General features: G+C 69.9%; 42 protein-coding genes (2 of these 42 only partly in view). 21 read left to right on the forward strand and 21 right to left on the reverse strand.

The annotated features are described in order from the left end of the window. The 3 genes from OG413_RS36075 to OG413_RS36085 all read left to right on the forward strand — a co-directional run. Nucleotides 1-957, forward strand: partial view of an MFS transporter gene (locus OG413_RS36075; RefSeq protein WP_266812868.1) — the 3' portion only. 321 nt of this gene lie to the left of the window's left edge; 957 of the gene's 1,278 nt are visible here — the last part of the coding sequence; the start codon falls outside the window, past its left edge; the stop codon is at nt 955-957. After that, the gene (locus OG413_RS36080; RefSeq protein WP_266812870.1) at nt 954-1,976 is read left to right on the forward strand and encodes a TauD/TfdA family dioxygenase; all 1,023 of its coding nucleotides are present in this window, start codon (nt 954-956) and stop codon (nt 1,974-1,976) included. The genes OG413_RS36075 and OG413_RS36080 overlap by 4 nt, the downstream gene beginning before the upstream one ends. A 137-nt stretch (nt 1,977-2,113) precedes the next feature. Then, complete coding sequence (locus tag OG413_RS36085) at nt 2,114-3,367, forward strand: ATP-grasp domain-containing protein (RefSeq protein WP_266812872.1); 1,254 nt, start codon at nt 2,114-2,116, stop codon at nt 3,365-3,367. Between the two features lie 62 nt (nt 3,368-3,429). Here the strand turns inward: OG413_RS36085 and OG413_RS36090 are convergent, their stop codons facing one another. After that, nucleotides 3,430-5,304, reverse strand: coding sequence for a hypothetical protein (locus tag OG413_RS36090; protein ID WP_266812874.1), 1,875 nt, complete (start codon nt 5,302-5,304; stop codon nt 3,430-3,432). Nucleotides 5,305-5,344: 40 nt separating this feature from the next. Beyond that, nucleotides 5,345-9,214 carry an amino acid adenylation domain-containing protein gene (locus OG413_RS36095; protein ID WP_266812876.1) on the reverse strand — a complete coding sequence of 1,290 codons (3,870 nt, stop codon included), beginning with the start codon at nt 9,212-9,214 and terminating at the stop codon, nt 5,345-5,347. A gap of 207 nt (nt 9,215-9,421) precedes the next feature. Here OG413_RS36095 and OG413_RS36100 point away from each other — a divergent pair, with 207 nt between their 5' ends. Beyond that, on the forward strand, nt 9,422-11,041 hold the full coding sequence (locus OG413_RS36100; protein WP_266812878.1) for an ATP-binding cassette domain-containing protein: 1,620 nt from the start codon (nt 9,422-9,424) through the stop codon (nt 11,039-11,041). A 295-nt stretch (nt 11,042-11,336) separates the two neighbouring features. Here the strand turns inward: OG413_RS36100 and OG413_RS36105 are convergent, their stop codons facing one another. Both OG413_RS36105 and OG413_RS36110 read right to left on the reverse strand, forming a co-directional pair. Beyond that, on the reverse strand, nt 11,337-11,531 hold the full coding sequence (locus OG413_RS36105; RefSeq protein ID WP_266812880.1) for a hypothetical protein: 195 nt from the start codon (nt 11,529-11,531) through the stop codon (nt 11,337-11,339). 12 nt (nt 11,532-11,543) lie between these two features. Further along, nucleotides 11,544-12,095, reverse strand: a complete 552-nt coding sequence (locus OG413_RS36110; RefSeq protein WP_266812882.1) for a class I SAM-dependent methyltransferase — start codon at nt 12,093-12,095, stop codon at nt 11,544-11,546. A 1,472-nt stretch (nt 12,096-13,567) separates the two neighbouring features. On the opposite strand from OG413_RS36110, the gene OG413_RS36115 reads away from it, so the two are divergent. Then, complete coding sequence (locus OG413_RS36115) at nt 13,568-13,975, forward strand: molybdopterin-binding protein (RefSeq protein ID WP_266812883.1); 408 nt, start codon at nt 13,568-13,570, stop codon at nt 13,973-13,975. A gap of 16 nt (nt 13,976-13,991) precedes the next feature. Here the strand turns inward: OG413_RS36115 and OG413_RS36120 are convergent, their stop codons facing one another. Then, the gene (locus tag OG413_RS36120) at nt 13,992-15,509 is read right to left on the reverse strand and encodes a PucR family transcriptional regulator (protein ID WP_266812884.1); all 1,518 of its coding nucleotides are present in this window, start codon (nt 15,507-15,509) and stop codon (nt 13,992-13,994) included. Nucleotides 15,510-15,749: 240 nt separating this feature from the next. Here OG413_RS36120 and OG413_RS36125 point away from each other — a divergent pair, with 240 nt between their 5' ends. The 7 genes from OG413_RS36125 to OG413_RS36155 all read left to right on the forward strand — a co-directional run bounded on the left by OG413_RS36125 (nt 15,750) and on the right by OG413_RS36155 (nt 24,510). Next, nucleotides 15,750-16,574: a xanthine dehydrogenase family protein subunit M gene (locus OG413_RS36125; RefSeq protein ID WP_266812886.1), complete on the forward strand. Its 825-nt coding sequence runs from the start codon at nt 15,750-15,752 to the stop codon at nt 16,572-16,574. Next, on the forward strand, nt 16,571-19,312 hold the full coding sequence (locus tag OG413_RS36130; RefSeq protein WP_266812888.1) for a molybdopterin-dependent oxidoreductase: 2,742 nt from the start codon (nt 16,571-16,573) through the stop codon (nt 19,310-19,312). Before OG413_RS36125 ends, OG413_RS36130 begins: the two co-directional genes overlap by 4 nt. A 193-nt stretch (nt 19,313-19,505) precedes the next feature. After that, complete coding sequence (locus OG413_RS36135) at nt 19,506-20,006, forward strand: molybdopterin-dependent oxidoreductase (protein WP_266812890.1); 501 nt, start codon at nt 19,506-19,508, stop codon at nt 20,004-20,006. 206 nt (nt 20,007-20,212) lie between these two features. Then, nucleotides 20,213-20,608, forward strand: a complete 396-nt coding sequence (locus tag OG413_RS36140) for a molybdopterin-binding protein (protein ID WP_266812891.1) — start codon at nt 20,213-20,215, stop codon at nt 20,606-20,608. 100 nt (nt 20,609-20,708) lie between these two features. Then, complete coding sequence (gene modA / locus OG413_RS36145; RefSeq protein ID WP_266812893.1) at nt 20,709-21,515, forward strand: molybdate ABC transporter substrate-binding protein; 807 nt, start codon at nt 20,709-20,711, stop codon at nt 21,513-21,515. A 78-nt stretch (nt 21,516-21,593) separates the two neighbouring features. Further along, on the forward strand, nt 21,594-23,540 hold the full coding sequence (locus tag OG413_RS36150) for an ABC transporter permease (RefSeq protein WP_266812895.1): 1,947 nt from the start codon (nt 21,594-21,596) through the stop codon (nt 23,538-23,540). A 172-nt stretch (nt 23,541-23,712) separates the two neighbouring features. Next, the gene (locus OG413_RS36155) at nt 23,713-24,510 is read left to right on the forward strand and encodes a class I SAM-dependent methyltransferase (RefSeq protein WP_266812897.1); all 798 of its coding nucleotides are present in this window, start codon (nt 23,713-23,715) and stop codon (nt 24,508-24,510) included. A gap of 100 nt (nt 24,511-24,610) precedes the next feature. On the opposite strand, the gene OG413_RS36160 is transcribed toward OG413_RS36155, so the two are convergent. From OG413_RS36160 to OG413_RS36185, 5 genes are all read right to left on the reverse strand, one after another. Continuing rightward, complete coding sequence (locus tag OG413_RS36160; RefSeq protein WP_266812899.1) at nt 24,611-26,014, reverse strand: CARDB domain-containing protein; 1,404 nt, start codon at nt 26,012-26,014, stop codon at nt 24,611-24,613. A 386-nt stretch (nt 26,015-26,400) separates the two neighbouring features. Next, nucleotides 26,401-26,772, reverse strand: a complete 372-nt coding sequence (locus tag OG413_RS36165; protein ID WP_266812900.1) for a nuclear transport factor 2 family protein — start codon at nt 26,770-26,772, stop codon at nt 26,401-26,403. Between the two features lie 58 nt (nt 26,773-26,830). Further along, complete coding sequence (gene car, locus OG413_RS47000) at nt 26,831-30,232, reverse strand: carboxylic acid reductase (RefSeq protein ID WP_323137972.1); 3,402 nt, start codon at nt 30,230-30,232, stop codon at nt 26,831-26,833. A 176-nt stretch (nt 30,233-30,408) separates the two neighbouring features. Then, entirely contained in the window at nt 30,409-31,605 is a 1,197-nt protein-coding gene (locus OG413_RS36180; protein ID WP_266812902.1) for a cytochrome P450, read from the reverse strand. Nucleotides 31,606-31,724: 119 nt separating this feature from the next. Further along, entirely contained in the window at nt 31,725-32,516 is a 792-nt protein-coding gene (locus tag OG413_RS36185) for an SDR family oxidoreductase (protein WP_266812904.1), read from the reverse strand. Between the two features lie 388 nt (nt 32,517-32,904). Between OG413_RS36185 and OG413_RS36190 the strand changes: the two genes are divergently transcribed. Beyond that, nucleotides 32,905-33,993 (forward strand): NADH:flavin oxidoreductase, encoded by a 1,089-nt coding sequence (locus OG413_RS36190; protein WP_266812906.1) that lies wholly within the window; start codon nt 32,905-32,907, stop codon nt 33,991-33,993. Between the two features lie 143 nt (nt 33,994-34,136). Here the strand turns inward: OG413_RS36190 and OG413_RS36195 are convergent, their stop codons facing one another. From OG413_RS36195 to OG413_RS36225, 7 genes are all read right to left on the reverse strand, one after another. Then, the gene (locus tag OG413_RS36195) at nt 34,137-36,035 is read right to left on the reverse strand and encodes a condensation domain-containing protein (protein WP_266812908.1); all 1,899 of its coding nucleotides are present in this window, start codon (nt 36,033-36,035) and stop codon (nt 34,137-34,139) included. Between the two features lie 62 nt (nt 36,036-36,097). After that, nucleotides 36,098-37,027, reverse strand: a complete 930-nt coding sequence (locus OG413_RS36200) for a LysR family transcriptional regulator (protein ID WP_266812910.1) — start codon at nt 37,025-37,027, stop codon at nt 36,098-36,100. A gap of 712 nt (nt 37,028-37,739) precedes the next feature. Beyond that, nucleotides 37,740-40,550: a DUF5682 family protein gene (locus OG413_RS36205; RefSeq protein WP_266812912.1), complete on the reverse strand. Its 2,811-nt coding sequence runs from the start codon at nt 40,548-40,550 to the stop codon at nt 37,740-37,742. 41 nt (nt 40,551-40,591) lie between these two features. Further along, nucleotides 40,592-41,704: an AAA family ATPase gene (locus OG413_RS36210; RefSeq protein ID WP_266812914.1), complete on the reverse strand. Its 1,113-nt coding sequence runs from the start codon at nt 41,702-41,704 to the stop codon at nt 40,592-40,594. 125 nt (nt 41,705-41,829) lie between these two features. After that, complete coding sequence (locus OG413_RS36215; RefSeq protein WP_266812916.1) at nt 41,830-43,320, reverse strand: VWA domain-containing protein; 1,491 nt, start codon at nt 43,318-43,320, stop codon at nt 41,830-41,832. Continuing rightward, nucleotides 43,317-44,738, reverse strand: coding sequence for a hypothetical protein (locus OG413_RS36220; protein ID WP_266812918.1), 1,422 nt, complete (start codon nt 44,736-44,738; stop codon nt 43,317-43,319). The genes OG413_RS36215 and OG413_RS36220 overlap by 4 nt, the downstream gene beginning before the upstream one ends. Then, nucleotides 44,708-45,211, reverse strand: a complete 504-nt coding sequence (locus OG413_RS36225; protein ID WP_266812920.1) for a hypothetical protein — start codon at nt 45,209-45,211, stop codon at nt 44,708-44,710. The genes OG413_RS36220 and OG413_RS36225 overlap by 31 nt, the downstream gene beginning before the upstream one ends. 287 nt (nt 45,212-45,498) lie before the next feature. Between OG413_RS36225 and OG413_RS36230 the strand changes: the two genes are divergently transcribed. Then, entirely contained in the window at nt 45,499-45,834 is a 336-nt protein-coding gene (locus OG413_RS36230) for an NIPSNAP family protein (protein ID WP_266812922.1), read from the forward strand. A 21-nt stretch (nt 45,835-45,855) separates the two neighbouring features. Here the strand turns inward: OG413_RS36230 and OG413_RS36235 are convergent, their stop codons facing one another. Next, nucleotides 45,856-46,224: a VOC family protein gene (locus tag OG413_RS36235; RefSeq protein WP_266812924.1), complete on the reverse strand. Its 369-nt coding sequence runs from the start codon at nt 46,222-46,224 to the stop codon at nt 45,856-45,858. A 392-nt stretch (nt 46,225-46,616) separates the two neighbouring features. On the opposite strand from OG413_RS36235, the gene OG413_RS36240 reads away from it, so the two are divergent. Beyond that, nucleotides 46,617-48,155, forward strand: a complete 1,539-nt coding sequence (locus OG413_RS36240; protein WP_266812926.1) for a sugar transferase — start codon at nt 46,617-46,619, stop codon at nt 48,153-48,155. 46 nt (nt 48,156-48,201) lie between these two features. Here the strand turns inward: OG413_RS36240 and OG413_RS36245 are convergent, their stop codons facing one another. Continuing rightward, on the reverse strand, nt 48,202-49,185 hold the full coding sequence (locus OG413_RS36245; protein ID WP_266812928.1) for a GDP-L-fucose synthase: 984 nt from the start codon (nt 49,183-49,185) through the stop codon (nt 48,202-48,204). A 114-nt stretch (nt 49,186-49,299) separates the two neighbouring features. Between OG413_RS36245 and gmd the strand changes: the two genes are divergently transcribed. Genes gmd through OG413_RS36270 form a run of 5 tightly spaced genes read left to right on the forward strand, consistent with a single transcriptional unit; the run spans nt 49,300 to nt 54,431 of the window. Next, on the forward strand, nt 49,300-50,313 hold the full coding sequence (gmd, locus tag OG413_RS36250; RefSeq protein ID WP_266812930.1) for a GDP-mannose 4,6-dehydratase: 1,014 nt from the start codon (nt 49,300-49,302) through the stop codon (nt 50,311-50,313). Next, nucleotides 50,310-50,630, forward strand: coding sequence for a hypothetical protein (locus OG413_RS36255; protein ID WP_266812931.1), 321 nt, complete (start codon nt 50,310-50,312; stop codon nt 50,628-50,630). The genes gmd and OG413_RS36255 overlap by 4 nt, the downstream gene beginning before the upstream one ends. Next, nucleotides 50,627-52,879 carry a LamG domain-containing protein gene (locus OG413_RS36260; protein WP_266812933.1) on the forward strand — a complete coding sequence of 751 codons (2,253 nt, stop codon included), beginning with the start codon at nt 50,627-50,629 and terminating at the stop codon, nt 52,877-52,879. The genes OG413_RS36255 and OG413_RS36260 overlap by 4 nt, the downstream gene beginning before the upstream one ends. Continuing rightward, complete coding sequence (locus OG413_RS36265) at nt 52,879-53,607, forward strand: hypothetical protein (protein WP_266812935.1); 729 nt, start codon at nt 52,879-52,881, stop codon at nt 53,605-53,607. The genes OG413_RS36260 and OG413_RS36265 overlap by 1 nt, the downstream gene beginning before the upstream one ends. Continuing rightward, nucleotides 53,604-54,431, forward strand: a complete 828-nt coding sequence (locus OG413_RS36270; protein WP_266812937.1) for a glycosyltransferase family 2 protein — start codon at nt 53,604-53,606, stop codon at nt 54,429-54,431. The genes OG413_RS36265 and OG413_RS36270 overlap by 4 nt, the downstream gene beginning before the upstream one ends. A gap of 25 nt (nt 54,432-54,456) precedes the next feature. Here the strand turns inward: OG413_RS36270 and OG413_RS36275 are convergent, their stop codons facing one another. Then, nucleotides 54,457-55,620: a glycosyltransferase gene (locus OG413_RS36275; RefSeq protein WP_266812939.1), complete on the reverse strand. Its 1,164-nt coding sequence runs from the start codon at nt 55,618-55,620 to the stop codon at nt 54,457-54,459. 186 nt (nt 55,621-55,806) lie between these two features. Here OG413_RS36275 and OG413_RS36280 point away from each other — a divergent pair, with 186 nt between their 5' ends. Next, nucleotides 55,807-57,240 carry a hypothetical protein gene (locus OG413_RS36280; protein WP_266813306.1) on the forward strand — a complete coding sequence of 478 codons (1,434 nt, stop codon included), beginning with the start codon at nt 55,807-55,809 and terminating at the stop codon, nt 57,238-57,240. On the opposite strand, the gene OG413_RS36285 is transcribed toward OG413_RS36280, so the two are convergent. After that, nucleotides 57,209-57,671, reverse strand: partial view of a hypothetical protein gene (locus OG413_RS36285; RefSeq protein ID WP_266812941.1) — the final stretch only. Its footprint extends 782 nt past the window's final position; 463 of the gene's 1,245 nt are visible here — the last part of the coding sequence; its start codon lies beyond the right edge, outside the window; it ends in the stop codon at nt 57,209-57,211. The two genes, OG413_RS36280 and OG413_RS36285, sit on opposite strands and share 32 nt — an antisense overlap.

The following is a 57,671-nucleotide window of genomic DNA, read 5'->3' on the forward strand; positions in this document are numbered from 1 at the left end:
CAGTATGTGCTGCTTTTCGTGGCCGGCGGCGCCACTCCGCCGGTCAGCCAATCCATCCGGGCGATGTGGAGCACATTGCCGATGCGGGAGGCCGAACGCACCACGGCCTACTCGGTGGAGGCGGTGCTCGGCGAGGTCTTCGTCATCGGCGGACCGCTGGTCGTCAGCGCGGTCCTCCTGGTGGGCTCCCCGGCGGCGGCCCTGATCGTCGGCGGCGTCATGGCCGGAGTCGGGGCGGCGGGGCTGGCCACGACCAATCTGCTCCGCAAAACCGGTGAGCAGCACGGCTCGGAGGGCGAGAAACCCGGCAGGCGCGGGCTCGGTGAGCCGCTGCGCTCGCCGAACCTGCTGGCACTGCTCGCCGTCCTCGGGCTGGGCGCCACCAGCCTGGGCGTCTACAACATCGCTCTGCCGGCGTTCGCGGTACGCGAGGGGTCGGCGGAGAGCGCGGGTGTGCTCTTCGCCGTCTGGGGCGTCGGCGGGATGCTCGGCGGCCTTTGGTACGGCAGCAGGTCCTTCGAGCGGCCCCAGCAGAGACTGCTGGCGCTGTGCATGGCGGCCCTGGCGATCACCACCGTCCTCCCCGTCCTGGCCTGGGGCGACTGGTCGATGGGGGTGGCGCTGGTCGTCGTCGGCTTCGTCATTGCGCCACTGAGTGCCATCGAGTACGAGCTGATCGGGCGGGTGGCACCGCCCGGGACCACGGTGGAGACCTTTACCTGGGTGATGACCGCGAACATCGGCGGCAGCGCCATCGGCGGCCAGCTCGCCGGGGTGCTGGTCAACTCGCACAGCCCTCGCGCCGCCCTGGCCGCGGCCACCGTGCTCGCGGGCGCCGGGGCCGCGGTGGCCTTCCTGGTCCGCCACCGGATCGGCGCCCAGCTCATTCGTACCGACCAACGGGAAGCCGAGTCGGCCCCGGCAGGCTCGGACATCGACACGGGAGGAGAAGCATGACCACCACCACGACGCCAAGGCTCACCGCCGACCGGGACCGCGAGGACCGGCCGAGCCCCGATGTCCTCCACCTCCACGAGCTGTCGCCCGGCGACGCCCGGACGGCCGAGGCCCTGGCCGCGGCCCTGTTACGGCGCCACGGCACCCCCGACTCCCCCGGGCTGCTCGCCGAGGCCCCCGTCGCGGCGGCGCGGCTGCCCGATGCGCTGCTGAGGGCGTCGGTTCGGGCCCGTGGCGACGACACCAAGCACGCCTTCATCATCCGCGGTAATCGTGGGGCCGAGTCGCTCGGCCCCACCCCCAGGCATTGGGATCGGGCCGACACCGAGGAGAGCCGGATATCCGCGTGCCTGCTCGTGCTCTATTCCGCTCTGCTGGGCGACCTGATCGGCTGGTCGAGCCAGCAGGACGGCCGCCTGGTCACCGACGTGCTGCCCGTCCCCGGCATGGAGAAGTCCCTGGTCAGCGGGTGTAGCGAACGCGAATTGGGCTGGCATACCGAGGACGCCTTCTCCCCGCACAGGGCCGACCACGTGGGCCTTATGGCGCTCCGCAACCCGGACTCGACGCCCACGACCGTGTCCTACGTCGACGTGCCCCGTCTCGCACCCGCCGCCGCCCGCGTACTGGCCCAGCCGCGTTTCGTGATCCGCCCCGACGATTCACACACGGACCCCGGGCAGGGCGCGGGACCACAACCGGTGCCGGTGCTCAGCGGCCATCCGGACAGTCCGGTGCTGCGTATAGACCGCGACTTCACCACCGCCCTCGACGGGGACGCCGAAGCCGAGAGCGCGCTGGCCCTCCTTGTCGAGCACATCGACCACAACCTCTATGACATCCCCATCAACCCCGGGGACGTGTGCTTCCTCGACAACCGCACTGTCGTCCACGGCCGGCGCCCGTTCGTGCCCCGCTACGACGGCCTGGACCGTTGGCTCAAGCGCGTGAACGTCGTCACCGACCTGCGCCGCACCCGTCCCGGCCGGAGCAGCGCCGCCGACCGCATCGTCCGCTGAGGCCGCCGCGCGACAGCGTCAGCCTCTCCCCGCTGCTGACACCGCACCCGGTGTCAGCAGGCCGTCTGCTCCGCCCCACGCCAACCGCACGCGAAGCGCCCCTGTGCACTCTCCTGCCACCAGTTTGGAGCCCCGGCATGACCACGACCCCCGCGCACGCCAGTGACCACCGGCCCGTCGTGCTGCTGGTGGATGGAAGGCCATCCACCTTCGTCGACAACGCCCTCGCCCGCGACGACGTCTCGATCGTCCTGCTGCGGCTGTCCACCGCGCTGGCGGAACTGCCGCCGGAGTACCTGCGGCGCACCACCCACCTGCCCGCTTTTGTCGCCCAGGTCGACAACCTGGAGGGCGAAGCCGAACGCTACCTGGAGTGGGCGCGGAAATTGCCCGAGGCACCCACGTACTTCTGCAACCCCCAGGAGCCGCTGCAGGAGACGGCACAGCCGTTCGCGGAGCTCGTGGGCCTGCCCCACTTGACCCGCGAGCAAGTCGCCTGGGTGCGCAACAAGCCGGCGATGAAGGATCGGTTCGCGGAGATCGGACTGGGCGCCGCCCGGTACCGCGTGGTGCGATCGGTGGCGGAGGCAGGGGAGTTCGCCGCCGAGCACGGTTGGCCCACGGTGCTCAAGCCGATGGACTCCTTCGCGTGCATCGACACCTATCGGCTGGACAGCGAGGCGGATCTGGCCGGCGTGCCCGACCTGGACCCCGGTCGCGGCTGGATGGTGGAAGAGTTCCTACGTGGCACCGAATACCAGCTGTGCGCGCTCGTGCTGGAGGGAAAGGTGCTGGACGCCTATCTGTCCCTCAACCCGGCGCCCATCCTCACGGTGCTGGACGGGGCGATCAACGCGAACATCACCTATGCGCGAAGCGAGCCTCAGCCGTTCGACGCCACTGCGGTGTGCCAGGAACTGGTCGATGGACTCGGTCTGGACCACGGCTACTTCCACGGCGAGTGCTTCATCACCGAGGACGGCGGCCTGCGCATAGGGGAGGTCGCCGCGCGCATATCGGGCTGTGAGGTGCCGGCCAACCACGGCCTGGCGTACGGCTTCGACATGCATCGCGCGATCCTGGACACGTACATCGGCCGTATGCCCGACCTCGGCTACACCGAAGATCGTGCGGTCGGCGACCTGCTGCTGCCCACCCGCGCCGGCCGGGTCACGCGCATCACCGCCCGGGAGGAACTGCTGACCCTGCCCGGCGTGATGGGTGCCCGGCTGAAGGTGGGGGTCGGCGACGTCCTCGTGCCGCCGCGGGCCTCGTACGCCTCGTCGGGTTACGTGCATGTCGAGGGCCCGACGGCTGACGAGGTAACCCGGCGGATGCACAACATCCTGGACAACTTTGTCATGGAGACAGAACCGGCCGAGCAGGCATAGCCCGACGCCCGCGCGTCCACCGGAGGAAGGCCCCGGCCGCCACCGTCGATGCGGGCTCCCGGTCAGCCCGCCGGATCGGCCCCGTGCAGGCCGAACTGGACGCGCGCGGCGGCGAGGCCGAGATCGTGCACGGCGAAGACGGTGAAGTAGTAAGCCTGCGGGGCCGCCTCCGGCGCGAGGTCCAGTGCCAGTTCGGTGCGCGTGGCCTGACCCGGCCGCACCACGACGCGCCGCATCAGCGGCTGGACTCGCGCGTCGAGATAGGACGGCAGCGTGACGCCGACATTCACCGTGCCGGCCCGGTGGGCGATGACCTCGACCGTCACGGGCAGCCGAGTACCGACGACCGCGTCGCCCGCGGCCTCCACTCGCAGCTCCGGCGCTTCGGCGTACGAATTCAGCACGTCGCCGCAGCGCGGACAGACGGCCTGCACCGTGTCGGTGATCACGGGCAACGTGCCGCGCCGCAGATGGACGAGCAGCGGTCGGCCGCAGGCGCAGACCTGAGCCGATTCGGCGGGTTCCCGCGCCGTACTGCGCACGCCGAAGTAGGTGGGGAAGTCGAGCAGCGGATCGGAACTGTCCCGGGCCAGCCGCTGCGCGAGCGCCAGGTCGAGCGAGGCCAGCTCGGCCGCCAGCTCCCGGCCGGTCGGCGTCTCACCCCCCGCGGGCGGGCTGTTGGTGCGCGCGGTGTATATCAGCAGCCGGTCGCTGAACTGCTGGAGCCGGCGCTGAAGGGGGTGGTCACCGCCCAGCAGGCCGCTGCCGAGGTAGCCGGACAGCCGGGTCCCGAGCAGACGCAACGGCAGCGCCGTGTCGTCATCGGCAGCGGACCCCTGAGGTCCGGCGGGCTGACCACCGACGGCCGCGGGGCGCGCAGTCGTGTCCCACGCCGCGGATGGCTCCAGGCCGACCTGCAGGAACGCCGGGTAGGGGTTGATGTCGGCGAGCCGCCGGTTGAGGGCCAGCGCGGTGCCACCGTCCCGGCCGGGCTCGGTGGTGAGCCACGCGGCCGTCTCGGGGCGGCCGGCATCGCAGGCGGAGAGCGCGGCCAGCACCGTCTGTGGCGGGCCGTCGATGGCGTTCAGCAGGAGAACGTACTTCGGATCGTAGACAGAGTGTCCCGCGAGGGGGCCGCTGTAGCAGCCGCTCATGACGATCTCGGCGGTCCGTATCGCGTTCGCCGGGATCAGCTTGTCCTCCGGCTTCGGACAGCCCAGGCCGTACGCGCACCGTGGCCCCTGCGCGCCGGGCGCCGTAGCCCTGACCGGGCTCAGCCCGCACAGGGTGTACTGACCCAGGTTGAGCTGGTCGTCCTTGCCATGCCCGTGGAACAGCACGCGCCGCCACACCTGCTTCAAGGCAAGGGCCTGGACGTCCTGGTGGGCCACTTCCTCGGCACCGTGCCAGGCCGCGTCGCCGACCGGAGGCAGTGTGTCCAGTTCCGAGAACACCCCCACCCGGCCGTGCGGAACGGGCCTCCCATACTGCTTGGCGATCATCCAGCTCACCGAATGCACGTCGCGCCCGGTGAGCACATGCAGCCCGCGCCGCTCCCGGTGGGCCCGCTCGATCAGCTTGTGCAGACTGTCGCCGTCCAGGTCCTGGTAGGTGCCGACGATCAGGACAGCGCCGTCGGCGGGGAGTTCGTCCGGTGTGGAGACCCAGGCGGTGGCGAGCGGCCGGGCCAGGTCCATCACCGCGGGCGGTAGCACGCCGACGAACACCCCGGTGGTACACACCAGCGGGGTACGACGCCCGTCATAGACCTCCTCGGCCAGGGCCATCCCGTCCACGAGGTCGGCGCGCGGACCGGTCCACACCGGCACCGGCACCCTTCCCCCACGGTCCGCGAGGAACCGGGCAGTGGCTTCGGAGCATTCCTCCAGCGTCGCGCACGACGTGAACACGGCGGGGCTTTCGGTATGGGTCGTCATACGGTCCTCTCCAGCTGCCAAGTGGGTCCTGCGTCGGTCTTCAGGCGAGAAGGTCGCCGCCGGGACCCGCATGCTCGGCGATGTGGTCCAGGCACAGTTCCCTGATGTCCTCGGGGTGCACCTGTGCCCACCCTCCTGGCAGCGGCAGGTCGGCAGGCCACAGGGCTCGGGTGCCGCGCCCCGTGGCCAGTACGAGGTAGGTGCCGTATTCCTGCTCGAACGGGTCGTGCGGCCAGCTCTCGCCGACGGTCTCCAGCCGACCGTCCGCCGTCCACCTGGCCGTGCGCAGGGCCCGCCACATCCGGCTGCCGGCCGGCCCGGACGGATCCGGCACGAACCGGCTGCCGCTCGCCTCCGGCCGGCCCGGATAGCCGCGGGCGATCGCCTCACCCGTCACGTACAACGCGCCCCATACACCACGCGGTGCCGGGCGCAGTGTCGCGTCCAGCACGCACGCTTCGTTCACGCACGCCGCCGAAGGTCCGATCCCGGGCTCGTGGACGCGGACGAGCTGGGCCTCGCCGGGACCCCCGCGGTGAGTGAGCCTCAGGTCACCCAGAGCGTCGAGCAGTGTGGTGCCCGGCTCGTAGGAAGCGCTGTACGAGACCAGCGAGCGCACTCCGGCGCGGTCGCCCCGGATGAGGTCCGCGAGAGCCGCTTCGGGGCCGAGTACGTCCCGCACGGCGTAGTCGGCGAGCCAGGTCCCGGGAGGCCGGAGGCCCGGTAGGACAAGGGCGCCGCCGGAGGCGAGCACACCCAGCACTTCCACGGCGACGGCGAGCCCCGGTGGTTCGGCGCCGGGCAGCCAGCCGGTCCGCAGACCTGCGGTGCCGTCTTCGGTACGGCGTGCGGCAGCGTCGGCGACGATCCGGGCACCGTGCAGACAGGCCATGGCCTCGTCCGTATCGGATGACGCTCCCGCGCCGGCTCCGCCCGGGAAGGACAGGAACACCGGATCAGCGGCGGCCAGGTCGACCGAAGGCGGCGCCGGTGGGGTTACGGGGACGTCACCGGGCGAGGCCGGATCAGCTCTCTCCGCTTCCGAAGCACCAAGGCCCGTAAGGCCGGTGAGGCCCTCCAAGTCCTGGGCGAGCAGGACGGGAAGGTCGGCGGGTACCGGCAATCCCCGCTGGTCCGTGACCAGGACCAGGGGGCGGCTCGCGGCCGGCGCCCGGTGGATTGCGTCCGGATCGTCCCAGGTTCCCAGCGCGTGGATGGCGCCGGTCCTGGCCAGGGTCAGGAGGGTGACGGCCCACGCGCCCGGTGCCGTGAGCGCGGAGGCGACGACCGCACCGGGAGCCACCTCGCGGGCGGCCAGCGCGCGGGCCAGCGCGTCGGCGCGAGCGTCGAGTTCGGCGTAGTCGATCGTGCGGTCCGGCAGGACGAGCGCCGGGGCCTGCGGGGTGCGCCGGACTTGTGCCGTGAAGAGGGCGGGCACGGTGGCTTCCAGGGACCGGTCCTCGCTGTGCACCGCCCGTGGGCTGCCGGACAGTGATTCCGCGAGGCTGACGCGCAGGCGGCTGACCGGGTCGCCCGGTGTCTCCAGCGCCGAGGTCAGCAGGGCCAGCCAGTATTCCGCCAGCTCCGATGTGCCCAGCCCACCGAGCGCGACCACGTCGATCCCCAGAGGTGCTCCGGACTCGCCCTGCCGCTCCGTCAGCAGCAGGCGTACGTCCGCGCCCGCCGACCCGCCCTCCTGATCGGTGTCTGCGGGATCTGTCGGGTCTCCGTCCTCATCGCCCGCCGCGGACGGCGGCCCCATGGCGAGCGACACACCGCCGGACAGGCCCTCTGGGCGTGGGACCGTGTGGAGATAGGCGGCCAGGCCCGACTGCCGTACCCGTGAGACCAGTTCGGTGAAGGTCGGGTCGCCCGAGGTGTCCGCCGCGATCGTCATCACCCCGCCGGGAACGGCGCTGTTCAGGACCACTCCCGACCCGGCTCCGAGTCGGCTGAGCGTGGCGGCCAGGGCGGCCTGCGACACGAGTACGGGCGTGCTGCCCTGCTCGGCGGCATAGCGGTTCAGGGTGCGGTGCAGATCCGGTCCACCGGTCAGGCGCACCGGGCCGGCCGTTCCGCCCGCCGTCCCCGCTGATCCGTCCAGGGGCCATCGCGTCGGAGCGCCGGTGTTTTCCGTGTGCGTCGGCGGGGTAGCCCGCCTCAGATGGTCGGCCATTGCCGCAGGTGTGGGGGCCTCGTACAGGACGCGTCCGCCGAGGTCACCGCCGAACATGACCCGTACCCGGGACACCAGTTGTGTGCCGGTGAGAGAACTGCCCCCCAGGTCGAAGAAGTTCGCGTCCGCCGAGACGGTGTACCGAGGCAGGGACAGAATGTCGGCGAACAGGTCGCACAGGACGGCTTCGGCCGGTGTCCGGGGAGCGGTGCCACGTGCGCTCGGCCGCGGTGGCCGGGGGCGCAGCGCCTTGCGGTCCAGCTTGCCGTTCGGGGTGAGGGGGAAGGTCTCGACGACGTCCACCGTGGCCGGGACCATGTAGTCGGGCAGTTCCTGTCGCAGCCGAGCACGCAGGAGATCGCCCAGGTCGGGAGCGGGCGCGCCGCTGGGTACGGGTATCACCTGCGAGGCAAGCCGCCGTTCGCCGTCCTCGGGCTCGTGCACCCATGCCACCGCGTCGACGACGGCCGGGTCCGCGGTGAGGGCGGCCACGACCTCGTCGAGTTCGATCCGGAAGCCGCGCAGCTTGACCTGGCCGTCGTCTCGGCCGAGGAACACCAGCGTGCCGTCGGGACGTACGGACACCTGGTCGCCGGTGCGGTACAGCGTGCCGCCGCCGTCCCCGAGGGGGTCCTCGACGAAACGGGCCCGGGTCAGCTCGGGGCGGTCCAGATAGCCGAGCGCGAGTCCGGGCCCGCCCAGCCACAGTTCGCCGGTGCCACCGGCGGAGACCGGGCGCCCGTCGGCGTCCAGGACGTGCGCCACGGTCGTGCCGATCGGCCGTCCGATGGGCACGGTGCGGTCGGCCGGGGAGAGGTCGGAGAGCCCACCGACCGTGTAGGAACAGGCGAAGGTGGTGCACTCGGTGGGACCGTACCCGTTGACCAGCCGACGCGGCGGATCGGCGGTGAGCACCTCGCGAACCCTGCGTGGGTCGAGCGCTTCACCACCGGTGACGAGAGTGTGCAGCGATGCGAACAGGGTGGGCCTGATCCGGGCGAGCTGATGGAACAGCGAGGTCGTCAGGAACAGGATGGTCAGGCCGTGGGCACAGATCGCCTGTTCGAGGGCGAGCGGGTCAGTGATCGTTTGCCGACCCAGACCGACCAGCCGCGCCCCGTGACTGAGCGCTCCCCAGATCTCGAAGGTCGCGGCGTCGAAAGCCGGGTTGGAGGTCTGCCCCACGCGGTCGTTCGGGCCGAAGTCCACCAAGTCGGCGGACCGGACAAGGTCGACCATGGCGCGGTGCGGGATAACCACGCCTTTGGGGGTGCCTGTGGTGCCGGATGTGTAATAGACGCACGCGGGGTCGTCACCATCGGCCCGCGCCTCCGGAACCGGGTGTGACCACCGGGCCGGCTCGTCGGGTAAATCACGTGGCACAACGACCGGGACACCGGACTCCGCGACGTTTGCCGCGGTGCGGGGATCGGCGACGACGGCGCGCGCGGAGCAGTCATCGATGAGCCACCGCTGCCGCGCCGACGGCTGTTCGGGGTCCACCGGCACATATGCGGCGCCGGCACGGACAATGGCAAGGACGGCGACGACCAGGTCGACACCGGGTGACAGGCAGACTGCCACGCGGTGGCCGCGGCCGATGCCTTTGGATATGAGGAATGCGGCCAGCTGATCCGCCCGTGATTCCAATTGGGCGTACGTCAGCCGCTCGCCCTGTTCGGGGTATTCGACAGCTACGGCAGCCGGCCACTTGAAGGCGGCGGAACGGACCAACTCACCAATGCTTGGGTTGGATCCCGAATGAGCCTGTGCCGTGATCCCCACTGGGTGAGCGCCCCCAACGTCGGAATTACCCGGATTTACTCCCGACCCGCGCCGGATCAGCCGAACTTAATGTCCTGGCCGCGAGGGTGTCAACCGGAGTCCAATACGTCCGAAACCCGTTCGGCAGAGGCAGTTGGCGGTGGCAAACTGTTCCGCATGGGACATCTCGAAGCTTCGCACTTAGAGTACTACCTGCCTGATGGACGGATCCTGTTCGGCGATGCGTCATTCCGAGTGCCCGAGGGCGCCGTGATGGCCCTGGTCGGCGCCAACGGCGCCGGCAAGACCACTCTGCAACGGCTGCTCGCGGGTGAACTGAAGCCGCACGGTGGCACGCTGACGGTCAGTGGCGGACTCGGGGTGATGCCGCAGTTCATCGGATCGGTGCAGGACGAGCGGACCGTACGGGACCTGCTGGTGTCGGTCTCACAGCCCCGAATCCGTGCCGCGGCCGAGGCGATGGACGAGGCCGAGCTGGCCATCCTGGCCAGTGACGACGAACCGGCCCAAATGCGGTACGCGCAGGCGCTCAGCGACTGGGGCGACGTACGCGGGTACGAGGCCGAGACCCTGTGGGACGTGTGCACCACCGAGGCGCTCGGGGTGCCGTACGAGCAGGCCCGATGGCGTGAGGTGCGAACCCTGTCCGGTGGCGAGCAGAAGCGCCTGGTCCTGGAAGTGCTGCTGCGCGGTACGGACGAAGTGCTGCTGCTCGACGAACCGGACAACTACCTGGACGTCCCGGGCAAGCGCTGGCTGGAGCAGCAACTCGCCGATACCCGCAAGACCGTGCTGTTCGTCAGCCACGACCGTGAACTGCTGTCCCGGTCCGCCGAGAAGATCGTGTGCGTCGACCCAGGAGCGGTCGGCAGCGACGTGTGGGTACACGGCGGCGGCTTCGGTACGTACGCCGAGGCACGCACGGAGCGCTTCGAGCGATTCGAGGAACTACGGCGGCGCTGGGACGAGAAGCACGCCCAGCTCAAGCGGCTGGTACTGGACATGCAGCAGTACGCCAAGCGCAGCGATCTGATGGCATCGCGTTACCACGCCGCACAGACGCGACTGAGGAAGTTCGAGGAGATCGGGCCACCACCGGAGCCGCCGCGCCCGCAGGAGATCACGATGCGACTCGGCGGCGGCCGTACCGGAGTTCGGGCCATTACCTGCGAGCAGCTCGAACTCACCGACTTGATGCGGCCGTTCGACCTGGAGATATTCTACGGTGACCGGGTCGGGGTGCTCGGTTCCAATGGGTCGGGAAAGTCGCACTTTCTGCGGCTGCTCGCCGGCGACGACGTCGCTCACTCCGGAGCGTGGAAACTCGGGGCCCGCGTGGTGCCCGGACACTTCGCACAGACGCACTCCCACCCGGAACTGGTGGGCCGAAAGCTTCTCGACATCCTGTGGAAAGAGCACGCGAAGGATCGCGGTGCGGCCATGTCGGCGCTGCGCCGCTACGAGCTGAGCACACGGTGCGAATTGCCCTTCGACCGGCTTTCCGGCGGTCAGCAGGCTCGTTTTCAAATTCTGTTGCTGGAACTCGAAGGTGCCACCGCCCTCTTGCTGGACGAGCCGACCGATAACCTGGACCTGGAGAGTGCGCAGGCGCTGCAGGACGGACTCGCGGCCTTCCAGGGCACGGTCGTCGCAGTGACCCACGACCGCTGGTTCGCGCGTTCTTTCGACCGGTACCTGCTCTTTGCGGAGGATGGCAAGGTGCGCGAGACATCGGAGCCGGTGTGGGACGAGGGCAGGGTCAGTCGCAGGAGGTAGCGACAGGCTCGGGACTCGTACCACGCGTCCCGAAAGAGCACTTCGCCCCACCGGGAGACGTTTGGTTCGGTCTCCCGGTTTCGCGTGGGCTCGTTCGGGCCGCGCTCCCGGTCGAGTCGCCAGTAGATCGGGTCGACTGTCGTGGCACAGATCATGGCTTGGGTCAGTGGGGGGGCGGGCCCGTAGTCGCGGGTGAGGCGACGGCGCAGTGATACATCACATGCTCGCGTCCTTTGCCGGGACCGCGGGGGCAGCGGGGGCCGGGGGACCCGCGGCCCCCGCTGCCGGGGTGTCGTCAGTCCGTCGAGGGCTGTGGGTGTATCGCCTCGATGTCCGTCTCGGGCACCCAGATGGGGCGCTCGTTACCGATGATGAGGTAGCGCTGCAAGTTCTTCTCATCGTCCCAGGCAATCGCGAGCACCCGGTACTTCGCCTTGCCGCCGATCTGCACCCGGACATCCCCGGCCACGCCGGTGAAATGCTGAGCCATGCCGTCCCCTTGTCAGTTCTTCGCGTTGTTGATGTAGCACTGCAGGTATGCGGCGCCGCTCAGCTTGCCCATCAGGTAGCTGGTTGTGGCGTAACCCTCGAAGGCGTGCCGTTCGATGAGTACCTGGTCGAAATGGGGTTCCCAGCGTGGGTCGATGGTCGGCTCAGTGACGAAGAACGACATGAAGTAGCCGCCGGGCTTGAGTACGCGGGTGATCTGCTCCTTGATCAAGCGCACCCACCAGTCGGCGTCGTCCCGGATCTCCCGGGGCAGCCACGGATCGAACATGATGCCGTCGACACTGTCGGTCGGTATCGACTCGATGTACTCGAAGAAGTCCGCGTGGACGATTTCCATGTTGCCGGGCAGGTCCGGAGTAGCCTTCTTGAACTCCTTGATGACCTCGTCGTATGCCTCGACGACGGTGTGCCTCTCGGTCTTCGGCTGCCGAGCAATGGCGAGCGCGGACAGGCCGAATCCGAGACCGCATTCGAGGTATGTGCCGCCTTCCCGGCACAGTAACTCCGCCGAACGCCGCATAAGCGGAGCTTCCCACTCCTGCATGGCCTGTGAACCATTGATGTAAAGCGTCTTCTCGCCGTCTGTGGAATCCTTGACGACTATGTCCGGAGACACTGGTTGGGCCGGGTGTTTCACGCTGCGTCCTCCCTGATGCGAAGTCGCCCGACCGGCGGGCCGACCAGCCGGGGCAATGGTGCCTGTGATCTTGGAGTGCGTCCGCGATGCTACGCACATCACGCCCGCCCCGCAATGGGTGAACTCCCCTTCCTATGCTCGCCGTCGACCGCGTCGCGCACGCTCGGTCGATTCAGTGAAACGCGCCTGGCGATCCCTCAATACTGCTGACCTCGCCGTTTTGGTTGGGGCTGGTCCGGATGCTGCCCGGATAGGCGAAAACACCTGCCGGACGCGGTGCGCCGCGAGGCGGAAGGACGCTCGCATACGGGATGTATTCGGGCGTTCCGACAACGCCGCGAAGTGCCGTAGCTGTTGTCGCGCGCCCGCCGGGGATTACGGGACAGCCCTTAGCCCCGCCGTTTCGTCAAAGCTGATTCCGGAATCTGGGTGGAAATAGGAAAGGCTCCTTCTGAGCAGGGGCGATGATTCCTGACGAGGGGTTCTTTCGGTCCAAGCGGAAGATACTTTCTGCGTGCGGGGTATCGGTTTCGGGCCCGCCGGACTGCTGAGGAGTCGGTCCGCGAAGAGGTCGCGGCGAAGAACCGCCCTGACCAGTACGCCGCGCGGGCCCGCGCCTCGCTGTGAGGAGCGCGAGGCATCCGAGGCCGACACCGATGGCGGTTCCCGCCGCGTTGGCGTACAGGTCCAGCGCATCGAACTGCGGCCGAGGCCGATGGCTAGCCTCTATCAGGGCGGCGCCGCAGATACCTGTGACCAGGACGGTGATCGGCCGTCGGAGAGCGATGACTCCGAGGAGGCCGAAGGGGGCGAAGAGCAGCGTGTTCAGCTGCGCTTCCGGAACGGAGAGGATGCTCACGGGGCCGGAGTCCAGCCGGCAGGTACGTGGGAGAGGAACGGCTGTCCCGTCCAGCCTGTTCAGGAGGGAGGCCGTGCCCGGTACGAGAGTGACCGCGAGGACGCCGATCCAGGCCCAGGCGTAGAGCAGACGCGGCAGGGGTGAGAAGGGCAGCACGAAGCGCGCCGGGCGGTGCGTCAGCACAGCCACAGGCCATGACGGGAGCGATCCGGTGTGTGATGAAGCCCCGGGGCAGCGTGCTGCCCGGCGTTCGAGCCCAGCGCAGTCGCTGTCGGATTTATTACCTTGCCGCTGGTCAGAGGCACTGCCAGGAGTTGGACCGCACCTCCCTCGGTGAGCTGCGGCACCCGCGGGTGGGTGAGCGCGCGGAACTTTGGGCGGTGTCGGTCATCGGCCTTGAGGCGGGTGATCCCGCTCGGCGTCCGTGTCGGTCGCCGCACTCCAACCGGCGTTGTCAGCCTGGACGCGCGAAGATCGCGCCGACGGCCCGCGCCCGTCCTCGTTGGCCTAGAGTGCCGGGGTGCCTTCGTACAGCATTGGCCAGGCCGCGGAGCTGCTGGCTGTGAGTCCGGAAACCGTTCGCCGATGGGCGGACGGCGGTCACCTCGTGATGGACCGGGGCGGGTCGGGGAACCGGATGATCGACGGCGTCAGCCTGGCGGGCTTCGCCACGGAGCGGGCGGCGGGTCTGCATCCGGTGCCCGGTGGGGTTCTGACGTCGGTGCGGAACTCGTTCGCCGGCATCGTCACCGCCGTGACGGTCGACGACATCGTGGCTCAGGTGGAGATCCAGTCGGGGCCGCACCGGCTGGTATCGCTGATCAGCCGCGAGTCCGTGGAGGAACTCGGCCTGGAAGTAGGGGTCCTGGCGACGGCACGGGTCAAGTCGACGAACGTGCACATCGACCGCCCGGGAAGCCAGGGCTGAGCCGCGTCCGACGCGGTCAACGGCAGAGCAGAGCCGCTCGCAGGTCGAGTTTGTGGTCGAGGCGCGAAAGGTCGCGGCCGGTGAGCGTTTCGATACGCCGGACTCGGTAGTGGACGGTGTTGACGTGCAGATGGAGGGCTTCGGCGGTGCGCGCCCAGGAGCCGTTGTGGGCGAGGAAGACTTCGAGGGTTTCCAGGAGCATGCGCTGCGAGGCGCTGTCTCCGTCGACGAGCGGGCCCAGGGTGCGGGCGCTGAATACCTCGCGTACGGGCAGCGGGACTCCGGCGAGGAGGGCGGGCAGGGTGGTGAGGTCGTCCACGGAGGTCAGCCCGGCCGCCGCGGGTGCGGTCGTGTGGGCCGCGGCCCGCGCGTAACGGGCTTGTGCGAGGCTGCCGCGAAGACCCCCGGGCTCCGCGGCGACCGCTCCCGTACCGCCGTGGAGTGGTGCGGTGGGGCGGCAGGACCGCAGGAGCGGCCACACGGTCCGGAGTCGGTCTCCTTCCGTGCCGGGTTCGCCCCGGACGACCGCCACGGCTTCGCCTCCCTCGGATTCGCCCACGGCGAAGGGGCGGTCAGGGTGGTGGCGCAGCGCCTCGGACAGGGCGTCCGCCGCCGCGCGGGCGTCGTCGTGGGCCGAGCGCGCCGTGATGACGTGGTACGGGCCGTGGGCGGGCAGGCCGCAGCCCTGGAGTGCGCGCCCCAGTGATGTGGCGTCCGTCCCCGGGGCGTCGATCGACGAGATGAGGGTGCGGGCCCTGTCGCGTGCCGCGTTCTCGCCGCGCGTGCCGCGGTGCTGGTGCTGGGCGAGGACGTCGGCTATCTCGTGCAGGACACGCGGCGGGGCCTCTTCGGTGCCGGGCAGGTGGAGGTGTCGGACCGCGTAGGGGGAGCCGTCCGTTTCGACGCGCAGCGTGACTCCGGTGGGACTCCGCAGGCGCTCCACGCCCTGTTCCGCCGTCAGGGGCGCGGTGGACGATGTGCGCGCGAGGGTTCGGCCGGTGGCGCTGAGGACGTAGCAGGCCGGGGTTCCCAGGTGGGCGAAAGCGCGGTCGAGCAGCGTGTCCAGGTCCGCGTCGGCCGCCAGGAGCGAGCTGAGTTCCCTGCGTACGTTCTCGGGCAGGGCGTGGTGGTGGGCGGGGCGGCGGCTGAGGTCGCCCCACTGTCTGAGGTAGACCGCCTCGGTGATGGCCCGGAAGCTGGTGTGCGCGGGCACGGCGATGAGCGCGATGCCGCGTGCGCGGCAGGAGTCGGTGAGGACATCGGGGACGGTGCCGTGCGTTTCCTCGCCGGCGAGGAGGGCCGCGGCCCCGGCCGACTGGAGCGCCGCGACGAACCGGTCCGCCTTCTCGGGGTGGTCGGTGGGGTTCCACCAGACCAGGCCGCTGAGGACGACCTCGCCCCGCTGGAGAAAGCGGGTGGGGTCCTCCAGGTCGGTGGCGGTGACCCCGCTGATCTCCCGGGCCAGGAGCCGGCTGTCGCCCCACACCAGAGTGAGGTCGAGAGCTTCGAGCTGGAGGAGGTTTTCGACGTGCATGTCTTGCTCCTTGCGCGGCTGACGAGCTGCACCCGCCATCTCACATTCACGAGGCAAATACGAGTTGAGTCATCGTAAATGCCAGGTGATGCAAGCGATACATCTCTTGGTTGATCCTCCAGCACGGGAGGCGGGGGCTCGTGCTTTTTCGTGTGGCGCACCAGTCGTGCGCGGGGTCGTCCCGTTGCTTCACTGAGACCGTCGGTGGCCGAAAACGCAACGGCCGGAGCGGAGTGCACGATGGATCTCAATACCGTGCGGGATGTACGTGATGCCCGGATCCGCGCACCCTGGCGGCCTGGCGACGCCTGGCTCGCGGGCGGCACCTATCTGTTCTCCGAGCCCCAGCCGCACCTGCGGCGACTGGTGGATCTGAGCAGGATGGGCTGGGAGCCGGTCCGGCACCTCCCCGGCGGTTCGGTGGAGATCGCCGCGACCTGCACCGTCGCGGAGCTGTCCCGCTACGGACGCGAGTGCGGAGCACGGGCGGCTCCGCTGTTCGAACAGTGCTGCCGCGCGTTCCTGGCCTCGTTCAAGATCTGGAACATGGCCACGGTCGGCGGGAACCTCTGCAACGGCCTGCCGGCCGGTCCGATGATCTCGCTCACCGCCGCGCTCGACGGCGAGTGCCTGCTCCAGGCGCAGGACGGTTCGCTCCGCCGCCCGCGGGTGGCGGACTTCGTCGTCGGTGCCGGGCTGAAGGACCTGGGCGAGGGCGAGTTGCTGCGCTCCATCACGCTGCCGGCCCGCGCCATGGCCTCGCGCACCGCCTTCCGCCAGGCGTCCCTGTACGGTCTGGGCCGGTCCGCCGCCCTGGTCATCGGGGTGCTCGACCCGGTGGACGGCTCGCTGTCCGTGACGGTGACCGCGGCCACGGTTCGCCCCTTCCGCCTCTGGTTCCCGTTGCCACCGGACGCGCGGGAGCTGAGGGGCGCCCTCGAAGGGGCCATCGGCGACGCCGACTGGTTCGACGACATCCACGGACTGCCCGCCTGGCGGCGCCATATGGCCTTCCGCCTGGCCGAGGAGATCCGCCGCGAGCTGACCACGAGGGGCGACCGATGAGCTTCGGGATCCACGTCAACGAGCGGCCTTTCGACGCCGAACCGCGGCCGGGCCAGTGTCTGCGGACCTATCTGCGCGAGCGCGGCTGGTTCGGCGTGAAGAAGGGATGCGACGCGGGTGACTGCGGGGCCTGCACGGTCCATGTGGACGGCAGGCCCGTGCACAGCTGCCTCTTCCCCGCCCTCCGCGCCGCGGGCCGGTCGGTGACTACCGTCGAAGGTCTGGCCTCCGACGGTGAACTCCACCCGGTGCAGCGGAAGTTCCTCGATGCCCAGGGGTTCCAGTGCGGCTTCTGCACGGCCGGATATCTGATGACCACCGCGGCGCTGGACGACGAGCAGCTCGATGACCTGCCGCGCGCCTTCAAGGGGAATCTGTGCCGCTGCACCGGATACCGCGCCATCGAGGACGCCGTACGCGGGGTGAAGCACGTCGAGGCTCCGTGCGCGGGTGCCGCGGTGGGCCGGAACCTTCCCGCGCCGGCGGGCCCGCAGGTGGTCACCGGAACGGCCCGGTACACCTTCGACATCGACGTGCCCGGTCTGCTGCACATGAAGCTGCTGCGCTCCCCGCACCCGCACGCCCGTATCACCGCCATCGACACGGCCGCCGCACTGCGCGTACCGGGGGTGCGACTGGTCCTCACCCACCACGACGCCCCTGAACGGCACTATTCGAGTGCCCGGCACGAGCACCCCACCGAGGACCCGGACGACACCCGGCTCCTCGACGACACCGTGCGCCATGTCGGCCAGCGGGTGGCCGCGGTCGTCGCCGACAGCGAGGCGGCGGCCGAGGAAGCCTGCCGGCGCGTCGAGGTGACGTACGAGGTGCTGCCCGCGGTCCTCGACCCGGAGGAGGCGATGCTTCCCGGTGCACCGGTCGTGCACGCCAAGGACGCCGAAACCGCACGTATCTCCCGGCCGAGGGACAACGTCGTGGGTGAGGTGCACGGGGAGATCGGATCGGTGGAGGAGGGCTTCGCCGAGGCGGACGTGGTGTACGAGGAGACGTTCCGTACCCAGCGGGTCCAGCACGCGAGCCTGGAGACGCACGGCGCCGTGGCCTGGTTCGAGGAGACGGAGGAGGGGGCCGAGCGCATCGTCGTGCGCTCCAGCACACAGACCCCGTTCCTCACCCGCCGGGCCCTGTGCGCCCTGTTCGATCTGCCCATGGAGAAGGTCCGGGTGCTGGCGGGGCGGGTGGGCGGCGGTTTCGGCGGCAAGCAGGAAATGATCGTCGAGGACATCGTCGTACTCGCCGCGATGCGTCTGCACCGGCCCGTGAAACTGGAGTACACCCGTGCCGAGCAGTTCTACGGAGCCACCACCCGGCACCCGTTCACCGTCCGGGTGAAGGCCGGTGCCCGGAAGAACGGCACCCTGACCGCGATCCAGCTGCGCGTGGTGTCCAACACCGGGGCGTACGGCAATCACGGCCCGGCGGTGATGTTCCACAGTGTCGGTGAGTCGCTGGCCGTCTACCGCGCTCCGCACAAGAAGGCCGACGGGTATTCCGTCTACACCCACGCGGTACCGGCGGGCGCCTTTCGTGGATACGGGCTCGGGCAGGTCGTCTTCGCCATGGAGTCGGTGATGGACGAACTGGCCCGGCTGCTCGGCATGGATCCCCTGGTGTTCCGGGAGCGCAACATCATCGGTCCCGGCGAAGCCATGATCGGTCCGGGCGGCGAGGAGGAGGACCTGCACATCGCCAGCTACGGACTCGACGAGTGCCTGGCCGTCGTGCGCGGGGCGCGGGGCGAAACCGCGGAGGTGGCGCCCCAGGGCTGGCTCGTGGGTGAAGGGGCCGCGCTGTCCATGATCGCGACCGGGCCGCCCGGGGGCCACATCGCCGATGCCCGGATCGGTCTCCGGGCGGACGGTACCTACGACCTGGCCGTGGGAACCGCGGAGTTCGGCAACGGCACCACCACGGTCCACCGCCAGATCGCGGCCGGAGAACTGGGGACCACGGTCGACCGGATCACCGTGCGCCAGTCCGATACCGACGTCGTGAAGCACGACACCGGGGCGTTCGGATCGACGGGAACCGTGGTGGCCGGCAAAGCGACCCTGCGCGCCTCCCAGGCCCTCACGGAGAAGATCCTGGACTTCGCGGCGGGGCACCTCGGCGCGGCCCGCGAGGGGTGCCGCCTCCTGGAGGACGCCGTCGAGTGCCGTCATCAGCGCGTCCCGCTGAAGGAGCTGTACGCGGCGGCGCGGACAGCCGGTCAGGAACTCGCGGCGGACGGACATTTCGGCGGTACGCCGCGTTCCGTCGCCTTCAACGCGCAGTGGTTCCGGCTGGCCGTGGACCCGGGGACCGGTGAGATCAGGGTGCTGCGCAGTGTGCACGCGGCGGACGCGGGCAAGGTGATGAACCCGATGCAGTGCCGGGGCCAGGTCGAGGGCGGTATCGCGCAGGCGCTGGGTGCCACGCTCTTCGAGAACGTCCGTCTGAACGATCGCGGCGAAGTCACCACCACCGCGTTCCGCCAGTACCGGCTCCCCCAGTACGCCGACATCCCCCGTACCGAGGTGCACTTCGTGGAGACCTCCGACGCGATCGGGCCGCTCGGGGCGAAGTCGATGAGCGAGAGCCCCTTCAACCCGGTCGCGCCGGCGTTCGCGAACGCTCTTCGGGACGCCACCGGCATCCGGTTCACCGAACTTCCCCTGACCCGCGACCGTGTCTGGCTCGCCCTGGACCGGCGCGCGGGGACCGCCGCCGACTGATCCGCCAGTGGCTGATCTGCCGGCGGGCCACGGGCCACGGGCACTGTCGGCCAGATGTGAGGGAGATTTCCTCTGCTGATTCCCAGAAGCCAGGTAAGGAAGGCGCATGGCCTCGCACGCACGGTTCCATGGGACAGCCGCGGGGCATACCTTCTGACAGCCGCCCCGCGGGCCGTTCGACTGGGGGATTCCCATGAGCCGACTCAGTGCGCAGCCCCGTACGTCTCCGGCGCGGCTCGCCTCGTTGACCGTGCTCGGAGATGTCGCCCGTCCCGCGACGCTGACGGTGGGTGAGCTACGGGCCGGATGGGAGCAGCACCGGGCCGAGGTGGTCTTCGACTGCGCCACCAGCGGTGCCCGGCGGCACCGGTTCGAAGGGCCCCTGCTGCGTGAGGTGGTCCTTGACGCGCGGCCGCTGTTCGACGTCCGTCGGCGCAAGGACCGTTCCCGCTTCGTCCTCGCGGTGTCCGGTGGGGACGGGCACCGCACGGTGCTGGCCTGGGCGGAGATCGACGCCGATTTCGGGAACGCCCCGGTCCTCCTGGCCACCCGGATGGACGGCGAGGATCTGGACCTGGCCGGGAGCCAGCTGGTGGTGCCCGTCGACCGGTGCGGGGCTCGGTACGTCAGTGCCATCACCCGTGTACTGGTCGGCGTGTGGCCGGAGGCGGGACAGGACGCGCGGCCCGACTGAAGATCGGACGGCTGCCAAGGTCTGTCCGTCACAGATGCGAGGGCGGTCCGGAACGCCACGCGAGACAGCGGAGACCACGAATGCGCGGCCACGGCCCGACCGGATCGCCCCCGCTTTCGGACCATCCTCCAGATGGCGGCGCATTTACCATGGAGGTTCGCATTAAGCTTTGTAAATACGAGCCCAGTTCCTCTAACGTGTCGCACATGCAGTCCTACACCATCGGGCAGGCCGCTCGTCTGCTCGGCGTCAGCCCCGACACAGCCCGCCGCTGGGCGGATGCCGGACGGGTCGCGACCCACCGCGAGGAGAGCGGTCGCCGCCTCATCGACGGCAGGGACCTGGCCGCGTTCTCCATCGAAGTCGCCCAGGGGGGCACCGGTGAGGACGACGCGTCCTACACCTCGGCCCGCAACGCCTTTCCCGGCATCGTCACCGCCGTCAAACTCGGCGACGTCGCGGCCCAGGTGGAGATCCAGGCCGGCCCGCACCGCCTCGTCTCGCTCCTGACCCGGGAGGCGGTCGAAGAACTGGGGCTGGAGGTCGGCATGCAGGCCACCGCCCGCGTCAAGTCGACCAGCGTGCACATCGATCGCACCTGATCCACCGCTCCACCCAGCGGCGTCGCCCGTCCCCGGCGCGGCTCACCATCATCCGCTCGGGCGGCACCAGCCGACCGCGTCCCCAAGGAGTCCCACCCTCATGTCCCTCACCTTCACCGGACGGCGTACCGCGGCCGCGATCCTCACGGCCGCTCTCCTCGTTCCGCTGGCCGCCTGTGGCAGCGACGACGACAAGAAGGACTCGGGCGACAAGGCCACCGGCTCGGCCTCGGGGGCGCCGAAGGCCGACCTGACGGTGCTGGCCGCCTCCTCGCTCACCGATGTCTTCAAGACGGCCGGTGCGGCCTACGAGAAGGAACACCCCGGAACCAGGGTGACGTTCTCCTTCGCCGGTTCGCAGGAGCTCGCCGCCCAGGTCAAGCAGGGCGCACCTGCCGACGCTCTGGTCACCGCGGACACCAAGACGATGGACGGGCTGAAGTCCGACACCGGGGCGCCGACCGTCATCGCGAAGAACCGCCTGGTGATCGCCACGGGCAAGGGCAACCCGGAGAAGGTCGAGAATCTGAAGGACCTCGCGGACCCGAAGCTGAAGGTGGTACTCGCCGCGCCCGAGGTTCCGGTCGGGCGCTACAGCCAGCAGATCCTGGACGCACAGAAGATCGACGTGAAGCCGGTCTCCCAGGAGCCCAACGTCCGCGCCGTCCTCAGCAAGGTCGAACTCGGCGAGGCCGACGCGGGTCTCGTCTACAAGACGGACGCCGCCACGGCCACCGACAAGGTCGAGGCGATCGACATCCCGGACGCGCAGAACGCCGTCGCCTCCTACCCGGCGGCGACCCTGAAGACCTCGAAGCACAGCGAGGCCGCGACCGCGTTCGTGGCGTGGCTGTCCACCCCCGAGGCCCAGAAGATCCTCGCCGCCGCCGGCTTCCAGAAGCCGTAACAGGCCACCGACCCGTGCGGGCGGCCCGGTTCGGGGCCGGGCCGCCCGCACGGCACTTCGAGCATCAGGGACCCTTCGATGAGACGCCTTCGCCGCCGCGCCACCGGCCCCCGCGCGCCGATAGCCCTGGCGATCCCCGCGCTGCTGGCCATCGCCTTCCTGCTGCTGCCACTGATCGGGATCCTCGCCCGCACCTCATGGGCCGAGCTGGGCGCTCACCTCACGAGTCCCGGGACGACCGAGGCGCTGAAGCTGTCCCTGATCGTCTCCGCCTGGGCGCTGGGCCTCTCCCTCGTCCTGGGTGTTCCCCTGGCCTGGCTGCTGGCCCGGGTCGACTTCCCCGGCAAGGCGTTCGTCCGGACCCTCGTGCTGCTGCCGATGGTGCTGCCGCCCACCGTCGGCGGTGTCGCCCTCCTGCTGGCCTTCGGCCGCCGCGGACTGCTCGGGCCGTGGCTGGAGGACACGTTCGGCATCACGCTGCCCTTCCACACCTCCGGCGCCGTCCTCGCCGCGACGTTCGTCGCGATGCCGTTCCTGATCATCAGCCTCGAAGGAGCACTCGGCGGACTGCGCCCCCGCTACGAGGAGACCGCGGCCTCCCTGGGAGCTTCGCCGGTACGGGTGTTCCTCACCGTCACCCTGCCGATGGTCGCCCCCGGACTCGCCGCGGGCGCCGCGCTCACCTGGGCGCGCGCACTCGGTGAGTTCGGCGCGACCATCACCTTCGCGGGCAACCTCCCCGGTACCACCCAGACCCTGCCCCTCCAGGTCTACCTGCTGCTCCAGGACGACCCGGAAGCCGCCACCTCGGTCTCCCTGTTCCTCCTCGCCATCGCCATGGTCGTCCTCATCGCCCTGCGCGGACGCTGGACCGGCACCCCGGACAGGGCCGCCGCCGAGACACACGTTCCGGCGGACGAATCCGGCTCCGCCCCTCAGGACACGTACGCCACCGCGTCGGTCGCGCCCCAGCTCGACGGCGGCCGGGGGAGCTGGCCGCTCCACGCCACAGTGACCGGATTCAACAACCTCACGCTCGACGCGGACGCCGGAACCACCATCGCCGTCGTCGGCCCCAACGGCGCGGGCAAGACCACCCTGCTGCGCGCGCTGCTCGGCCTCACCCCGCGCGCCCACGCCGAACTCCGGCTCGGCGACACCGACGTCACCGCACTCCCCCCGCACCGCAGGGGCGTGGCCTGGGTGCCGCAGGACGGTGCCCTCTTTCCGCACATGAACGCGTTGGCCAACACCGCGTACGGGCTTCGCGCCCACGGTGTCCCGCGCGCCGAGGCCCGTCGCAGCGCCCAGGAGTGGCTGGACCGTCTCGGCGTCGGCCATCTCGCGCACCGCAGACCGACGCAGATCTCCGGAGGCCAGGCCCAGCGCGTCGCGCTCGCCCGTGCGCTGGCCGCCCGTCCCCGGCTGCTCGTGCTCGACGAACCGCTCGCCGCCCTCGACCAGACGACCCGCACCCAGGTGCGGCACACCCTCCGCCGCCATCTCGACGGCTTCGGCGGCGTATGCCTGATCGTCACCCACGACCCCGTCGAGGCCATCGCGCTCGCCGACCGGGTCCTCGTCCTCGACGGTGGGCGCGCCCTCCAGGACGCCCCGCCCGCCGACGTCACCCGCCACCCCCGCTCCCCCTGGGTCGCCCGCATGCTCGGCCGCAACGCCTGGCCCGGCACCGCCACCGACGACGGGCTCCAGCTCCGGGGCGGAGGCCGCCTCATCCTCGCCGACCCCCTGCCGACGGGCACGCCCGCGCTCGCGGTCATCGCCCCGGAAGCCGTCTCCGTACACCGCGACAGGCCCACCGGCAGCCCCCGCAACGTCTGGTCCGGGACCGTACGGGAGATCACCGCCAGCGGGAGCCGGCTCCGGGTCCTGATCGTTTCGGAGCGGGCACCGGATCTCGTCGCCGAGATCACCCCGCAGTCCGCCGCCGAACTCGGCCTGGCCGACGGAGTGCCGGTGTGGACGAGCGTGAAGGCCACCGAAGTCACCGCCGTGGTTCTCTGATCGGATCCCCGCCCCCCTCGGACCTCGGACGGGAGGACACATCCTCCAGAACCGCATCTGTGGGGTGTTTGGTCGATGGAACGAGCATTTGCCATCCGCTTTACGGCATAGCCCTCGCGGACGCAGGATGAATGAGGGTGCGTCCGGTACCCGGAAGCGGAAGGAGCCGTGCATGACCACGAGCTCGACGTGCGGTGACGGCAGCGCCCGGGACATCCGCGCCGTAGACATCGGCCATGGCGCCATCGGCTCCGGCCGCTCCACCCGCCGGCGGCCCGACCTCCGTATCGCCCAGTTCATCGCCGAGGCACTGGGCGGCGCCGACAACGTCCTCAATGTCGGCGCGGGAGCCGGGTCCCACGAGAGCGCCGCCCACACGGTGACAGCGGTCGAACCGTCCGGGCCCCCGCGCGCCCGGCGCCCCGCACGGCTCACCCGGGCCATCGATGCCGTCGCGGAGAACCTGCCCTTCGCGGACGGGGAGTTCGACGGAGCGATGGCCCTCTTCAGCGTCCACCAGTGGCGCGACCCCGGAGCCGGTCTGCGCGAGATCAGACGCGTCACCCACGGCCCGGTCGTCGTCCTGACCCGCGCCCCGGATCTCGTACGCGACTTCTGGCTGTACGCGTACGCACCCGAGGTCCTCGACATCGAGGCCCGCCGCCACCCTCCCGTCGAGGACCTGGCCGCCGCGCTCGGCGGCACCGGCACCATCCGGACCGTTCCGATCCCGCTGGACTGCACCGACGGCTTCGACGAGGCGTACTACGGCCGCCCCGAGATGCTCCTGGATCCCGCCGCCCGCCAAGCCTGCTCCGCGTGGAGCTTCATCGACGACGAGGTGCGGGAACGCTTCGACGGGACACTGCGCAGCGACCTGGCCTCCGGGGCCTGGGACCAGCGATTCGGCCACCTGCGCACGCAGCCGACGTACGACGGTTCGCTCGTCATCCTGCGCGCTACCCACTAGCCAGGAAATCGACGGCGCCAGGGCCGACTCCTACGTCACCCCGGACTACGACCACCCGATCCGGCGAGCAGCTGCTGAACCTGGCGTAGAGCCTGGGCGGTTACTCCTGACCGGAGCAGGGGTCGCAGCAGGAGGGGGCACGTTCGACGCAGATGGTGACGGTGTCGGAGTTGTTCGTGGGGTCGGGGTCCTTCTCGTTGGCGGTGGCGGTGGCGGTGTTGGTGATCGAGCCGGACGCGGTCGCCTTGGCCCGCAGCACGAGGGTGGCGGTGGCGCCGACGGCCAGGGCACCCACGGTCCACTGCCCGGTCGCCGGATCGTAGGTTCCGGGTGAGGACTTGGCGGACAGGAAGGTGAGATGGTCGTGGAGCCGGTCGGTGACGGTGACGCCGGTGGCCCGGTTCGGACCGGTGTTCCGGACGGCGATCCGGTAGGTCACGGTCTGCCCCTCGGTGACCGTGGTCGCGTCGGCCGCTTTCGCCACGGTCAGGTCGGCAGCCGGATTGACCTCCGTGACCGCGTCGTTGGACGTGGCGGTCAGCGGTTCGGGGGTCGGTCCGAGGCGGTTCTCGTAGGCGGCGGTGGCGCTGTTGACGACCCGCCGGCCACCCGCGGTCATGCCGATGGTGACCCGGTACTCCACGGTGGTGCCGCCCGGCAGGGTCTCGGTGTTGGGCAGGCTGCCCGCCTGCGTACCGGAAGCGCCGTTGCCCAGGCGGAAGACCACCTTGTTTCCCTGGGCGTCGAAGGAGGCCTGGTCATCGCCGGCCCGGTCGCTCTTCGGCCCGGCGTTGGGACCGTCGACGATGCGGAGGGATCCGGGCAGGTATGTCGTACCGACGGGGATGACGTCGGTCAGGACGAGAGCTTCGGCCGCGCCGCCGCCTTCGTTCCTGGCCGTGATCCGGTAGGTGAGGACGTCCCCCACCTCCAGCGGTCCCACGGGGATGGCGGTCTTGGTGAGCACCACATAGGGAGCGGTACCGAAGAAGACGCCGTCCAGGAAGTTCCCGATGCTTTGGTTGCCGCCGGCGGCGGAGACGGAACGGAACGCGAACCGGGTCATCGTCTGGCCTGCCGGGACGATGTAGGTGCCCGTGTAGTAGCCCCAGGCGCTGTTGCCGTCGGTGCAGCGTCGCTGCTCGACGGCGGAGCCCGGTGTACCGATGTCCAGTGCCATGGTGTCCTGGCCCAGCCGTCCGCGGTGGTACAGCCTCCAGTACAGCTTCGCGCCGGGGGTGGTCGGCAGGTCCTGGTAGAGCGTGGCGACCTGGCGCGCGTTCAGCTCGGCGAACTGGGAGCCGTGCGCGGCCGGAACGCCGTTGAAGCCGGAACGCCACAGCTCGATCATGTGATCGGTCGAGGTGGTGCGCCAGCCCGGTACGCGCTTGACCGCCTGCGTCTGTGACGCGTCCGGAAGAATCTCGAAGTCGGTGACGACGGGCTCTTCGAAGCTTCCGTTGACCAGCGCGACCCGGAGCGGTGCCGGTGGAGGTGTGGTCACTGATTTCCCCTTGGTTCGGCGACGGTTGGCATCCTCCGCCGACCGGACCATGGGTGTGAGCCTCGGCGGAGGTGTAACCACCGAAAGCACAACGCAATTCAAGCGATACGGAAAGCGAATGCCCTTTGGTCCGCGCCAATCCAGCACGGCTGGTTTACCGGACACCTCCGCCGGGGCCGACGGCACCACGCCCGCACCGGCCGCTCTACGCACATCACCCAGAACTCATATGGCACACCTCTACCTGCCGCCACCGCTCAAACGGCCGAAAAGAGCGCCGTCCCCGCCCTTGTTCGCCTGCTGTGAGGGTGATTCTCTCCGCAGCCGGTTGACACCCTCGGCAGCCCTTTCGTAGGTGTCCGTCTCCACCTCCGCCGAGAGGGGGATCAGGCGTCCTTTTCCTCCGGCACGGTGTAGATGTTCTCCTCGATCCGGTCGATGAGTCCGCCCTCGAACCGGAAGTGCACCACAGCGTGGACCTCGCTGCGTGACCCGTCCGCCGTGACCAGGTGAAGTATGTACTGCAGGAGCAACTCGTTCGCATCCCGGAACTGGCGGATCACGTCGAACCGCAGCGAATCGACCGTAGCGGCAAAGGAACTGAACTGCCTCAGTCGCTCGTCGATCGTCTGCTCACCCTTGCCGTCGTTCTGCCACACGGTGGCCTTTTCGGTGCACATCGCCTGGGCGTCGGCGAAGTCGTACACCTCCAGACGCCGCAGAAACCGAATCGCCGTCTCGCTGATGGTCTGCTCCATATCGAATTCTCATTTCACTGTGTCTCGTTGAATGCGGGACAGCCAAGGGCTGTCCCCCTTAGAGCAGGTCGAGCCGGCGCAAGTCGGTGACGTACTTGCGGATGAGGGCCGGTGACACGTGGGGGATGTCCTGGGCGGGGCCGATCTTCGCGGCCCGCACGGCGGCGTGGAACCGTTCGGCGGGGATCGCCGAGCCCGGGACGGTTTCCTCGGGCCGGGCCAGGGCGTCCAGCAGTGGCAGCAGCGAGTGCTGGCGCTGCTTCTCCGGCAAGGCGCGGATCGCGGCCGTGATGCGGGCGAGCCAAGTGCCGTAATCGTCTATCCGCTGGATCGGGTGGCCGGCCTCGATGAGCCAGTCCACGAAGGTGTCCAGCGAGATGCCGTCGTCGTGCGGGTTCAGGACGTTGTAGGTCCGGTAGCCCTCGGTGGCCCGCGCGCCCAGCGAGGTGATGGCCTCGGCGGTGAAGTCGACCGGCAGGCCGTCGTAGTGCGTGCGCGTCCCGGTCCGGTAGAACGAGCCCGGCGCGATACCGGTGGCGACCAGGCTGAGCACCAGGCGGGTGAACATGTCGGGCACGTTCAGCTGCCCCTGGTACGTACTGTGCGCGAGGATCATGTCCGAGCGGAGGGTCACGACCGGCAGGCCGCACAGGTCGTGTGCCTCCCGGAGCAGGACCTCGCCGGCCCACTTGCTGGTCGCGTACCCGTTGGCGTAACTCCGGTCGATCGGCCGCACCGGGCTGGTGCCGCGGATGTCGGCGTCCTCGTCCAGAGCCCCGGCCGCGGCGCCGGCCTGCACGGCGACGGTGGACACATAGGTGACGGGCTTGAGCCGCGTGGTGAGCGCCAACCGGATCAGTTCGGCCGTGCCTACGACATTGGGTCCGAACAACTGGTCGTAGGGCAGTACGTGGTTGACCAGGGCGGCCGGGTGGACGATCAGGTCCACGGTGTCGGCCAGCGTGTCCCACGTGCCCTCGTCCAGGCCCAGGTGCGGTTCGCCGAGATCACCCGCGACGACCTCCAGGGTCCCGTCGGCCAGCTCCCGGTACCGCCGGAGCAGTTCGGCGTCGCCGCTGTCGAAGGCCCGCTCCAGCCGCTTCGCCGCCGCGGCCGCGTCGCTTCCCCGTACGACGCAGATCAGCCTGCCGCCCGCGGGCGCCAGCCGCTCCAGCCATTCCAGGCACAGGAACCGGCCGAGGTAGCCGTTGGCTCCGGTCAGCAGGACGGTCCGCACGGCACCGTCGGGGCGGGGCAGCGTCGGGGCGGCGGCGAGCGTCGACGCGTCGACGAACTTCTCCAGGGTGAGATCACCGGCGCGGACCTCGGAACTGTTCTCGCCGTGTACGGAGGCGAACGTGGGCCGCGTCGTCCCGGACGCGCGTTCCGCCTCGATGTATCTCGCCACCTGTGCCAGGTCGTTGGCCGGGCTGATGACCACCCCGACCGGAACCTCGATGTGGAAGATCTCCTTCATGAGGTAGGAGAAGGACAGCGCGGACAGGGAATCCCCGCCCAGGTCGGTGAAGTGCGCGTCGGCGCGCAGGTCCGTGTCCGGGCAGCCCAGCAGTGCCTGGGCTCCCCGGCCGACCGTTTCCAGCACCGGCCGGTCAAGACCGGACCGGCGCAGCTCGCGCAGCTGCGTGACCTGCCCGTCGGCGAGTTCGGCGTACAACCGCTCAAGTGCCTCGCCGTAGCGCTCCTTGAGTTTGGGGCGCAGGAGTTTGTGGCTGTCGGCGAGCAGGCCGTTACGGGCGCTGAAGGGTTCGGTCTCGATCAGGAAGTCGCGGGGGATCTCGTACGAGTTGAGCTCGGCTTCCTTGGCGATCCGCTGGAGCGACTCGCTGAGCAGCGGCTTGAGCGACTCGATGTCCTCGCCGCCCCTGTCGAGCGTGTCCGGGGTGGGCACCACCACCGCGAGGAGGTGGGCGCGCTCGCTGTTTCCGTACACGAAGATCTGCCGGACGAGGGGGCTGCCGAGCAGGGCGGTCTCCACGCGGGAGACGGCCACGAACTCGCCCTGGGAAAGCTTCAGTACGTCCTTGGTGCGGTCGACGTAGGCCAGTCGGTCGGGTCCGAGCTCGGCCATGATGTCGCCGGTCCGGTAGTAGCCGTCCTCGTCGAAGACCGCGGCGGTGGCCTCGGGCCGCTTGTAGTACCCGGGGATGATGGCGCCCGTCTTGAGCAGCAGTTCTCCGCGCGGATGCGGCGAGTCCGTGGCGAAGTAGCCCAGTTCCGGTACGTCGACGAGCTTGTAGTCGATCACCGGCGGGCGCTGCACCACCGAGTCGAGCAGCAGGCCGCCGGCTTCGGTGGAGCCGAAACCGATGTACAGGTGGACGTTCAGGCAGGACGCGACGAAGGCCGCGATCTCGGCGGACAGCGGGGCGGTGCCGACCAGTGCCTTGGTGACGCGCCCGCCCAGGAAGTTCTCCCGCAGGTCCCGCTTGACCGCCGCCTCGACGTCACCCGGCTCGCCGGCTCGCCGGTCCAGTTCGCTCTGGTACTCCTGGAAGAGCATGTCGCACATGCGCGGAACCATGGTCAGCTCCGTGGGGCGGACCAGCGCGATGTCCTCGAACAGGGTGGACAGGTCGCTCTTGGCGGTGAAGTAGCCGACACCGCCCCGGGCGAGCGAGCCCATCAGCGCGTAGCAGCCGGCCAGGTGGCTCTGCGGCATGTAGTGGATGCAGACCACGGGCCCGCCCGCCGCGCCGTAGGTGAATCCGTACCACGCGGTGCCGACCAGCCGCTGTGTGTACATGGCCCCCTTGGGGGTCCCGGTGCTGCCGGAGGTGTAGATGAGCATGGCCAGCGGATCGTCGCCCGGCTCGGCGGTGAACAAGGGAGGGTGCGGCAGGCCGGTTCCGGCTTCGGTCACGGCGGCCAGCGTGTCGATGACGACCTGGCTGCCGGCTTCGGCCAGGCGCCGCCGGGCGGACGCGAAGGCTTCGCGCTGGTCCGCGACGTCGGGGCGGTAGTCGAACACGAGCAGGCGCTCGATCGCGGTTCCCTCGATCACGGCTTCGACAGCGGTGTCCAGGCGCTCGATGCTCGCGGCGAGGACGCGCGGCTCGGTCTCCGCGATGATCGGGCGCAACTGGGACAGCGGCGCGCTGGGCTGCAGGGGCACGGACACGATGCCCAAGTGGATGCACGCCAGGCTGAGTGTCGCGTAATCGATGCTGGTGAAGCCCAGGACGCAGATCCGGTCACCGGCGACCAACGGATAGTGCGGGTCGTGGTACCACTTGCCGGCGACGGCACGGACGCGTGCCCACAACTCGCGGAAGCTGACGGTGTCGAACCTCGGGAGCAGACGCGACGTCGAAGGTTCTCTGGCGCGTTCACCGAGGGCCGGCCGGTCCCCGTAGCCCTCCATGACGGTCGCCATGACCTCGGCGAGCCCCTTGTCCGGATCACGCACCGCCGCGGTGATCGCGTCCAGTGGTACGGCCATGAACAGCCCTCCCGTAGCGTCCCAGTGATGTCGGCGCGTCGCGCGTATGGACGTCGCCGAGCACGTAATCGCATGTGCCGACCGAGCGTGCGGCCGTACCGCCTTGCTCACGGAGACCACGGTGCCGACGCGCGCCGCATCGACACCGTGGCCCGTGCAACTCCTGATGAGTGCTGCTACCAGGTGACCGGCAGCGCGGCCACCCCGCGGATGAGACGTTCGGTCCGCCACGACATCTGGTCGACCGGCACCGCGAGGCGCAGACCGGGCAGGCGGCGGATCAGGGTCTCCAGCACGATGCGCAACTCCATCCTGGCCAACTGCGCGCCGAGGCAGTGGTGCACGCCGTGCCCGAAGGTGAGGTGCGGGACGGCCCCTCGGTGGAAGTCGATCTCCTCGGGGTGGTCGAACACCTCGGGGTCCCGGTTGGCCAGTCCCAGCTCGGCGACCACCGCGTCGCCGGCGCGAACGATCTGCCCGCTCAGTTCCACGTCCTCGGTGGCGATGCGGGTGAAGCCCGCGGTCGCGCTGATCGGGATGATCCGGGAGAGTTCCTCCACCGCGTCGGGTATCAAACCGGGATCGGCGACGAGGTCCTGCCAGAGATGGGGGTTGGTCAACAGCGTGTAGACGAAGTTGCCGAGCTGGTTGGCGGTGGCCTCCTGCCCGGCGGAGAGCAGACTGACCCCGAGGCTGACGAGGTCCTCCTCGGCGAGCAGGTCCTTTTCCTCCCGTACGGTGACCAGTTCGCCGAGCAGGTCGTCGGTGGGGTCGGCGCGGCGGATGGCGATCAGACCTGCGAGGTATTCATTGAGATGGCCCCGGGCCTGCGCGGACTGGGCCGGATCGGACAGCATCAGCAGGCCGTCCACCCAGTCGTTGAACCGGTCGCGGTCGGCGACGGGCACGCCGAGCAGTTCGCAGATCACCGTGATCGGCAGCGGCCAGGTCAGCGTCCTGGTCAGGTCGGCGGACGGCCCTGCGGCGACCATGGTGTCGACCAGGCCGTCCACGATCTCCTGGGCGCGCGGGCGCAGCGCTTCGATACGGCGCACGGTGAACGCGTTGGCCACCCGGCGCCGCAGTCGGCTGTGCTCCGGCGGGTCCATGCTCAGCATGGAGGTGCTGGGCAGACCGACGGCGACCGTGCGGGGCACGTGATCGCCCACGGCGGCGGCGCGGCTGAACCGGGGGTCGGCCAGTACCACCTTGACGTCCGCGTGCCGCGTGACCAGCCAGGCGTCGCCGCCGAAGGGCAGGCTCACGCGCAGTACCGGCTGCTCGCCGCAGATCTCGGCCAGCTTCGGGTCCACGTCGAGTCGGTCGATCGGACCGAACGGGTAGGCCCGAACCCCTTCCCCTGTCGCGGTCATCGTGTCAGTCCTTCCAGTCCTGCCAGTCCTGGCAAACGGTTACCGATGAATACGTGGTTACTGATCCAACTGAGGTCGTGATTCCGATGGTTCGTCGGGGGCGACCACCTCGCCACAGGTCACAGGGCGGCGATCCGCCCGCCGTCGATGACGAGAGTGCTGCCGGTGATCCACGAAGCGCGCGGGGAGACCAGGAAGCCGACCGCCTCGGCGATGTCCTGCGACTGGCCGAGCCGCCCCAGCGGAATTTCGTCGGCCCAATCATCCGTATCCGCATCCGAATCCGCATCACTGCCGAGATAATCAACAATCTTCTCGCGCGCCTCGTCCGCTCCCGGTGTCATCACATTACCCAGAGAGAGGGCGACGACGCGGATACCCTGCGGCGCCAACTCGGCCGCGAGACCCTTGCTGTATGTCTCAAGTGCGGACTTGGCGGCGGCATAATGCAGGATCATCGGGTAGGACGCGATCGTGGCAATGGACGAGATGTGTACGACGACCCCGCCTCCACTCGCGCGCATGGAGGGAACGAGTGCGGAATTTACCCGGACGGCGGCGAGAAAATTGATGTCCATCGTGTACTGCCAGTCGTTCTCGATGTCCAGAGCACTCTGAAAGGCCCGGCATCCACCCGCGTTATTGACGACGATATCCACTCCGCCAAGCGTCTCCAGCGCGACATCCGCGAACGCGCGCACACCGTCCGGCGTGCTGAGGTCGGCTTTCACGAACGTCGCTCCGGACGGGGTGTGTTCCGTCGCGTTACGGGCGGAGGTGACAACGTTGGCACCGGCGTCGAGCAAGTTCTGCACGATGGCCGCACCGATCCCGCGGCTTCCGCCGGTGACCACGGCCCGCTTACCTTCCACATCCTTGGGAATCTGTGCGGCAAGGCGATTCTGACTCATCCTGGATTCCACCCCCCTTTCTTTTTCCAACAACCCTGTCCGCGACATAGACCGGCAAGAGGAAACAATTCTCGATTGCGATTAAGAATGGGAGTTCATTCCAGTCGATCATGGCGACGCGGAATCACTTGAACCACTATCAATGATCTCGCTGACACGGTCAAGCTGATTATGTCGATGTATTGGATCGCATCATGCGATCCAATGGCCGAACGGCACCTCTGCCACATCATCGCCGACTGGACGTGACGATCAGCAGGGCCGATAATCATGGGCTACCGGCGTGCGGCCACAACGCTTTCCACACAGCGGAAGGCGATTTGCCAGTTGGGGAAACAGACGCACACGGAATGTTTATGCAAGTTGTGCCGACAACTCGGGAGGAACAATGGCCAGCCTGGGCGAGCCGTTCACCGTGGGCGATCTCATGCTTCCCAACCGAATCGTGATGGCCCCGATGACCAGAATGCAGTCCCCCGGCGGCGTGCCGGGCCCGGACGTCGCGGAGTACTACGCCCGCCGGGCGGCCAACCAGGTCGGGCTGATCATCACCGAGGGCACCTACGTCAACCGCGCCGCCGCCGGCGCGTACGAGGACGTTCCCCACTTCTACGGCGAGCGGGCCCTCGCCGGCTGGGCGCACGTGGCGCGGCGGGTGCACCAGTCCGGCGGCAAGATCATTCCGCAGCTGTGGCACACCGGGGTGGTGCGCACCCTTGCCGAGCCACCCGCCGAGGGGCCGTCCGGGCTCGGGCTGGACGGTGCGCCGACGGGGAAAGTCATGACCCAGCGGGACATCGACGACACGGTGGCCGCCTTCGCGGATGCCGCCGCGGCCGCCGAGCGACTCGGGTTCGACGGCGTCGAACTGCACGGCGCGCACGGCTACTTGATCGACGACTTCCTGTGGAGCGGTACCAACCGGCGTACGGACCGCTACGGCGGCGCCCCGGCCTCCCGCGCCCGCTTCGGCTCCGAGATCGTGCGGGCGATCCGCGCCGTCGTCAGTCCGGGATTCCCGGTCTTCTTCCGGCTGTCCCAGTGGAAGGTCGGCCGGTACGAGGCCCGTACCGCGGAGAGTCCGGACGAGCTGGCGCAGTTGCTGACCCCGTTGGCCGACGCCGGTGTCGACGCGTTCCACGCCTCCACCCGCCGCTATTGGCAGCCCGAATTCGACGGCAGCGGCCTCAACCTGGCCGGCTGGGTGCGCAAGCTCAGCGGCAAGGCCACCGTGACGGTCGGCTCGGTCGGCCTGAACCAGCAGTACGGTGAGGGCGACTTCACCCAGGGCTTCACCACGAAGGCCGGGGTGACCGGCATCGAGGAGCTGGTGGCCCGTCTGGAGCGCGACGAGTTCGACCTCGTCGCGGTGGGCAGGACGCTGCTGGCCAACCCGGACTGGGCGGCAAAGGCGCTGCGCGGCGAGCCGGCCCCGACCGCCCCCTACGACCCGGCGGTGCTCAAGACCCTGGCCTGACAGCTGCCCGCGTAGCGGTAGTGCTCAATGATGCCGATGCCGGGTTCGTCGTGGTGGAGGACGGACCCGGCACACCGGTGGTGCGGGACTAAGTCGTGGCCGAAGCGCCTCCCAGGAAGCTCGGCAGCGACCGCGATGGCTCCTTATCGCGCGCCCAGCTCATTCCCGATGACCGAATGCCACTCACCCAACATGCGTCGCGCCGTGGCTTCGTCGAATACGTTCGCATCATATTTGAGAAAGACCTTGTACCCTTCGCCCTCCCGATAGAACTCCATCGAAAGCACATACTCTCCGGCGTAGGGCAGGTCGTCGAACATCCGCAGGTCCAACTCGCCCCGGCCGGCCGGGGCATCGTTGGTGAGCAGATCGGCTCCGTCGAAGTTCTGGAACAGGAAGTTCGTCAGTACCAGCGGTTCGCCTTCCGTTCCCAGCGCGCGGGTGATCTCCAGCAGTGGATAGGCGCCATGCTCGATACCGGCGACCACCTTGCGTTGCATGGATTTGAGCAGCTCGGGAAAGCTGCCGGTGACCTCGCAGCGGATGGGCAGACAGTTCACGAACTGGCCGACCACGTCCTTGAACCGCTCCTCGTAGCGGGCGGCCGCGGTCAAGCCGAGGATCAGGTCGCTCTGCCCGGTCAGCCGGTGCAGGAACCGCACGTACGTCGCGAACAGCACAGTGGCGACACTGACCCGGTGTTCCTTCGCTCGGTCGGCGAGTGCGGTGACCAGCGTCGGCGACAGCTTGATCATCGCCACGTCCACGCGGGGCATGCGCTTCGGGTCGTACGGACGGTCGTACGGCAGCGCGAGTGCCGTACGCGGTCCTTCCAGCTCACGGACCCAATAGTCCCGGTGCCGCTGGGCCCGTCGGCCAGTGAGCAGCGCCTCTTCCCATGCGACGAAGTCGCCGTAGGTGGCGCGACTGAGACTTCCCCTGCCGCGGTAGGCGTCCTTGAGCGTGCGGATCAGGACCGCCGTCGACGTACCGTCCATCAGGATGTGGTGCACGGTGATCATCAGAAGGCGACGCCGTCCGGCGAGGGAGACCAGATGTGTCCGGACCAACGGGCCCGTTGCCAGGTCGAACGGGACGTCGACCAGCTCCCGCAGCTCGGCCAGTTGCTCGACGCGTGAGGTGGCCGCGAGGCCGACCCGGTCGAACGACGGGGCCCTGGCCGGGTCGATGTCCATGTACGGCACACCGTCCCGCTCACCGAAGACGGCGCTCAGCACGGGGTGGATCTCCGTCTGAGCGCGGATCGCCCGTTCCAGGGCTGCTTCGTCCAGGCCGCCGTGGATCTCGAAGAGGATCGGGAGGTTGAAGGCGGTCGGCTCCGGCCAGCGCTGCTGGTCCCGGTACATGGCCAGTTGGCCGCGCGAGAGGTTCCACCGTTCGCCCGCCGTGCCCGTGATGAGGTGGGGGCGCGGGCCGTCGGTGGATTCGACGTGGCGAGGCGGGGTGACGGAGGTGTCGTCGCCGGAGTCCTCACGCGGGACGTCGGTGAACTGCGGGACGTCGGTGAGCGGCGGGACGTCGGTGAGCTGTGGGACGTCGGTGAGCTGTGGGACGTCGGTGAGCTGGAGGGCGAACGGGTACGTCGGCAGCGACACAGCCCGGCGTGGTTCCCCCCGGTGCAGGCGCTCCCAGTCCACCTCGACGCCCGACGCCCACAGTGCCGCGAGGCTGGACAGCCTTCCGGCGGCGATCCACCGCTGTGCCAACAGTTCCGGCAGGGCGCTGTCACCGGTGATCCGCGCGAGCAGACCGCCGGAAGCCTCGACGGTGCCCCGGCGTCCCCGGCCTGTACGCAGGCTGGTCCTCAGTTCCGCGGTGGACGACACCACGACCGCGTACCGCTCGGTCATCGCCGCCCGTCCGGCCTGGAGCGTGAAAGCCAGGTCGGCGAGGTCGGTGTCGGGGTGGCGGTCGAGGAACCCGGCCAGCCTGTCGACGGACGCCGAGAGCTGTTCGGGAGTGCTCGCCGAGAGGACGACGACCTGTTCGGCACCGCGTTTCGTACGGTAAGTGGGCTGCACGGGACACTCCTCGACGGTCACATGGATTTCTTCTCAACAGTTACGCCGAAGGGTCTTCCGGTTCACGCGAGGGAGTTCGCTTCGTGGCTGACCGAGACTGCCGATCTCAGCACTTCGAAGAAAGCTTTCCCTCGGCTGCTCAGAGTCAGATCGGGCATCATGGCCACGCCGAGGGACACAGAAGGCATATCCCCGGAGATCTCCACCGCCCGAACCCTCCCGCCACCCAACGTCATCGCATTCGAGGCGCGTTGATACATCAACGCGAACCCGGAACCCTCGGCCACGAGCCCGCGCATCGTCTCCATGCTCGTCGTCGTCATCACCTGCGGCATGCGAACGCCGGCGCGAGCAAACATCTCCTCGAAACGCTGGAGGACAGCCGGAACATTCAAGGCGACGAGCGGGCGGTCGGCCAATTCCCCCAAACCGATGGAGCCTGCCCTGCCGATCGGCTCGCTGTCGGCCACCAGGGCGTGAACGGGCAGATCGACCAGAGGGTGGAACTTGGAGCCGACCGACAAGAAGTCATACGTCACCGCCAGTTCGCATCGGCCATCCTGCAAAAACTCCAGGAGCCGATCCGCGGATTCCTCGTAGACGTTCAGCTGCAGCGCGACATAGCGCTCCTTGGTCGTCCGGTAGACCAGGGGCAGCAGAAAAGGGGCGATCGAGGAGAAGAACCCGACGTCGAGCCGGCCGGCGGTGTCGCTCGCCAGGGCATCACCCTGGGCCTTGAGGCTCAGGGCCTGCCCCAGCAACGCGCGCGCCTCCCCCAGGAGATGCCGGCCGCTGGGAGTGAGGGTGACCCCGCGGGCATGATGGCGAAGCAGCAGCTGCACACCGAGCTGCCGTTCCAGCCTCATCACGGCCGAGGAAACCGTTGACTGTGACGCACACAGCTTCTCCGCAGCCTCCGATATATTGCCGAGCTCAGCGGATACAACGAAATAACGCAATTGCGTAAGGCTGAAGCCCAGGCGATCGGTCACCGTGCACGTCCGGAGACCTTTTCCCGGAGTCCGACCATTCGGATGTCATATGCGGCGGCGCCGTTGTCCGATTCCGGGTCGATGGCGTCACGACCGGAAGCTGCGGTCTCGGTCACCGCGACCAGCTCTCGCAACAGGCGTGCCGGACATGCCCCGGCCCCGGAAACGTTACAGGCGCGCGAACAATGGGCACATGGACGATGGCCATGATGACAACTCTCCTCAGCCCCGGTCGGCGACGAGCAGGAAGTCGGGAACCTCTCCACCTTAGGATGATCGCGTTTTCGGACGTGCCCCACTATTTGGACAATCGTCAGGTGGCCAAAGGGATTCGTCGGTAAGGACGGTCGGAGCGCCGCCGGGTGGCTTTCACGGGAGCGCCGAGAAGATCAGCTCTGTATGCCGGTGCGCCGGAAAGGGCAGGCCCACCACTGGTGTTGTCAGCGCTCCGCAACGCGGCTCGGTGCTTCACCGGCTACCCGCCCAGGTGTCGGCTGTGTGGTAGGCCGGACCACCGTCCGTGTCATTCCGGCCAGCCGGGCCACGCGCCGACGGCGGGGCGGGTGTCTTGTAACCGCCCGGCGCGCCCTCAGCAGTCCCAGGAGCGTCGGGCGGCGGGCAGCGGGCGGCGCCCCGGATTTTCCGGGGCGCCGCCGAGAGCCTGCCCGCCGTGCGGGGCTGCCTGCCCCCCTCGGCATCAGGGTGTCCGGCGTCAGGCGTGCGTCAGCAGTGCCTCCAGTGCCGCCGCCGTGTCCGGGTGACGGCCGGCGACGGCCACGCCGCCCGACGACGGGCCGGGGGCCGAGGTGTCCCACGTTCCGTCGCAGCCGAGCAGCTCCGCCACGGTGTCGCAGGTCGCGGGGTGGGCGGCGAGCAGCACGGCGCGACTGCCCCCGGCGGGTGCCTGGGGTGCCGCCCCCGTGTCCGGCAGGGCCTGCCACGGCGGCACCCACGCGTCCAGTGCCGCGAGCCGGCCGGGAAAAACCCGTCCGGCCTCACGGATCAGCAGCGGGGCGAGCTCGGCGCCGTCCGCACGCAGGGTGCCGATCAGGGTCGGCAGCCAGGGCAGCAGCACCGGATCCGGCAGCCGTGCGAACGCGTTCGACACCGCCTCCACGACGAAGTCGGCCAGCTGCGGCACCGGGTCCAGCGCGTGCAGGAATCCGCTGAGGTAGCGCGGATAGACCCGCACCACCAAGGGGTTGGCCAGCAACGCGTCACACCGTGCGCGGAGTTCCGTACGGGAGAGCTGCCCGAGCTGCACCTGCGCCGCCCACAGCAGCGCCACCTTGGGCGGCTCCTGCGGATGCGACTGGGCGAACGCCAGCTCCAGCTGGGTACGGTCGCAGCCGAGCGACAGCGCCAGGCTCTCCATGCTGAACAGGAAGCCCAGCATCGCGGCGACCTGACGGGCGGTCGCCTCCTCGTCGGAGAACGCGGTCGGCAACAGGGTGCAGTAGTGCGCGTACCCCGTCTTGGCGAAGGACTCGATCCACGACGGAAGCACCGGCCGGCTGATCCGGTAGTACGCCAGCAGCCGGCGCACCCGGCGCAGCACCTCCGGCGCCCCGTCGACGCCGCGCTCGGTGGCCAGCACCTCCAGGGCGCGGGTGCCCAGCTCGTCGGCGAGGCGTCCGCCGCGCAGGTACAGCACCGCGTCCTCGACGGCCTCAAGGACGGTGGCGGTGGTCGCGTTCGGTGCGTAGGCGGTGCGCCGGAGGCGCTGTTCCAGGACCTGCTCGATGCTGACGCCTTCGTAGCCGAGCTCGATGAGCGCCCGTTGGTGGGTGCCCAGCGCCAGGTCCCAGGACTCCTGGATCGAGCGCTTTCCGAGCTCCCGCTCCCCCATGATCGGCCGGGCGGCGCCGTCCGGCATCAGGCGGCGCAGCATCCAGAGCACGTCGGAGCAGTGCGTGAGCTCCGGCCGGGAGGACATGTCCAGCAACGCGCGGCGCACACCGCGCTGCTGGAGCTGCAGATTCAGCGGCTCCAGCCGGTCGTGGACGTCGCGGGCCAGCGGCGGCAGGGAGTCGTAACCGACCTGGCCGACCCGGTCGCCGCCCATCATGATCTCCACGAGGCGGCGCACGTCGCGCCGGCCGGGCACGGTCTCCTTCTCGATGCAGGTGATCGCCGCGTCCTGGAAGTCGTACGGCGTGGGCCTGGCCCGGTCCCGCATCCCGGCCAGCAGGATCGACGTCTCGAACACGGCGATCGCGTCGGCGGTGGAGGCAAGGTAGCCGTTGCGGCGCGCGGAGCGCACGATCTCGACCGACCAGCCGAGCAGTTCGGCCTCGTCCAGCCGGTCGAGTGCGGGCGGGCGTCGCAGGAAACCGGAGAGCTTGTCCGTGGAGCTGTCCGCCGCCGCGCCGGGGACGGCCGCGGCGGCCCCCTTCCGGGACTTCGCCGGCTTCTTGGTGCCCGCCTGTCCTGCCAGCCGGAACGGCTTCACCTTGCTGCGCTTGAGGTTCATCCTCCACTGGGCGGCGGCGATCGACACGGAGCCTGCGGCGAGGCCGAACTGGGCCTCGATCGCCGTGTGGCTGGACGGGATCAGGCCGTGCTGCCAGGTGGTGGCGCTGGGCGGGCTGATCTCGAAGCCGCCGGTGCCGTGGACGCCGAACTCCGCCACGCGGCTGGAGGCGTGGAACGCGCCGCAGACGTAGAGGCAGTCCGCGGGGTCGGTGCCGGACGCGGCGAGGTGTTCGCGCATCCGGGTCCACATGTAGCGCTCCCGGTCCTCGTCCACGCGGACCCGGTCGGGGTCCCCGGGCGCCAGACGCCGGAAGAGGCTGCCGATCAGCAGCATGACCTGTCGGTAGGTGTCGTGGTCGCTGTCCCCGAGCGGCAGCTCGACGTACTGGTGCCACCACTCCGACCAGTGCCGCACCCTGCCGTGGTGCAGCAGATGCGTCTCCAGTTCGGCGAAACGGGGCCGCAGGTCGCCGATCTCCACGCCGACCGCGTCGCCGTGGAGCGCCGCCTCCTCCTCGGCGTGCGGCGCGTCCGGGTCGGCGGGCCGGGCGGAGCGCGCCCCGCGCGTCTGCCACTGGAACACGTGGTCCGAGGAACGGTCGACGAGGACCAGCTCGACGCCCGGTGTGTCCAGCGCGTAGGCGATCGCCTGGTACTCGGCCGACGCCTCGGTGATCGGTGCGACGACGGACAGCGGGGCCCATTCGGCCGGGAAGCCGTCGATCTCGCCGGCGAACGCCTGTACCGCCACCGGGAGTCTGCAGTTGCGCAGCTCGGACAGGAGCGGCGCCATGTCCTCGCACAGCTCCAGGTAGACGACCTTGGGCCGCTTCTCCCGCAGCCGCCTGGCCATCGCCGTCGCGGAGGCCGGCGAGTGGTGGCAGACGGGGAAGATCTCCAGCGGTTCGCGCACCGCCCGGTCGACGTCGTCGACCAGGCCGAGGAGGATGCCCTCCAGCGCGTCGGGGCCGTCGGCGAACTCCGCGGCGGCTTCCTGGAGCTGCGACCGCAATGCCTCGAAAGTCGCCCCCTCGCTCACGGGGCTCACGGGGCTCACGGGGCTCACGGGGCTCACGGGGCTCACGGGGCTCACGACAGGGTGGCTATCGCGTCGCGGCCGCCCTCAAGGAACTCCGGCCAGGAGCCGCCCTGCTCCTTGCTGCGCGGCTCGACAACGCCGTGCAGGTACTTGTTGAGGATGGCCAGGTCCTCGGGTTCGCGCCGCGCCAGCGAGCCGACGAGCGAGGCGGCGAGCGTACGGGCCGTCAGCTCGCGCTCACCGAAGAAGTTGCTGTGCAGGATCGCGTCCTCCAGCACACCGATCTGCTCGGCGCTCGACAACGCGGACTCCAGCTTCTCGTCGTCGCTCCCGGCCGCGGCGGACGCGGCCCGCAGATCGGCGAAGCTCTGCAGCAGCACGTCGAGCAGGGTCGGCGGCACGTCCAGTTCGATCTCGTGCCGGCGCAGCAGCTCCTCGGTACGGAAGCGGACGATCTCCGCCTCGCTCCTCTTGTTCGTCACCACGGGAATGCGGACGAAGTTGAAGCGTCGCTTGAGCGCGGAGGACAGGTCGTTGACACCCCGGTCGCGGCTGTTGGCCGTGGCGATGACGGAGAAGCCGGGCTTGGCGAAGACGATGTTGTCGCTGTCCATCTCCGGGACCGAGATGTACTTCTCCGACAGGATCGAGATCAGCGCGTCCTGGACGTCGCTCGTGGAACGGGTCAGCTCCTCGAAGCGGCCGATCGCGCCGGACTCCATGGCGGTCATGATCGGCGACGGGATCATCGACTCCCGCGACTGGCCCTTGGCGATCACCATGGACACGTTCCACGAGTACTTGATGTGATCCTCGGTGGTGCCCGCCGTGCCCTGTACGACGAGCGTGGAGTCGCGGCAGATCGCGGCCGCCAGCAGCTCGGCCAGCCAGCTCTTGCCGGTGCCCGGGTCACCTATGAGCAGCAGACCGCGATCGGAGGCCAGGGTGACGATGGCCCGCTCGACAAGGCTGCGGTCGCCGTACCACTTCTGGGGAATCTCCCGGTCGAGGCCGTCGGAGCGCTCGGAACCCAGGATGAACAGGCGGACCATCTTGGGCGACAGACGCCAGGAAAAGGGCTTCGGGCCGTCGTCACGGGACTCCAGCCACTCCAGCTCCTCGGCGTACTTGATCTCGGCGGGGGCGCGCAACAGGTCGGACATGTCTGGGCCTTTCGATGTTCTGGGGACGGGGATCTGAGTTCGGGGAGCTGGAAGCTGGAAGCTGGAAGCTGGAAGCCAAGTGAGTGGGAGTGAGTGGGTACGTACGCTCGCGAGGTGCGGACGCCCTACGTGAGGAACGTCTTGAGTTCGTGGACGAGCTTGCGGATGTGGCCGGAGAGCACCGGCGTCCCCTGGTCCTTGAAGCGCTCCCGGAACCACGGGTTGACGCTGGCGCGGCCCGAGCTGGTCACCGAGCCGACGGGGATGAACTTGGCACCCGAGCGGTGGATGGCGGCCATGCTTTCGAACAGCGGCTCCGTCTGCCATTCGTAGAAGTCGGAGATCCACACCACGACGGTGTTGCGTGGTTCGGCGATCTTCGGCTGGGCCAGCGCCATGGCGACCGTGCCGTCGGTGCCGCCCCCGAGGTTGGTTCGCAGCAACGTCTCGAAGGGGTCGTGCACCCATGGTGTGAGGTCGAGCGCCTGGGTGTCGTAGGCGATCAGGTGGACGTCCACCTTGGGCAGACCGGCGAAGATCGAGGCCAGGATGGTGCAGTTGACCATCGAGTCGACCATGGAGCCCGACTGGTCGACCACGACGATCAGCCGCTGTGGCGTCGTCCTGCGTACGGTGTGACGGTAGAAGAGGCGGTCGACGTAGAGCCGTTCCTCCTCGGGGTCCCAGTTGGTGAGGTTCTTCCAGATCGTGCGGTCGAGGTCCAGATTGCGGAACACCCGCTTGGGCGGGACCGACCGGTCCAGGGCTCCGACCGTGGCCTTCTCCACCTGCGTACGCAGCACCTCCGCGACCTCGTCGACGAAGCGCCGGATCAGGGCCTTGGCGTTGGCCAGTGCCACACCCGACAGGTTGTCCTTGTCGCGCAGCAGCTGCTCGATCAGCGACATGCTCGGGGTCAGCTGCCCGGCGAGCTGAGGGTCGGCCAGCACCTCGCGCAGCCGCATCCGCTTGACGAGGTCGGCTTCGATGGAGCCCAGCTCCGGGCCGATCTCCGGGATCAGCCGACTGAGGTCGGGCGTCGTACCTCGCCCGCCGGAACCGGTCGGGGAGACGCCCGGTCCCGACGCCCCTCCCGGCCGACCGCCGCGCAGTTCGCCGGGCCCGCAGCCGAGGGCGCGCTCCAGCCAGCCCGCGTCGGACTGCCAGCGGGACAGCTGTCCGGCGGTCACGGTGCCCGTACGCGGCTGGTAGACGTTGAGCAGCACCTTCGAGACGAGCGCGGCACGCCGCACCTCGGCGGCACGGTCGCGTCCGTCGCCATCGCCGTCCCCGCCATCGCCTTCACCATCGCCGTCGCCGTCGGCCGCGGTCTCAGCGGCTCCGGCTCCGGCTCCGGCTCCGGCTCCGGCTCCGGCTCCGGGCACCATCAGGCCGTCGAGCTCGGCGGCAAGCTCCGGGTGACGCTGTACGACCGAATCGATGGAGGTCTGCGGGTCCAGCAGAGCGGACGGCAGTCCGATGTCCTCGATGACGGCGAGGCTCGCCGATTCCAGCGTCGCCTGCTCCTCCGGGTCGAAGAGCTGGGCAAGCAGGCGCCAGTACATGACCTGACGGCGATTGTCCTGGGAGGTCGCCCCAGGGGTCTGGTCGGTCATTTCCGCAACAGCCTTCCGGCGCGCTCTCGCAGCACCGCCGCCGCATCGGTGGCGGCCTTCTCCGCCTTGACCCCGGCCTTGTCCGCCGTGCCCCCGGCCCAGGCCCCGGCGTGCACCGCGACAGCCTTCCTCCGCACGGTGCTTTCGACGGCGAGCGGCTGAACGCTGAACGTGCCCGCGTCCCAGCGGAGCAGGCCGATGCACGCGCTCGACTTGGCCACGGCTTCCGGGGTCAGCGGTCCGGCGGTCGGAACGCGGTCGCCGTCGACGGACAGGGCGAGCCCGGCGAGCGTGAACGTCAAAGTGCCGTCGTCGTCCTTCCGAGCGGTGTAGCCCTCCAGGAAGACGGGTTCGGCGATGCGCGCCGGGTGCCGGTCCAGGGGCGCGGTCGCCGAAACGGTCGCGGTGGACAGCGCCACGCGGGCGGTGGCGAAGGCGTCGGCGGGCTCCCCCTGCCGGGCGTGCTCGTCGCTCCAGATCAGGTCGCCCTCCGCGGTGACCGGCATATCGGTCAGGTCCATCGAGCGGCCCTCGCCGACGGCCGCCAGGAGCGACATGCGCGGGCGCAGCAGCTGCCAGAGACCGGCTCCGACCACCGTGTCCGGCTTCGGCACCGACACGCTCGCACGCACCAGACGCGGCGCGGAACCGTCCGCGGGCTCGAACACCGCGTGCACCTGGGCCTGCACGGCGGTCGGGTGTTCCTGCGTGTCGACGCCGAGGGGCAGGAGGCGGCCGGTGGCCGCACCGGTCGTGGGTGCGCCGGCCGCGCCGGGCAGCGTCAGCAGCATGCCGCGCGACCACAGGTCGGCCCAGCGGCGTACGGGAATCCGGTCGAGCGACGCGCCGGGGCAGGACGCGGCCAGCTCGGCGGCGAAGCCGTCGAGGAGCGTCGCCGGCCGGCGCAGGGCCGCGTCCGGAAGCATTGCGGAGACGATCTCCACCGAACCGGCGACCACGTCGTGGTCGATGCCCTGCCATCCGCAGCGCGCCAGTTCGGACAGCCACGCGCGGGCGGCGGTGAGCAGGTTCGCCGCCTGTTGTCCTTCGGGGACCCTGGCGGTCTCGTCCCTGCGGGCCCGGCCGGTCGCCTCGTCGACGCGGCACATCAGCGCGTCGTGGACGGAGCCCAGCAGTGCCGTGCGGGCGGCGGCAAGGGCGACGAAGTGGTCCTCGCCCGCCGCTCCGGCCATCACCTTCTCGGCCGCTTCGGCGACCCTGGCGGCCAGCGGAGTCCCGGCGACGGCGTGGGCGAGCGCGGTCGGGCCGGCCTCCGCACCGGACTGCGGGCGGAGCAGACCGGCGACGAGGGCCCGGTCGAAAGCCTCGACGGCCTCCATGGCCTCCTCCAGCCCGTCAACGGTTTCGGTCAGCGGGTCGGTACGCATCACGCCACCGCCCTGGTAGGCGGGAACCACTGCATCTCGGGCAACGGCGCGGTGTCCGGCGCGAGGTCCAGGTAGGCCAGGTGCCGCAGGAACCGGCTGAAGACGGCGGCGGAGGCGCCGGAGTCCCCCATCGGTGGGCGAGCGGCGCTCATGCCCGCCGTGATGGTGGGTCCGCTCAGCTCCTCGTCGGCGGTCTCCACCTTGAGGTAGCGGGCGACGCGTTCGGCCCCGTACTGGAGCACCGCCTCGTTGAGCATGGCCCGGATGTGGTTGCAGAACGCGCCCCGCGCCCCACCGCAGGGCCGGTTGTTGTTGGTGCTGCAGGCGAACGCGTAGGTCCCGGCCGCGACCGACGAGACGTAGACCCGTCCGATGTCCGAGCCGCTGGACACCACGCCCTGCACCCGTCCGTCGGCCAGTTCGACGAACGGGACCTTGGCGAGCTTGCGCGGCCGTGCGGGTGGTATCACCCGTGCCGTGCTCGACCTCTCCCAATCAGACAACGCGCCATCTCCTCATACGCCAAAGGGGGTTCCGCGCCAGAACGGCGGGACATGAAGCAACCTACGTGCGACCACTGACAACGCCCGTTCCCCGCGTCCACGGCCGCACCGGGAGAGGGTCGTTGGACGTTGCGTGCCAGACGCCGGGGTCGGAAGCGGAGCCAGGGGCAGTGCCGGATCCGGGGCAGTGCCGGATCCGGGGCAGTGGCAGTGCCGGAGCTGGGGCGGGGCCGGGGCGGTGCCGGGTCGGAGCCGGGCATGAAGGAGTCGGGCGGCATCATGGGGGCATGATCACCATTCATCTCAGGTACGAGATCGACGCCGACAGGCTTGAGGACTTCGAGGAATACGGTCGCCGCTGGGTGGTGCTCGTCAACCGCTTCGGCGGGACGCACCACGGCTACTTCCTGCCGAGCGAGGGCGACAGCGACATCGCCTACGCCCTCTTCTCCTTTCCCAGCCTCGCCAGGTACGAGAAGTACCGCGAGGACAGCATGACCGACCCCGAGTGCCAGGAAGCCTTCGAACTCGCGCGCAGAACCCGCTGCATCAAGCGGTACGAGCGCCGCTTCCTCCGGCCGCTCGACGGCTTGCCCCCGACCCCGGGCGGCGACACGAACTGACCGTGCCGAACGGTCCCGACGTCAGTTTCCGGTCACGCGGAAGGGGTGCCCGGCCGGGTCGGTGAAGACCCGCCACCGGTCGGCGTCCGGCTGGTGCTCGGGCTTCCCCGCACCCAACTCCAGCAGCATGGCCTCGGCTTCGTCCAGGTCATCGACCGCGAAGTCGAAGTGGAACTGCTGCGGAGCGTCCTGGCCGGGCCACCGCGGAGGCCGATAGTCGTCAACGCGCTGGAAGCCGATGCAGAGCCCGGCCTCGCGCGCGAGGCCGGCGAAGTCGTCATGGGACTTGGGGTGAAGCTCGAACCCGGTGGCCCGCCGGTAGAACGCGGCCAGTGCCAGGGGATCGGAGCAGTCCGGGGTGATCGCGGTCAGCTTCATCTGCGGGGGCACGAGAACTCCGTCACGGTCAGCACGCTCTCGGATAGAGGAGCGTGAAAAGTATGACCGGAACGCATGGAGCGGGAGGACTGCCGTTCCGCTGAAGTATCACTGACGCACCGCTGACGTACCGCTGACGCCCCTGGACCAGCCGTCGGACCCTTCACCGGGAGGCCGCAAGCGCTTGCTCAAATCCTTCAAACCCCAACACCCGTGCACAGAAGCCGAGATCACCCATGAATGGGATCCCGCGACCATGCCTCCGATGTGTCTGAACTTCACGAGAACTCCAGCGAAACGGCACCTGTGTGGATATCGTGCACCGAGCGAAGGCGCATCCGTCAGTCCATGGGATCGGCGGATGCGCCGCGTTTATGGGGGTGCGACCGTGACTGGGGGGGTCCATGGGGCATGTCGAAATACCTGAAACCAATACATCCGGACCGGTAGGGCTCCGGGGCGCGCCGCGCCCCCGCACCGCCGCGTCCCCGACTCGCACCATGGCCCCCGCGCAGTCGTGGCGGGCCCCGGCAGTGCGGCGCGACCTTTCCGGCCCGGCCAGGGCCAAGAGGGGGACGAGGCGGTATCCATCCCTGCTCGCCCTGACCGAGGCCGTGGGGCTCGCCCTGCCCGCCTGGCCGCTCCTGCGCGCCGGTGACCAGGCGGGGCCGCTGGGCACCGCGGTCATGGCCGGGCTGGTCTGGGCCGGGCTGCGGGCCTGCCGCGGCCGGTACGCGGACCGGCCGCGCGCCGAGCCGGGCGGGGCACTGAGCGTCCCCGGCGACTGGCTGCTGCTCATCGGCGCGCTCGCCGTGCTGCGTACGGTGACGGGTGGCTCGGTGGACCCGGCGACGGAGATCGTGGCCCTGGCGCCCGGGTTGGGGCTGACCGCCCTCGTCGCGGGTCTGCGGCCGTTACGGCGGACCGCGCGGCCGGTGCGGCGGGTCCTGCTGGTCGGCGAGGCGCCGGGGGTCGACCGGGCGGCGCGGCTGCTCACCTCCCGTACCGGTCATGGGTATGACGTGGTCGCCGCGATACCCGTCGGTCCGATGGCGCTGGAGCACGACGTACAGGTCCCCGGGCGTCTCGCCTCGTGCCCGGCGGACGACGATGTGTCGACGGTGCTGGGCGGGGCCTACGCCCACGAGGCGGATCTGGTGCTGGTGGCCCCCGGGCCCCAGTTGACCGGGGACCGGCTGCGGCGGCTGGGGTGGGGGCTGCACGACGGGGGGATAGCCCTGTGTGTGCTCTCGGAGCTCTCCGGTATCGCGGCGGCCAGGGTCAGACCCTCCGCGGTCGCCGGTCTGACGCTGCTGCACATCTCGCCACCGCTGCGGCGCGGCCCGCAGGCGGCGGTGAAGGTTCTGCTGGACCGGTGCGGCGCGCTGTTCGGGCTGTTGTTACTGGCTCCGCTGATGCTGGCGGTGGCACTGAGCGTGCGGGTGTCGTCGCGCGGCCCGGTGTTCCACCGCCAGGTCCGCCAGGGTCAGCACAACCAGCCGTTCACCATGTGGAAGTTCCGCACGATGGTGGCGGACGCGGAGAGCCGCCAGGCGCGGCTCGCCGCTGCCGACGAGGGCGCGGGGCCGATGTTCAAGATGCGCCGCGATCCGCGGGTGACGCCGATCGGCCGGGCGCTGCGCCGCACATCCGTCGATGAACTCCCCCAGCTGATCAATGTGTTGATGGGGCACATGTCCCTGGTGGGGCCCCGCCCGCCGCTGCCGGAGGAGGCGTCCCGCTACAACGAGCGGGAACACCGGCGGCTCGCGGTCAAGCCGGGCCTCACGGGGCTGTGGCAGGTCAGCGGACGGTCGGACCTGTCCTGGCAGGAGACCGTCTCGCTCGACCTCTGGTACGTCGACAACTGGTCGGTGGCCACGGACATGGGGCTCCTCGCCCGTACGGTGCGCGCCGTCACCGACGGCCGCGGGGCCTACTGAGAGCGGGGCGGACATGCCGATGCGCGGCGTACGGCCGGGCGAACGGTCAGGCCAGGGGCGCCGGTTGGCCGAGCCACCAGGCGTACGTGCGGGCGATGCCGTCCTTCAGCGGGATCCGCGGCGTGAAGCCGAGCGTGGACAGCCGGGACACGTCGAGGAGCTTGCGCGGGGTCCCGTCCGGCTTCGAGGTGTCCCAGGCGATACGTCCCTGATATTCCGTCACCTCTCTGACGGTTTGCGCGAGTTCGCGAATGGTGAGGTCCTGGCCGCAGCCGATGTTGACGGGTTCGTCGCCGTCGTAGGTCTCCAGCAGCCGTACGCAGGCGGCGGCGAGGTCGTCGACGTGGAGGAATTCGCGGCGGGGGCTTCCGGAGCCCCACAGGGTGACCTCGGGCGCGTCGTCCCGCTTCGCCTCGTGGAAGCGGCGGATCAGCGCGGGCAGGACGTGCGAGGTCTCCAGGTCGAAGTTGTCTCCGGGTCCGTAGAGATTGGTGGGCATGGCGCTGATGTACGCGGCGCCGTACTGCCTCCGGTACGACTGGATCTGCGTGATTCCGGCGATCTTGGCCAGGGCGTACGCCTCGTTGGTCGGCTCCAGCGGGCCGGTGAGCAGCGAGTCCTCACGGATCGGCTGGGGGGCGTGCTTGGGGTAGATGCAGGAGGAGCCGAGGAACAGCAGCCGCCGGGTCCCGGCGGTGTGCGCTCCGGCGATCACGCTGAGCTGGATGCGGAGGTTGTCCTCAAGGAACTGCACCGGATACGTGCTGTTGGCCATGATCCCGCCCACCTTGGCGGCGGCCAGGACGACGACGTCCGGACGGATGTCGCGCAGATACGCCTCGGTCGGCGCCGCCTCGCGCAGATCGAGCAGTTCGCGGCCGCGGGTGAGCACCTCGTGGCCTTCGGCGGTGAGGCGGCGCACCAGTGCCGAGCCGACGAGACCGCGGTGACCCGCCACGAATATGCGGGAGCCGGGGCGCAGTAGGGGGCGGACGGATTCCTGGGGAGGGCCGGGGAGATCGGTCGTCATGGCTCGGATTGTGCCAGCAGCCGTACCTCGCGGAGACCTTTTGCCACAGAACATTCCAAAGTCCGAAATTTCGGTGAACGACTCGCCTCGCAGGCGAACACAGGAGGGGGAGCCGTGGCGAAGACCGCGCTCATCACCGGCGTGACCGGCCAGGACGGTTCGTATCTGGCCGAGTTGCTGCTCAACAAGGGGTACACGGTCCACGGGCTGATACGTCGCTCGTCGAGCTTCAACACCGAGCGGATCGATCACATCTACCAGGGCCCCGAGGAGGCGGACCGCTCGTTCGTGCTGCATCACGCCGATCTGGCGGACGGCGTCGCGCTGGTGAATCTGATGCGCGACATCCGGCCCGACGAGGTCTACAACCTCGGTGCGCAGTCGCATGTCCGGGTCTCGTTCGACGCCCCGCTGTACACCGGCGATGTCACCGGGCTCGGTGCCGTCCGGCTGCTGGAGGCGGTCCGGGCCAGCGGCATCGAGACCCGGGTCTACCAGGCCTCGTCCTCCGAGATGTTCGGCGCCAACCCGCCGCCGCAGAACGAGCGCACCCCGTTCCATCCGCGCAGCCCGTACAGCGTCGCGAAGGTGTACGCGTACTGGGCGACGGTCAACTACCGCGAGGCGTATGGCATGTTCGCGGTCAATGGCATCCTGTTCAACCATGAGTCCCCGCGCCGTGGCGAGACCTTTGTGACCCGGAAGATCACCCGGGGGGTGGCCCGGATCAGGGCCGGGCTCCAGGACCGGCTGCATCTGGGCAATCTCGACGCGGTACGGGACTGGGGGTACGCCCCCGAGTATGTGGACGCCATGTGGCGGATGCTCCAGTGCGACGCCCCGGACGACTATGTGGTGGCCACCGGCGAGGGGGTCAGCGTCCGGCAGTTCCTGGAGTTCGCCTTCGAGCACGCGGGCCTCGACTGGCGGGAGCATGTGCGCTACGACCCGAAGTACGAGCGCCCGAGCGAGGTCGACGCACTGATCGGGGACGCGTCCAAGGCGGAGGAACTGCTCGGCTGGAAGCCCGTCGTGAGGTCGCGGGAACTGGCCCGGATCATGGTGGACGCGGACATCCGGCAGCTGGGCGACCAGCTCACCGGCGCCGCCGTGCGGGTGGACCGGTGAGCGGGCCCGGGAGAGCACCGGGCGCCGCCGACAGCCACACCGTGATGCCGTACCCCGGTGCCCGGACCGGATCGGCACTCACCCACAGCACCCGGCCGGCGCCCGCCGCGTCCATGCCGGGGACCCACACCGGCGCGACCTCGGACCCCACCGGTCACCCGGTGGACCCGAACGCGTCCGCACCGGGCGGGGCCCTGGGCCCCGCCCACTCACTCGCCCTCACCGGCAGCGGAACGGACAGTCTCCGCGTCCGGCCGGGCGAGGCAGGAACCGCGGCCCTGGTGCCGCAGCTCGTTCTCACCTTCGGAGCTGAATGATGAACGGAAGTACGGGGCGAAGCCCTGGGGGACGCGGCCGTGTGCGGGCCGCCGCCACCGCGCTCTGCCTGCTGGCCGGAGCCCTGACCGCGACCGCGGTCAGCGCGTCCGGGACGGCCGCGCTGACACCGCCGGTGTCGATCACCGCGGACGACCTCACCACCTGGCAGACCAACGGGATCGTCTGGACGATGGCCGCGAGGGACGGTGTCGTGTACACGGGCGGCACCTTCTCCACCGTGCGCCCGCCGGACGCCGCGCCGGGCACCGCCGAGCGACCGGCGGTCAACTTCGCCGCCTTCGACGCGGCGACCGGCGCGCCGACCGGCTGCACCCTCTCGTTCACGCAGTCCTCGGGGACCGCGACCGTACGGGCGCTGGCTCTCTCGCCGGACGGCAAAACCCTTTACGCGGGAGGCCAGTTCGGGTCGGTGAACGGCGTCGGGGTCAGCAACATCGCGGCGATCGACACCGCGACCTGCACCCCGCGCGACGACTTCAAGATCTCCGTCTCGGCGACCGTGCGGGCGCTCGCCGTCACCGCCGGGACCGTCTATCTGGGCGGGGACTTCAACAGCGTGGGCGGCCAGACCCGGAACAAGTTCGCCGCCGTCACCACGGGCGCCGATCTGCTGCCGTTCAAGGCGAACGCGGACGAGGTGGCACGGGCGGTCGAGGTGACCCCGGACGGCCGGCACGTGCTGCTGGGCGGGGACTTCTTCACCGTCAACGGCACCAAGTCGCACGCCCTGGCCGTGGTCGACGCCACCACCGGCGCACTCACCAAGAGCTATCCCGGATTCATCCCGGACACCTCCACGGTCCAGGACCTGACGACCGACGCCACCGGCTTCTACACCGCCAACGAAGGCACCGGTGGCGGTGTCTTCGACGGCAGGATCGCGATCGACCTGGACGACTTCCAGCAGCGGTGGCGGGACACCTGCCTCGGGGCGACGCAGGCCCTGCTGATCCACTCGGGCGTGCTGTACAGCGGCAGTCACGCCCACGACTGCTCCAGCATGGGCGAGTTCCCGGACCAGGAGCGCAAGCATCTGCTGGCCCAGTCGGTCGACGACCCCAAGCTGCTGCCGTGGTTCCCGGACACGAACGACGGCATCGGGGAGCCGGTGGGGCCGCGGTCGATGTCCCAGACGGACAGCGGGGGCCGCCACTATCTGTGGGTCGGAGGGGAGTTCACCACGGTCAACGGCTCGCCCCAGCAGGGCCTGACCCGGTTCTCCGACGGTCCGGACACCGGAGCGCCCTGGGTGCCCAACGTCAGTCTCTCCACGGTCGCTCCGGGCCGGATCACCGTCAACTGGCAGGCCAGCTTCGACGCCGACGACGGTCAGCTGACCTACCGGATCTACAAGGACGGGGCGAGCACCCCCGTACACACCACGACGGGGTACTCGCTGTTCTGGGACCGGCCGCAGCTCACCTGGGCGGACACCGATGTGGCGGCGGGCGAGACCCACTCGTACCGGATCACCGCGAGCGACGGCACCAACACGAGCGCCAAGTCCCCGGCGCAGTCCGCCACCGTGGCGACCGCCGCGCAGCGCTACCCGGCGCGGGTGCTGGCCGACGGGGCCTCGCTGTACTGGCGCTACGACGAGGGCTCCGCGACCTTCGCCGCCGACACGGGCAGCGCGCTGAGCAACGGATTCCTGCGCAACGGTCCGGCCTACCGGCAGACCCCGGCCGCCATCGCCGGTGACTCCACCGCGATCGGGTTCAACGGCCTCGACGAGTACGTGTACGGCAACAAGCGCTACGCGCAGCCCACCCGCTTCTCCGCGGAGACCTGGATCAAGACCACCACCACCCGGGGCGGGAAGATCATCGGGTTCGCGAACAAGATCATGCAGAACAGCACCACGTTCGACAAGCACGTCTATATGCGCGACGACGGGCGGCTGGTCTTCGGCGTACGCAGCGGAAGCACCCGCACCGTCACCACGTCCGGCGGCTACAACGACGGCAAGTGGCACCATGTCGTCGCCACCCAGGGCACCGGCGGCATGACGCTGTACGTGGACGGGAAGCTGCGCGCGTCCAACCTCCTGTACACGGCCAACGAGAGCTACCCCGGCTACTGGCGGGTCGGCGGCGACAGCCTCTCCGGCTGGCCGAACCGTCCGACCAGCAACTACTTCGCCGGCCAGATCGACGAGACCGCCATCTACCCGACCGCGCTGAGCGCTTCCCAGGTCAGCGCGCACTATGCCCTGAGGAATGGCTGATGCGGTATCCGTTCCTGGCCGGTGCCGCCGTCGTCGTGATGACGGCGGCGCTGGCCGCCTGCGGCTCGTCCGCCGACGGGAACGGTTCGAAGGCCGCGGGTGCCCACAGCCCCGCGGCCTCCGGGCCAGCCGTCACCGGGCCGTCCGCCGCGGGCCCGTCCGCCGAATCGCCGGCCGAACCGGGGTCCGGGGCCGACACCGGGGCCGGCACCGGGCCGACGAGCGAGGGGCCGAAGGTGCCCGCCGACCGGATCACCCCGGCCACCGGTTCCTTCACCGAGGAGCAGAAGGGGTATCTGGTGAACCGGGTCCCCCAGGGCATGGACCCGGCCGCCGTGCTCCAGAACGGGCAGGAGACCTGCGACCGGATCGGCTATCTGGTCAAGGCGGACCGGGAGATCGCCGTCGGCGCGATCGTGACCGGCGAGATCCCCGAAGCGAAGCCCGCCATCGCCCATCTATGCACCCAGCACCGCGAGTTGGTGAAGGAGGCCGCCCGCGGCTACCCGGACGGCACACACAGCGGCAAGACCCTGCGGCCGGGCCGCTACCACTCCGTCTCCCCCACCGGCAGCTGCTCCTGGCAGATCGCCGGGGTGGGCGGCAAGGGCCTGGGGTCGGGCACATCCGGCTCCGGGAAGCGGGTGGAGATCACCCTCCCGAAGACGGCCCGCACCTTCACCTCCACAGGCTGCTACGCCTGGCTGCCCGAAGGAGAGACCGGATGACCAAGCTGCCGATCGCCGTGGCGATCCCGACGAAGAACGAGGGCCTGAACATCGCCGAGGCGGTGAAGTCGGTGCTCGGACACTTCGAGGCGGTCGTCGTCGTGGACTCCCACAGCACCGACGGCACGGCGAAGATCGCCGAGGAGTGCGGGGCCGAGGTGGTCACGTACACCTGGGACGGGGGGCATCCGCGCAAGAAGCAGTGGTGCCTGGACCATGTCCGCACGGACCTGGACTGGATTCTCCTGCTGGACGGCGACGAACGGCTCAGCCCCGGACTGCTGGCCGAGCTGCGGGAGATCTTCGCCGATCCCGCGTCACCGAAGCCCGCGGCATATGACATACCACTGGGCTACTGGTTCTCCGGGAAGCGGCTGAAGCACGGCTACACCATCCGCAAGCGCTCCCTGACCGACCGCACCCGCTGCCACTACCCGGAGGTCGGCGACCTCGACGCGCCCGGGATCGGGGAGGTCGAGGGCCACTACCAGCCGGTCGCCCCGACCGCGGGCTCGCTCCGCAACCCCATCGAGCACCAGGACCTCGATCCGGTCACCGCCTGGTTCGAGCGGCACAACCGGTACTCGGACTGGGAGGCGTGGCTGGAGCACCACCCCGACGTCAAGGAGCAGGTGCGGAAGGTCAAGTCCCGGCAGGGGCAGCTCTTCCACAAGGCGCCGTTCAAGCCGCTGGTGTCGTTCGCGTACATGTACCTCTACCGGCGGGGCTTCATGGACGGGCGGGCGGGCTTCGACTTCGCGCTGGCGATGAGCTTCTACCGCTGGCAGATCGCGCTCAAGTCACGCGAGAACCGACCGGGTTGAGCCGTCTCGTCTCAGCCGTGTCCGTTCAGCCGGTCCTCCGGCGGACCACGTCCTCGTAGGTCCGCCGGAGGGTGGCGGTCACGACGCCGATGGTGAAGTCCTCGCCGACCAGCTCCCAAGCCGCCTTCCCCGCGGCCTCGTTGGCGCCCGGCTCCAGGAGGTCGAGGATCGCCGCGGCGACCTTCTCCGCGTTGGCCGCGTCCTCGCCGACCCGGCTGTCGATCACCCGGCCCGCCCCCGCCCGTGCCACATCGGGGCCGAGACCGCAGGTGCGGGTGATGACGACGGGCGTGCCGACGGACATGGCTTCGAGCACGGAGACCCCGAGCGGCTCCTCGATCGACGGCAGCACATAGACATCGGCCTGCCGCCCGGCGGCGAGGACCTCCTCGTGGCCGAGCGGTCCCACATGGTCCAGGGAGTCCGACACCCCCATCCCGCGGGCCAGTTCGAGGGTTCCGGGAAGGGCTCCGGTGTCCGGCCCCGCCAGCACGAAGCGCGCGTCGGGATACCTCGCCAGGACGGTCGGCATCGCGGCGACGAAGTCCTCAGGCCGCTTGCGTTCCTGGATCCGGGCGAGGAAGAGGACGGTCGGGGGACGGTCCGGGTCCCGTGCGGGCTTGCGCTCCTGCGGGCGCACACCGTTGACCAGCCGTACGGTGCGGGTGAGCGGAACCGGCGCGGCGACGGCGTTCACATCGAGGCGCTCGGTCTCGGTCAGATGCAGCACGGCGTCGGCGCGGCGCAGCACCGTCCGCACCCCCAGCAGATCGGTGAGCCGGGCGACCTTGTTCTCGGTCGGGTCGACCATGCCGTGCGTCTGGACGACCAGTGGGGTGCGGGTGGCAAGGGCGAGCAGGGCGGCGGGCAGGGTCACCAGGTCGCGCATCAGATGGATGTGTACGAGGTCGGCGCCCCGCATCATGCGGCGGGCGGCGAGCAGCAGCGCGCCGGAGGTGATGCCGCTGACCTCGAACCTGGGCAGCAGGTGCCGCGCCTGGAAGAGGTGGACGGGAACTCCCTCCACCTCTCGGGGCAGTTCGCCGTGGCCGAAGCCGTCGCCCAGGGCCAAGATGCGGGCGTCGTCGCCGTCAGCGCGCTGGATCTTCGACAGGTTGAGCGCCACCCGGGTCGGGCCGCCGAAGGCGTGGTCCGGGGTGTGCAATGTGACAACGTGCAGGATCTTCACCAGGGTTCCCCTCGACCTCGGCCGACTGTTCACAGACTAGTCATCGCATCACCCCAAGTGGGCTGATTCGTTAGAGTGTTCACCGGTCCACGGAACGGGGGGCGCATGACGTCCGTGCAGGAATCGGCGCCGCCCGCACCCGTGCACGGCGGCGGTCCGGGGCCACTCCGGCCCCCGGCCCGGCCCATGGCATGGGCGATGCTGTCGCGGGCACTGGCCGTGCCGCTGATCCTGGGTCTGGTGTGCTTCCTGCCCGCGGTGATCGCCGCGCAGCCCGGCACGGGGGTCCGGGACAACGGCTACTGGCTCCAGCTCGCGCTGACCTGTTACGCGGGTGCCCGGCTCGCCACCATGATCCTGTCCACCCGACGGCGGCTGCTCCAGGGCGTCTTCTGGATGTTCGTGTACATCGCGATGGGGGTGGCGCCGTTCGCCCAGGCGGTGATCGGGCAGACGCCGACCCCGCTGGTCGGGCCCCGCTCGGACCTGGTGACGGCCGTCGCGATGATCCTCGTGGGCTGTGCCGCGTTCGACCTGGGGGCCCTGCTGGCCTCGCGGCGGCCGCTGCGGCGCCGCACGGGCGGGCGCGGTACCGCCGCCGGCCCGGCCACCGCGCACCCGGTGCGGCTGCGGCTGCTGGTGCTGCTCGCCTTCGCGGCGAGCGCGTACTACGTGCTGAAGCTCGGCGGGCCCGCCGTCTTCTTCTCCAGCCGTCAGGAGATCAGCGCGTCCGTCGCGGTCAGCGGTGTCGCGTCCACGGAGTCGAATGTGGGCTCGGCCTTCCTGAAGGGCTTCGGTACGGTCCCCGCGCTGCTGGCGCTGCTCTTCTACACGCGGCGTCTGGTGACCTCGCACCGGGCCCGCCGCTCGCCGTCGACGGTGCTGGTGTGGGCGGGTCTGGCGCTGCTCAACATCGTCGTGAACAATCCGGTCTCCAACGCCCGTTACTGGTTCCTGACGGTGCTGGTCTCCCTGCTCTTCACCGCGTTCCCGAGCAGCGCCGCGATGTACCGCTCGGTGCTCGCGACGGGCGTCGTCGGGGCGCTGGTGCTGTTCCCGTACGCGGACCGGTTCCGTTACGACGACGAGGGGTACCGGCCCGTCCAGTCGGCGTCCGTCTTCGAGCCGCTGGCCACCAAGGACTACGACCAGACGGTGATGTTCGCCAACACCATCTCGTGGGTCGACGCGCGCGGCCACACCTACGGCCGCCAACTGGCGGGCTCCGGACTGTTCTTCGTGCCCAGGGCGGTGTGGAGCGGCAAGCCGGAGGACACCGGGGTCCGGGTCGGGCAGTGGATGGGGATGAACATGACCAACCTGTCGGCCCCGCTGTGGACCGAGTTCTGGGTGGACTTCGGTCCGGCCGGGATGGCCGGTGGTCTGGCCCTGATCGGCTACGCGGCCGCCCGCACCGACCGCAGGTACGCGCTGGCCGTCTCCCGGGACGGGCCGGGACCCGGCAGTGTCCTGGCGATCGCGGCTCCGCTCATCGCCGGGTACACCTTCATCCTGCTGCGGGGACCGCTGCTCCAGTCCGTGGGCAAGCTCGCCATCGCCGCGCTGTGTCTGCTGCTCGTGAGCAGTTTCAGGGACCGGAAGGGACGGGGTCCGCACTGACGGCCGCTTGCCGTGACGGATTCCGGCGGCGCAGCCGGGACACCCTCGTCCAGGTGGCGGCGGCCTTGCAGAACGATCCCAGGCACAGGCCCCAGGCGGCGCCGGGCACTCCGGCGAGCAGATAGCCGCCGGTCAGGAAGGCGACGGAGGCCAGCGAGAACACCACCTGGATGGCCAGGGTGGTCCGGGGGTCGAGCATCCGCAGGGCCAGCAGCCCACAGGTGCCCACCGCCATCGCCACGTACTGGCTGCCGGTCGCGGGCAGCAGCGCCGAGGCCGCGGGCCACGTGTCGCCCAGCAGTTGGCGGCCGGCCGCGTCGGGCAGCAGGGCGAGCACGGTGGCCCAGGCGGCGGCGGTCGCGGCCAGGACCGCGGCGAGCGCGGCGGTGGCCCGTACCCTGCGGCGCTCGTCCCCGACCCGGCCGAGCAGC

It is taken from the genome of Streptomyces sp. NBC_01433, from assembly GCF_026340105.1.
GTDB lineage: Bacteria > Actinomycetota > Actinomycetes > Streptomycetales > Streptomycetaceae > Streptomyces.

What these genes read in the sequence shown, in the direction of transcription:
- OG413_RS36155 (WP_266812897.1), top strand. Translation starts at nt 23,713, where the DNA reads ATGACCACGAGCTCGACGTGCGGTGACGGCAGCGCCCGGGACATCCGC.
- OG413_RS36265 (WP_266812935.1), top strand. Translation starts at nt 52,879, where the DNA reads ATGCGGTATCCGTTCCTGGCCGGTGCCGCCGTCGTCGTGATGACGGCG.
- OG413_RS36100 (WP_266812878.1), top strand. Translation starts at nt 9,422, where the DNA reads ATGGGACATCTCGAAGCTTCGCACTTAGAGTACTACCTGCCTGATGGA.
- OG413_RS36280 (WP_266813306.1), top strand. Translation starts at nt 55,807, where the DNA reads ATGGCATGGGCGATGCTGTCGCGGGCACTGGCCGTGCCGCTGATCCTG.
- OG413_RS36245 (WP_266812928.1), bottom strand. Translation starts at nt 49,185, where the DNA reads ATGACGACCGATCTCCCCGGCCCTCCCCAGGAATCCGTCCGCCCCCTA.
- OG413_RS36180 (WP_266812902.1), bottom strand. Translation starts at nt 31,605, where the DNA reads ATGACCGCGACAGGGGAAGGGGTTCGGGCCTACCCGTTCGGTCCGATC.
- OG413_RS36085 (WP_266812872.1), top strand. Translation starts at nt 2,114, where the DNA reads ATGACCACGACCCCCGCGCACGCCAGTGACCACCGGCCCGTCGTGCTG.
- OG413_RS36185 (WP_266812904.1), bottom strand. Translation starts at nt 32,516, where the DNA reads ATGAGTCAGAATCGCCTTGCCGCACAGATTCCCAAGGATGTGGAAGGT.
- OG413_RS36120 (WP_266812884.1), bottom strand. Translation starts at nt 15,509, where the DNA reads ATGCACGTCGAAAACCTCCTCCAGCTCGAAGCTCTCGACCTCACTCTG.
- car (WP_323137972.1), bottom strand. Translation starts at nt 30,232, where the DNA reads ATGGCCGTACCACTGGACGCGATCACCGCGGCGGTGCGTGATCCGGAC.
- OG413_RS36240 (WP_266812926.1), top strand. Translation starts at nt 46,617, where the DNA reads ATGGGGCATGTCGAAATACCTGAAACCAATACATCCGGACCGGTAGGG.
- OG413_RS36140 (WP_266812891.1), top strand. Translation starts at nt 20,213, where the DNA reads ATGCAGTCCTACACCATCGGGCAGGCCGCTCGTCTGCTCGGCGTCAGC.
- OG413_RS36230 (WP_266812922.1), top strand. Translation starts at nt 45,499, where the DNA reads ATGATCACCATTCATCTCAGGTACGAGATCGACGCCGACAGGCTTGAG.
- OG413_RS36215 (WP_266812916.1), bottom strand. Translation starts at nt 43,320, where the DNA reads ATGACCGACCAGACCCCTGGGGCGACCTCCCAGGACAATCGCCGTCAG.
- OG413_RS36150 (WP_266812895.1), top strand. Translation starts at nt 21,594, where the DNA reads ATGAGACGCCTTCGCCGCCGCGCCACCGGCCCCCGCGCGCCGATAGCC.
- OG413_RS36270 (WP_266812937.1), top strand. Translation starts at nt 53,604, where the DNA reads ATGACCAAGCTGCCGATCGCCGTGGCGATCCCGACGAAGAACGAGGGC.
- OG413_RS36190 (WP_266812906.1), top strand. Translation starts at nt 32,905, where the DNA reads ATGGCCAGCCTGGGCGAGCCGTTCACCGTGGGCGATCTCATGCTTCCC.
- modA (WP_266812893.1), top strand. Translation starts at nt 20,709, where the DNA reads ATGTCCCTCACCTTCACCGGACGGCGTACCGCGGCCGCGATCCTCACG.
- OG413_RS36080 (WP_266812870.1), top strand. Translation starts at nt 954, where the DNA reads ATGACCACCACCACGACGCCAAGGCTCACCGCCGACCGGGACCGCGAG.
- OG413_RS36130 (WP_266812888.1), top strand. Translation starts at nt 16,571, where the DNA reads ATGAGCTTCGGGATCCACGTCAACGAGCGGCCTTTCGACGCCGAACCG.
- OG413_RS36105 (WP_266812880.1), bottom strand. Translation starts at nt 11,531, where the DNA reads ATGGCTCAGCATTTCACCGGCGTGGCCGGGGATGTCCGGGTGCAGATC.
- OG413_RS36110 (WP_266812882.1), bottom strand. Translation starts at nt 12,095, where the DNA reads ATGCAGGAGTGGGAAGCTCCGCTTATGCGGCGTTCGGCGGAGTTACTG.
- OG413_RS36125 (WP_266812886.1), top strand. Translation starts at nt 15,750, where the DNA reads ATGGATCTCAATACCGTGCGGGATGTACGTGATGCCCGGATCCGCGCA.
- OG413_RS36260 (WP_266812933.1), top strand. Translation starts at nt 50,627, where the DNA reads ATGATGAACGGAAGTACGGGGCGAAGCCCTGGGGGACGCGGCCGTGTG.
- OG413_RS36165 (WP_266812900.1), bottom strand. Translation starts at nt 26,772, where the DNA reads ATGGAGCAGACCATCAGCGAGACGGCGATTCGGTTTCTGCGGCGTCTG.
- OG413_RS36135 (WP_266812890.1), top strand. Translation starts at nt 19,506, where the DNA reads ATGAGCCGACTCAGTGCGCAGCCCCGTACGTCTCCGGCGCGGCTCGCC.
- OG413_RS36090 (WP_266812874.1), bottom strand. Translation starts at nt 5,304, where the DNA reads ATGACGACCCATACCGAAAGCCCCGCCGTGTTCACGTCGTGCGCGACG.
- OG413_RS36210 (WP_266812914.1), bottom strand. Translation starts at nt 41,704, where the DNA reads ATGTCCGACCTGTTGCGCGCCCCCGCCGAGATCAAGTACGCCGAGGAG.